General features: G+C 63.9%; 49 protein-coding genes and 1 pseudogene. 27 read left to right on the forward strand and 23 right to left on the reverse strand.

Annotated elements, in window-relative coordinates:
* Positions 1 to 89 precede the first annotated feature (89 nt).
* The gene (gene amaA / locus IRZ77_RS19505; RefSeq protein ID WP_196174200.1) at positions 90 to 1376 is read left to right on the forward strand and encodes an L-pipecolate oxidase; all 1287 of its coding nucleotides are present in this window, start codon (positions 90 to 92) and stop codon (positions 1374 to 1376) included.
* Between the two features lie 108 nt (positions 1377 to 1484).
* On the opposite strand, the gene IRZ77_RS19510 is transcribed toward amaA, so the two are convergent.
* Positions 1485 to 2912 carry a mechanosensitive ion channel family protein gene (locus IRZ77_RS19510; protein ID WP_196174202.1) on the reverse strand — a complete coding sequence of 476 codons (1428 nt, stop codon included), beginning with the start codon at positions 2910 to 2912 and terminating at the stop codon, positions 1485 to 1487.
* 320 nt (positions 2913 to 3232) lie between these two features.
* Between IRZ77_RS19510 and ycaC (IRZ77_RS19515) the strand changes: the two genes are divergently transcribed.
* The 4 genes from ycaC (IRZ77_RS19515) to IRZ77_RS19530 all read left to right on the forward strand — a co-directional run bounded on the left by ycaC (IRZ77_RS19515) (position 3233) and on the right by IRZ77_RS19530 (position 7363).
* The gene (gene ycaC / locus IRZ77_RS19515; protein WP_085691498.1) at positions 3233 to 3862 is read left to right on the forward strand and encodes an isochorismate family cysteine hydrolase YcaC; all 630 of its coding nucleotides are present in this window, start codon (positions 3233 to 3235) and stop codon (positions 3860 to 3862) included.
* 114 nt (positions 3863 to 3976) lie between these two features.
* The gene (locus IRZ77_RS19520) at positions 3977 to 4285 is read left to right on the forward strand and encodes a hypothetical protein (protein ID WP_046613671.1); all 309 of its coding nucleotides are present in this window, start codon (positions 3977 to 3979) and stop codon (positions 4283 to 4285) included.
* A 39-nt stretch (positions 4286 to 4324) separates the two neighbouring features.
* Positions 4325 to 5143 (forward strand): alpha/beta fold hydrolase, encoded by an 819-nt coding sequence (locus IRZ77_RS19525; protein ID WP_085601136.1) that lies wholly within the window; start codon positions 4325 to 4327, stop codon positions 5141 to 5143.
* Between the two features lie 378 nt (positions 5144 to 5521).
* Positions 5522 to 7363 carry an amidohydrolase gene (locus IRZ77_RS19530; RefSeq protein WP_161797614.1) on the forward strand — a complete coding sequence of 614 codons (1842 nt, stop codon included), beginning with the start codon at positions 5522 to 5524 and terminating at the stop codon, positions 7361 to 7363.
* A 154-nt stretch (positions 7364 to 7517) separates the two neighbouring features.
* On the opposite strand, the gene IRZ77_RS19535 is transcribed toward IRZ77_RS19530, so the two are convergent.
* From IRZ77_RS19535 to IRZ77_RS19545, 3 genes are all read right to left on the reverse strand, one after another.
* Positions 7518 to 9116: an MFS transporter gene (locus tag IRZ77_RS19535; RefSeq protein WP_196174204.1), complete on the reverse strand. Its 1599-nt coding sequence runs from the start codon at positions 9114 to 9116 to the stop codon at positions 7518 to 7520.
* A 1-nt stretch (position 9117) separates the two neighbouring features.
* Positions 9118 to 10380, reverse strand: a complete 1263-nt coding sequence (locus tag IRZ77_RS19540; RefSeq protein WP_196174206.1) for an OprD family porin — start codon at positions 10378 to 10380, stop codon at positions 9118 to 9120.
* Positions 10381 to 10460: 80 nt separating this feature from the next.
* Positions 10461 to 11318, reverse strand: coding sequence for a LysR family transcriptional regulator (locus IRZ77_RS19545; RefSeq protein ID WP_085601138.1), 858 nt, complete (start codon positions 11316 to 11318; stop codon positions 10461 to 10463).
* Positions 11319 to 11446: 128 nt separating this feature from the next.
* Between IRZ77_RS19545 and IRZ77_RS19550 the strand changes: the two genes are divergently transcribed.
* Positions 11447 to 12643, forward strand: coding sequence for a YbfB/YjiJ family MFS transporter (locus tag IRZ77_RS19550; RefSeq protein WP_196174208.1), 1197 nt, complete (start codon positions 11447 to 11449; stop codon positions 12641 to 12643).
* Here IRZ77_RS19550 and IRZ77_RS19555 read toward each other — a convergent pair.
* Positions 12604 to 13515, reverse strand: coding sequence for a LysR substrate-binding domain-containing protein (locus IRZ77_RS19555; RefSeq protein WP_046613664.1), 912 nt, complete (start codon positions 13513 to 13515; stop codon positions 12604 to 12606). The two genes, IRZ77_RS19550 and IRZ77_RS19555, sit on opposite strands and share 40 nt — an antisense overlap.
* A gap of 279 nt (positions 13516 to 13794) precedes the next feature.
* On the opposite strand from IRZ77_RS19555, the gene ycaC (IRZ77_RS19560) reads away from it, so the two are divergent.
* On the forward strand, positions 13795 to 14424 hold the full coding sequence (ycaC, locus tag IRZ77_RS19560) for an isochorismate family cysteine hydrolase YcaC (protein ID WP_013974760.1): 630 nt from the start codon (positions 13795 to 13797) through the stop codon (positions 14422 to 14424).
* A gap of 177 nt (positions 14425 to 14601) precedes the next feature.
* Here the strand turns inward: ycaC (IRZ77_RS19560) and IRZ77_RS19565 are convergent, their stop codons facing one another.
* From IRZ77_RS19565 to IRZ77_RS19575, 3 genes are all read right to left on the reverse strand, one after another.
* Positions 14602 to 14895 (reverse strand): hypothetical protein, encoded by a 294-nt coding sequence (locus IRZ77_RS19565; RefSeq protein WP_196174210.1) that lies wholly within the window; start codon positions 14893 to 14895, stop codon positions 14602 to 14604.
* Positions 14896 to 15408: 513 nt separating this feature from the next.
* Positions 15409 to 17196, reverse strand: a complete 1788-nt coding sequence (locus tag IRZ77_RS19570) for a monovalent cation:proton antiporter-2 (CPA2) family protein (RefSeq protein ID WP_196174212.1) — start codon at positions 17194 to 17196, stop codon at positions 15409 to 15411.
* 224 nt (positions 17197 to 17420) lie between these two features.
* On the reverse strand, positions 17421 to 18395 hold the full coding sequence (locus IRZ77_RS19575; RefSeq protein WP_108481649.1) for a GlxA family transcriptional regulator: 975 nt from the start codon (positions 18393 to 18395) through the stop codon (positions 17421 to 17423).
* A 180-nt stretch (positions 18396 to 18575) separates the two neighbouring features.
* Here IRZ77_RS19575 and IRZ77_RS19580 point away from each other — a divergent pair, with 180 nt between their 5' ends.
* Positions 18576 to 18938, forward strand: a complete 363-nt coding sequence (locus IRZ77_RS19580) for a helix-turn-helix domain-containing protein (RefSeq protein WP_087500881.1) — start codon at positions 18576 to 18578, stop codon at positions 18936 to 18938.
* Positions 18939 to 19011: 73 nt separating this feature from the next.
* Positions 19012 to 19638 carry an isochorismate family cysteine hydrolase YcaC gene (gene ycaC / locus IRZ77_RS19585; RefSeq protein ID WP_004375560.1) on the forward strand — a complete coding sequence of 209 codons (627 nt, stop codon included), beginning with the start codon at positions 19012 to 19014 and terminating at the stop codon, positions 19636 to 19638.
* A gap of 117 nt (positions 19639 to 19755) precedes the next feature.
* Here ycaC (IRZ77_RS19585) and IRZ77_RS19590 read toward each other — a convergent pair whose 3' ends face one another.
* A complete protein-coding gene (locus IRZ77_RS19590; RefSeq protein ID WP_196174214.1) occupies positions 19756 to 24804 on the reverse strand; it encodes a trifunctional serine/threonine-protein kinase/ATP-binding protein/sensor histidine kinase in 5049 nt (1682 codons plus the stop codon).
* Positions 24805 to 25043: 239 nt separating this feature from the next.
* Here IRZ77_RS19590 and IRZ77_RS19595 point away from each other — a divergent pair, with 239 nt between their 5' ends.
* Both IRZ77_RS19595 and IRZ77_RS19600 read left to right on the forward strand, forming a co-directional pair.
* Complete coding sequence (locus IRZ77_RS19595) at positions 25044 to 26036, forward strand: response regulator (protein WP_196174215.1); 993 nt, start codon at positions 25044 to 25046, stop codon at positions 26034 to 26036.
* Positions 26033 to 26401 carry a response regulator transcription factor gene (locus IRZ77_RS19600; protein WP_196174217.1) on the forward strand — a complete coding sequence of 123 codons (369 nt, stop codon included), beginning with the start codon at positions 26033 to 26035 and terminating at the stop codon, positions 26399 to 26401. The genes IRZ77_RS19595 and IRZ77_RS19600 overlap by 4 nt, the downstream gene beginning before the upstream one ends.
* A 125-nt stretch (positions 26402 to 26526) precedes the next feature.
* Here IRZ77_RS19600 and IRZ77_RS19605 read toward each other — a convergent pair whose 3' ends face one another.
* From IRZ77_RS19605 to IRZ77_RS19615, 3 genes are all read right to left on the reverse strand, one after another.
* Positions 26527 to 28017 carry a YifB family Mg chelatase-like AAA ATPase gene (locus tag IRZ77_RS19605; protein ID WP_046613733.1) on the reverse strand — a complete coding sequence of 497 codons (1491 nt, stop codon included), beginning with the start codon at positions 28015 to 28017 and terminating at the stop codon, positions 26527 to 26529.
* Positions 28018 to 28180: 163 nt separating this feature from the next.
* Positions 28181 to 28534, reverse strand: a complete 354-nt coding sequence (locus IRZ77_RS19610) for a gamma-glutamylcyclotransferase family protein (RefSeq protein WP_046613656.1) — start codon at positions 28532 to 28534, stop codon at positions 28181 to 28183.
* A complete protein-coding gene (locus tag IRZ77_RS19615; RefSeq protein ID WP_135001811.1) occupies positions 28535 to 28801 on the reverse strand; it encodes an accessory factor UbiK family protein in 267 nt (88 codons plus the stop codon).
* A 408-nt stretch (positions 28802 to 29209) separates the two neighbouring features.
* Between IRZ77_RS19615 and glnK the strand changes: the two genes are divergently transcribed.
* From glnK to sutA, 3 genes are all read left to right on the forward strand, one after another.
* Complete coding sequence (gene glnK / locus IRZ77_RS19620; protein WP_002555808.1) at positions 29210 to 29548, forward strand: P-II family nitrogen regulator; 339 nt, start codon at positions 29210 to 29212, stop codon at positions 29546 to 29548.
* Positions 29549 to 29594: 46 nt separating this feature from the next.
* Complete coding sequence (locus IRZ77_RS19625) at positions 29595 to 30926, forward strand: ammonium transporter (RefSeq protein WP_046613654.1); 1332 nt, start codon at positions 29595 to 29597, stop codon at positions 30924 to 30926.
* A gap of 429 nt (positions 30927 to 31355) precedes the next feature.
* Positions 31356 to 31685: a transcriptional regulator SutA gene (gene sutA / locus IRZ77_RS19630; RefSeq protein ID WP_135001810.1), complete on the forward strand. Its 330-nt coding sequence runs from the start codon at positions 31356 to 31358 to the stop codon at positions 31683 to 31685.
* 173 nt (positions 31686 to 31858) lie between these two features.
* Here sutA and IRZ77_RS19635 read toward each other — a convergent pair whose 3' ends face one another.
* Genes IRZ77_RS19635 through lptM form a run of 6 tightly spaced genes read right to left on the reverse strand, consistent with a single transcriptional unit; the run spans position 31859 to position 36478 of the window.
* Entirely contained in the window at positions 31859 to 32554 is a 696-nt protein-coding gene (locus IRZ77_RS19635; RefSeq protein WP_085602250.1) for an HAD family hydrolase, read from the reverse strand.
* Positions 32551 to 33450, reverse strand: a complete 900-nt coding sequence (gene xerC, locus IRZ77_RS19640; RefSeq protein ID WP_046613652.1) for a tyrosine recombinase XerC — start codon at positions 33448 to 33450, stop codon at positions 32551 to 32553. The genes IRZ77_RS19635 and xerC overlap by 4 nt, the downstream gene beginning before the upstream one ends.
* A complete protein-coding gene (locus IRZ77_RS19645) occupies positions 33450 to 34160 on the reverse strand; it encodes a DUF484 family protein (RefSeq protein WP_085602252.1) in 711 nt (236 codons plus the stop codon). Before IRZ77_RS19645 ends, xerC begins: the two co-directional genes overlap by 1 nt.
* A 13-nt stretch (positions 34161 to 34173) precedes the next feature.
* Positions 34174 to 35004 (reverse strand): diaminopimelate epimerase, encoded by an 831-nt coding sequence (gene dapF / locus IRZ77_RS19650; RefSeq protein WP_196174219.1) that lies wholly within the window; start codon positions 35002 to 35004, stop codon positions 34174 to 34176.
* A gap of 4 nt (positions 35005 to 35008) precedes the next feature.
* Complete coding sequence (gene lysA, locus IRZ77_RS19655; protein ID WP_046613649.1) at positions 35009 to 36256, reverse strand: diaminopimelate decarboxylase; 1248 nt, start codon at positions 36254 to 36256, stop codon at positions 35009 to 35011.
* A gap of 9 nt (positions 36257 to 36265) precedes the next feature.
* Positions 36266 to 36478 (reverse strand): LPS translocon maturation chaperone LptM, encoded by a 213-nt coding sequence (gene lptM / locus IRZ77_RS19660; protein ID WP_052970498.1) that lies wholly within the window; start codon positions 36476 to 36478, stop codon positions 36266 to 36268.
* 336 nt (positions 36479 to 36814) lie between these two features.
* Here lptM and cyaY point away from each other — a divergent pair, with 336 nt between their 5' ends.
* The 3 genes from cyaY to rnk all read left to right on the forward strand — a co-directional run bounded on the left by cyaY (position 36815) and on the right by rnk (position 37930).
* Positions 36815 to 37147 (forward strand): iron donor protein CyaY, encoded by a 333-nt coding sequence (gene cyaY, locus IRZ77_RS19665; RefSeq protein ID WP_004575827.1) that lies wholly within the window; start codon positions 36815 to 36817, stop codon positions 37145 to 37147.
* A gap of 1 nt (position 37148) precedes the next feature.
* Positions 37149 to 37373: a DUF1289 domain-containing protein gene (locus IRZ77_RS19670; protein WP_046613648.1), complete on the forward strand. Its 225-nt coding sequence runs from the start codon at positions 37149 to 37151 to the stop codon at positions 37371 to 37373.
* A gap of 146 nt (positions 37374 to 37519) precedes the next feature.
* Positions 37520 to 37930, forward strand: a complete 411-nt coding sequence (gene rnk, locus IRZ77_RS19675) for a nucleoside diphosphate kinase regulator (protein ID WP_108481292.1) — start codon at positions 37520 to 37522, stop codon at positions 37928 to 37930.
* A 94-nt stretch (positions 37931 to 38024) separates the two neighbouring features.
* Here the strand turns inward: rnk and IRZ77_RS19680 are convergent, their stop codons facing one another.
* On the reverse strand, positions 38025 to 40880 hold the full coding sequence (locus IRZ77_RS19680; RefSeq protein WP_135001808.1) for a class I adenylate cyclase: 2856 nt from the start codon (positions 40878 to 40880) through the stop codon (positions 38025 to 38027).
* A gap of 171 nt (positions 40881 to 41051) precedes the next feature.
* On the opposite strand from IRZ77_RS19680, the gene IRZ77_RS19685 reads away from it, so the two are divergent.
* On the forward strand, positions 41052 to 41504 hold the full coding sequence (locus IRZ77_RS19685; RefSeq protein WP_013974739.1) for a YaiI/YqxD family protein: 453 nt from the start codon (positions 41052 to 41054) through the stop codon (positions 41502 to 41504).
* A gap of 179 nt (positions 41505 to 41683) precedes the next feature.
* Here the strand turns inward: IRZ77_RS19685 and elbB are convergent, their stop codons facing one another.
* Positions 41684 to 42343, reverse strand: a complete 660-nt coding sequence (gene elbB, locus IRZ77_RS19690) for an isoprenoid biosynthesis glyoxalase ElbB (RefSeq protein ID WP_025341066.1) — start codon at positions 42341 to 42343, stop codon at positions 41684 to 41686.
* A gap of 310 nt (positions 42344 to 42653) precedes the next feature.
* Between elbB and IRZ77_RS27000 the strand changes: the two are divergent.
* Positions 42654 to 43082 (forward strand): annotated as a pseudogene (locus IRZ77_RS27000) (sterol desaturase family protein); the annotation flags it as partial.
* 501 nt (positions 43083 to 43583) lie between these two features.
* On the opposite strand, the gene IRZ77_RS19700 reads toward IRZ77_RS27000, so the two are convergent.
* Positions 43584 to 44228, reverse strand: a complete 645-nt coding sequence (locus tag IRZ77_RS19700; RefSeq protein WP_161797610.1) for a DedA family protein — start codon at positions 44226 to 44228, stop codon at positions 43584 to 43586.
* Between the two features lie 213 nt (positions 44229 to 44441).
* Between IRZ77_RS19700 and ppk1 the strand changes: the two genes are divergently transcribed.
* Positions 44442 to 46685, forward strand: a complete 2244-nt coding sequence (ppk1, locus tag IRZ77_RS19705; RefSeq protein WP_046613641.1) for a polyphosphate kinase 1 — start codon at positions 44442 to 44444, stop codon at positions 46683 to 46685.
* On the opposite strand, the gene ppx is transcribed toward ppk1, so the two are convergent.
* Positions 46672 to 48174, reverse strand: a complete 1503-nt coding sequence (gene ppx, locus IRZ77_RS19710) for an exopolyphosphatase (protein WP_046613640.1) — start codon at positions 48172 to 48174, stop codon at positions 46672 to 46674. The genes ppk1 and ppx overlap by 14 nt on opposite strands.
* Before the next feature lie 254 nt (positions 48175 to 48428).
* Here ppx and trxA point away from each other — a divergent pair, with 254 nt between their 5' ends.
* From trxA to IRZ77_RS19735, 5 genes are all read left to right on the forward strand, one after another.
* Positions 48429 to 48758 (forward strand): thioredoxin TrxA, encoded by a 330-nt coding sequence (gene trxA / locus IRZ77_RS19715; protein ID WP_003253660.1) that lies wholly within the window; start codon positions 48429 to 48431, stop codon positions 48756 to 48758.
* Between the two features lie 227 nt (positions 48759 to 48985).
* Positions 48986 to 50245, forward strand: a complete 1260-nt coding sequence (gene rho / locus IRZ77_RS19720; RefSeq protein ID WP_003253661.1) for a transcription termination factor Rho — start codon at positions 48986 to 48988, stop codon at positions 50243 to 50245.
* Positions 50246 to 50463: 218 nt separating this feature from the next.
* The gene (ubiD, locus tag IRZ77_RS19725) at positions 50464 to 51930 is read left to right on the forward strand and encodes a 4-hydroxy-3-polyprenylbenzoate decarboxylase (protein ID WP_025341062.1); all 1467 of its coding nucleotides are present in this window, start codon (positions 50464 to 50466) and stop codon (positions 51928 to 51930) included.
* Entirely contained in the window at positions 51930 to 52898 is a 969-nt protein-coding gene (locus IRZ77_RS19730) for a CDP-6-deoxy-delta-3,4-glucoseen reductase (RefSeq protein WP_013974732.1), read from the forward strand. Before ubiD ends, IRZ77_RS19730 begins: the two co-directional genes overlap by 1 nt.
* Positions 52899 to 53143: 245 nt before the next feature.
* A complete protein-coding gene (locus tag IRZ77_RS19735; protein ID WP_085602257.1) occupies positions 53144 to 53794 on the forward strand; it encodes a gamma-glutamylcyclotransferase in 651 nt (216 codons plus the stop codon).
* A gap of 52 nt (positions 53795 to 53846) precedes the next feature.
* Here IRZ77_RS19735 and IRZ77_RS19740 read toward each other — a convergent pair whose 3' ends face one another.
* Positions 53847 to 54824, reverse strand: a complete 978-nt coding sequence (locus IRZ77_RS19740; protein ID WP_046613637.1) for an NADPH:quinone oxidoreductase family protein — start codon at positions 54822 to 54824, stop codon at positions 53847 to 53849.
* A 168-nt stretch (positions 54825 to 54992) separates the two neighbouring features.
* Here IRZ77_RS19740 and IRZ77_RS19745 point away from each other — a divergent pair, with 168 nt between their 5' ends.
* Positions 54993 to 55397: a flagellar basal body-associated protein FliL gene (locus tag IRZ77_RS19745; RefSeq protein ID WP_025341058.1), complete on the forward strand. Its 405-nt coding sequence runs from the start codon at positions 54993 to 54995 to the stop codon at positions 55395 to 55397.
* Positions 55398 to 55560: 163 nt separating this feature from the next.
* Positions 55561 to 55995, forward strand: a complete 435-nt coding sequence (locus IRZ77_RS19750) for a type II toxin-antitoxin system PemK/MazF family toxin (RefSeq protein WP_046613636.1) — start codon at positions 55561 to 55563, stop codon at positions 55993 to 55995.
* Positions 55996 to 56017: the final 22 nt, after the last annotated feature.

Consider the following 56017-nt stretch of genomic DNA (forward strand, 5'->3'; position numbering starts at 1 on the left):
CCTCCCCGCGCGGCCCCGCCCCCCCCCCCCGCCCCCCGGCGATGGGCTGCAAAGCAGCCCCAACAAGAACAAATTGCTGGAGCCGGGCCATGTCCGAACTGCGTCAAGAATGCTTGTGGGAATTCGTCAGCAAACCGACCGTCGCCGCCCAGGCTCTGGCCGGTGAGCACAAGGCCGATGTCTGCGTGATCGGTGGCGGCATTACCGGCCTGTCGGCGGCCATCCATCTGCTCGAACAGGGCAAGTCGGTAATCCTGCTGGAGGCCTGGAAGATCGGTCACGGTGGCTCCGGGCGCAACGTCGGCCTGGTCAACGCCGGCACCTGGATCCGCCCCGACGATGTCGAGGCCACACTCGGCCTGCAGCAGGGCAGCCGCCTGAACAAGGTGCTCGGCGAAGCCCCGGCCGAAGTGTTCGCCATGATCGAACGCCTTGGCATCGACTGCCAGGCCCAGCACAAAGGCACGCTGCACATGGCGCACAACGCCACCGGTATCGCCGACCTCGAGGCCCGCCACGAACAATGGCGCCGCCGTGGTGCCGATGTGGAACTGCTGACCGGCGGCAAGTGCCAGGAATACTGCGGCACCGACAAGATTTCCGCCGCGCTGCTCGACCGCCGCGCAGGCACCATCAACCCCATGGGTTACACCCAGGGCCTGGCCGCAGCGGTGGCACGCCTGGGTGGCAAGCTGTTCCAGCAGTCTTCGGTCGAAGGCCTGGAGCGTGACGGCGATGCCTGGCGGGTGAAGACCGCTCGCGGTTCGGTGCGCGCCGACAAGGTGGTGATTTCCACCGGCGCCTACACCGAAGGCGACTGGAGCAACCTGCAGAAGCAGTTTTTCCGCGGCTACTACTACCAGGTGGCGTCCAAGCCGTTGCAGGGCACAGCAGCCGACAAGGTGCTGCCACATGGCCAAGGCTCGTGGGACACCCGCACCGTGCTCAGCAGCATCCGCCGCGACGACCAGGGCCGCCTGCTGCTAGGCAGCCTGGGCCGGGTCGACAACAAGCCGGCGTGGTTCGTGCGCAGCTGGGCCGACCGGATCCAGAGCCACTACTACCCCGAGTTGGGCAAGGTCGAGTGGGAAATGCACTGGACCGGCTGCATCGACTTCACTCCCGATCACCTGATGCGCCTGTTCGAACCGGCGCCGGGGCTGGTGGCGGTGACCGGGTACAACGGGCGGGGCAATACCACCGGGACCGTGATTGGTCGGGCGTTTGCAGAGTTTCTGCTGAAGGGGGAGGCGGGCAGCCTGCCGATTCCGTTTTCGCCGATGAAGGGCGTGAGTGCACCCTCGCTGCGGACGGCGTTCTATGAGTCCGGGTTCTCGCTGTACCACGCGGGGCAATGCCTCAGAGTGGTGTTGTAAGCACCGGCCTCTTCGCGGGTAAACCCGCTCCCACAGGTACGGCGCAGCCTTCTGAATTTGCGCGGTCTCTGGGGGAGCGGGTTTACCCGCGAAGGGGTCGGCACAGGCTTACTTGTGCAACCAGCTGAGAAAGCCGCCTTTCTTGATCGAAACCGGCTTCTGCAGCAACAACGACTCCCGGTTCTGCCGCCGAAACCGCTGCAACTTGCTCAACGCCGTCTGCACATCGCCGCGTTGCACCAGGCAGCTCTTCACCTGTTCCTTGTCGATCCTGTACAGCACGCAACCGGTCAGCGTGCGGAACTCGGCCAGCGAGTCCTCTTCATCGACGATCCCCTCGATCCCCAGTACCTCGCCCGGCCCCATGCGCCCGGCCTCGACCAGCTTGTCGCCATCGCGGATCGACGCCGAAACCACTCCGCTGCCAATCACCAGCAAATGATCGGAATGCTCGCCCACGCCCAGGATCACCTGGTCGGCCAGGTATTCCACCGCCGTCATGCGCTGGCTCAGCGCATCGCGCTCTTCCGCGCTCAGCGAGCGGAATACCCGCACCTCGTCCAGCACCTCGCGCTGGCGGCTGCGTGGTGGCGTGGCCAGGTCGGCGTTCCACATCACCCCGCTGGCCTCCAGGTGTCGGTGAGCCAGGTCGAACAGCTGGTTGCGCGCGTCGCCCTTGGCGCCCGCGTCGGCCACGAAGCCGCTGGCTTCGTACTCCACCGACTCCAGCGTCGAGGCTTTCACCGTCACCTTTGGTTTTGGCGTTGCAAGAATGGCACTCACGCCTTGCAAGGCCTTTTCCAGCGCATCGAACACCCGCTTGGGCCGCACCTTGGCCGGCACCACCACGCTGATCGACACCCCGTGCACATCGGCCGGGCGGCTGTGGTTGAGCAGCCGGGCCTTGGCCGCCACCGAGTTGGGGATTACCGCCAGGCTGCCGGTGCTGGTGAGCAGGCGGGTGGCACGCCAGTCGATTTCCAGCACCTTGCCTTCGGTGCCGTCGATGGAGATCGAGTCGCCAATCTGATAGGGCCGCGTGGTGTTCAGGATGATGCCACTGAACACGTCGGCCAGCGTGCTTTGTAGCGCCAGGCCGATGACGATGGCCATGACCCCCGACGTAGCCAGCAGGCCCTTCACCGGCAACTGCAACACATAGCCTGCGGCAGCGACCACGGCAGCCAGGAAGATCAGCGCCCCCAGCACATCCTGCAGCAAACGCCCGCCGTGGCTGCCACGGGCGCCCAGCAACAGGCCGAACACCACCGTCACCGTGCGCGCACCGAACAGCCACCAGCCGATCGCCAGTACCGTGGCGATCAGGTTGCGCGAGACATCATCGGGCCAGGGTGGCGGTTGCAGCGGGCTCATGCCGGCAGCCACCAGCACCGAGCTGAACAGCAGGAACAGCACCAGCCGCGCGCCGATGCGCCAGGCCCGGTGCTGGAGAGGGATCAGTTGCCAGAGCACGAGGTCGAGCAGGATCAGGGCGGTGCCGAGCAACAACGGGTATGACTGGATGAACGCCAGCATGGTGGTCTCGGGTGAGGGGAGGGCTGTGGGTAGTAATAGAGCAGGTTGGCCGGGCAGGCAATGGGGCCTGTGCCGGCCTCTTCGCGGCTAAAGCCGCTCCCACAGGTACTGCGCACGATTCAAATCCAGCGCAATCCCTGTGGGAGCGGCTTTAGCCGCGAAAGGGCCGGTACAGCCCACACAAAACCATCGTTCATAAAACAGAACGCTAGAGCCAAAAATCGCTATCTACCGCCAAAAAGGTCATGGTTTTAATCTTCTCCCATCAACGCGAAACACCCCACTTACTGAAAAGATCAAAACCCTTGGGAGCAACGACCATGACCAACTTCAAATACAACCGCCTGAACAAAGACGACGCCGCTGTCCTGCTGGTCGACCACCAGGCTGGCCTGCTGTCCCTGGTCCGCGACATCGAACCGGACGCGTTCAAGAACAACGTATTGGCCCTGGCCGACCTGGCCAAGTTCTTCAACCTGCCGACCATCCTCACCACCAGCTTCGAGCAAGGCCCCAACGGCCCGCTGGTACCGGAACTGAAAGCCCTGTTCCCGGACGCCCCGTACATCGCCCGCCCAGGCCAGATCAACGCCTGGGACAACGAAGACTTCGTCAAGGCGGTGAAGGCCACCGGCAAGAAGCAACTGATCATCGCCGGCGTGGTGACTGAAGTGTGCGTAGCCTTCCCGGCGCTGTCAGCCCTGGAGGAAGAGTTCGAAGTGTTCGTGGTCACCGATGCCTCCGGCACCTTCAATGCCATGACCCGCGACGCCGCCCACGACCGCATGAGCCAGGCCGGCGCACAACTGATGACCTGGTTCGGCGTGGCCTGTGAGCTGCACCGCGACTGGCGCAACGACATCGAAGGGCTGGCGGCGCTGTGCTCCAACCACATCCCGGACTACCGCAACCTGATCACCAGCTACAACGCTTTCAACGCCAACAAGTAAGCCAGATGCGCGGGCACCGCAAACCGGTGCCCGCCAAGGCAGCACACCTGTCCAATCCTGCGCCCGTCCGCCGTTGCACAGTGGATGCGGGCAAGCTCATCCCAAGGAACGCCGATGAACACCGCACTCCAAGACAACCGCGAAGTGGTAACCGTATGCCTGCAACACCAGGTTATTGATAGCACGCCGGGCACCACGGCAGCCCAACCGCCGCGCTGGAAGCAGGCGCTGCTGACCTACCTGGTGATCTGCCCGATGACCATGATCGTTCCACAACTGCTGGCGCCGTTGTTCGCACGCGTCCCGCAGTTGGGTGGAGTGATCACCAGCAACCTGATCGTCAACCTGTTCGTCATCCTGCCCGTGGTGTTCTACATCATGCCTTGGGTAACCCGCCGCTGCGCCAATTGGCTGCGCGGCTGAGCCAGGCCTTTACCTCGACATTTTCAAGGAGATACCGACATGAGCACGTTCGTTACCCGCGATGGCACTTCGATCTACTTCAAGGACTGGGGCAGCGGCAAGCCTGTGCTGTTCAGCCACGGCTGGCCACTGGATGCCGACATGTGGGATTCGCAGATGGAATTCCTGGCCAGCCGCGGCTACCGGGCCATTGCCTTCGACCGCCGTGGCTTCGGCCGTTCGAGCCAGCCGTGGAACGGCTACGACTACGACACCTTTGCCGATGACATCGCCCAGCTGATCGAGCACCTCGACCTGCGCGACGTGACCTTGGTGGGCTTCTCGATGGGGGGCGGTGACGTCAGCCGCTACATCGCCCGCCACGGCAACGAGCGGGTGGCCGGGCTGGTGCTGCTGGGCGCGGTGACACCGGTGTTCGGCAAGCGTGGCGACAACCCTGAAGGTGTCGACCTGTCGGTGTTCGACGGTATCCGCGCCGGCCTGCGTGCCGACCGGGCGCAGTTCATCGCCGATTTCGCCACGCCGTTCTATGGCCTCAACCATGGGCAGCAGGTGTCCCAGGGTGTGCAGACCCAGACCTTGAACATTGCGCTGATGGCATCGATCAAGGGCACATTGGATTGTGTGACCGCGTTCTCCGAAACCGACTTCCGTCCGGATATGGCCAAGATCGATGTACCAACCCTGGTGATCCACGGTGACGACGACCAGATCGTGCCGTTCGAGAGCACCGGCAAGCAGGCGGCGGAGCTGATTCGCGGGGCTGAGCTGAAGGTGTACGCGGGGGCGCCGCACGGGTTTGCGGTGACTCATGCACAGCAGCTGAATGAGGACTTGCTGGCGTTCCTCCAGGAGTAATGGTGGGAGGCATTCGCGGGTAAACCCGCTCCCACAGGGGGATACCACAGTCTTGCAGGCCTGTGGTGTCCCTGTGGGAGCGGGTTCACCCGCGAAGAGGCCAGCCCAGGCAGCACAAATGCTGAACAGGGCTAACCTTCAACCACCCACCGCACATCCATCCAAGCCTTGCCCCTACACCAACCGGCATGCTCCGCAGTTGCGCCTGCCCGCTGCCGCACCCAGACGGAGAACCCCATGTCCCAGGACCGCAACGACAAGACCCGTCGCCAGTTCCTCGCCACCAGTACCGTGCTCGGTGCCGCCGGCGCGCTCTGGTCCGCATTGCCCTTTACCGGTTCCGCCGGTTCCGCTCACGCATTCACCCAAGGAGGTTCCATGACCGCCGACCTGATTCTGTTCAACGGCAAACTGCACACCGTTGATCGTGAAAAGCCCACCGCGACCGCCGTCGCCATCAAGGATGGCCGTTTCATCGCCGTGGGCAACGACGCCGAAGCCATGGCCCACAAGGGCGCCACCACGCAAATCATCGACCTCAAGCAGCGTACGGTCATCCCTGGTTTGAACGACTCGCACCTGCACCTGATCCGTGGTGGCCTGAACTACAACCTGGAACTGCGTTGGGAAGGCGTGCCTTCGGTGGCCGATGCCCTGCGCATGCTCAAGGACCAGGCTGCGCGTACGCCGACCCCGCAGTGGGTGCGCGTGGTCGGCGGCTGGAACGAGTTCCAGTTCGCCGAAAAGCGCATGCCCACTCTGGAGGAGATCAACCAGGCCGCGCCAGATACCCCGGTATTCCTGCTGCACCTGTATGACCGCGCACTGCTCAACCGCGCCGCGCTCAAGGCAGTCGGCTACACCAAGGACACGCCCAACCCGCCGGGCGGCGAGATCCAGCGTGACAAGTTCGGCAACCCGACCGGCATGCTCATCGCCCGCCCCAACGCGATGATCCTCTACGCCACCCTGGCCAAGGGGCCGAAGCTGCCGCTGGAATACCAGGTCAACTCCACGCGCCAGTTCATGCGCGAGCTCAACCGCCTGGGCCTGACCAGCGCCATCGATGCCGGTGGTGGCTACCAGAACTACCCGGACGACTATCAGGTGATCCAGGAGCTGGCCGACAACAACCAGCTGACCGTGCGCATTGCCTACAACCTGTTCACCCAGAAGCCCAAGGAAGAGCTGGACGACTTCCGCAAGTGGACCTCCAGCGTGAAGCTGCACAGCGGTACCGACTTCCTGCGCCACAATGGCGCCGGCGAAATGCTGGTGTTCTCCGCCGCCGACTTCGAGGACTTCCTCGAACCGCGCCCGGACCTGCCGCAGACCATGGAGCAGGAGCTGGAGCCGGTGGTGCGCCACCTGGTCGAGCAGCGCTGGCCGTTCCGCCTGCATGCTACCTACAACGAATCGATCACGCGCATGCTCGACGTGTTCGAGAAGGTAAACCGCGACATCCCGTTCAATGGCCTGCCGTGGTTCTTCGACCACGCCGAAACCATCACGCCGCAAAACATCGAGCGCGTGCGCGCGTTGGGCGGCGGTATCGCCATCCAGGACCGCATGGCCTTCCAGGGTGAGTATTTCGTTGACCGCTACGGTGCCAAGGCCGCCGAGCAGACCCCGCCAATCAAGCGCATGCTCGACATGGGCGTGCCGGTGGGCGCCGGTACAGACGCCACCCGCGTGTCCAGCTACAACCCGTGGACCTCGCTGTACTGGCTGGTCAGCGGCAAGACCGTCGGTGGCATGGAGCTGTACCCGGAAGGCCTCAGCCGTGACACCGCGCTGCAGCTGTTTACCCAAGGCAGCGCCTGGTTCTCCAGCGAGCAGGGCAAGAAGGGCCAGATCAAGGTGGGCCAGCTGGCCGACCTGGCGGCGTTGTCGCTGGACTTCTTCAGTGTCGATGAAGAGGCGATCAAGGGCATCGAGTCGGTGCTGACCGTGGTCGACGGCAAGGTGGTGTATGGTGCGGCGGAATTCGACAAGCTCGGCCCGCCCCAGGTGCCGGTGCTGCCGGAGTGGTCGCCGGTGACCAAAGTGCCGGGGCACTGGCGGGTGGGCACTCCGTCGCTGGCAGCCGCCGTGCACCAGTGCAGCGGGCCATGCGGGGTGCATGCGCACAGCCATGAGAAGGCCCGGCATTCGAGTGTGCCGGTGAATGACTACCAAGGCTTCTGGGGCGCGCTCGGTTGCTCGTGCTTCGCGTTCTAAGCTGAGCTGATGTGAAAAAGGGGGGCCAGTTATTGGCCCCCTTTTTTGTTCCTTCAGTGCTGGCCCCTTCGCGGGCTCGCCCGCTCCCACAGGTACATCACAGCCCTCAGGCTCTGTGCGATCCCTGTGGGAGCGGGCGAGCCCGCGAATAGCATCAATGGTGAGCCTTGTGCTCAGCTCCAGCCAACAGATGCCGAATCTTCACTTCCACCCCATCGGTCTGCAGCATCCGCACCCGCGCCTCGATCTTCAGCTCACCCCGGGTTACCCGGTGGTGATGCCGCAAATGCTCCAGCCACGACTCCTCGAAGAAAAACTCCAGCCACAACGCCGGGTCCGCACTGTCGCGCATCAACCCCCACGACAACGCGCCATTGCGCTTGCGCATCGCCTCCAGCTCCCGTGCGGCCTGCTGGAACGCCTCGGCCTTGGCCGGGTCGATGTGGTATTCCACGGTGACCATCACCGGCCCGCTTTCCTTGTCCATGTCGTCGCTCAGCAGTGGCACCGGCCAATGCAGTGACGGCGTCAGCTCCTCGGCTACGGTTTCCGGTAGCGTCACCTTGCAGGTCAGCAGCGTGCCCAACGCCAGGCCGCCTGCGGCCAGCAGCAGGCTCAAGGTGATCGTTGCATGGCTGGCCAGCGTGCCCCACAGCAACCCGCCACTGGCCATGGCACCAAAGAAGATCAGGATATACACCGACAAAGCCCGCGCCCGTACCCAGGCAGGCACTGAGGTCTGTGCCGCCACCTGCAGGTTGGACAGCACGGCAATCCACGCCGCGCCGCTGAGCAGCATCGCCGGTAGCAGCACATAGAAGTTGCGCACCAGCGCCAGGGCCAGCAGGAACAGTGCATACAGCAGGCTGGCCAGCAGCACCAGGCGGTCGCGGCTGATGCGTTCGCGCAAGCGTGGCAGCAAGGTGGCACCGGCCACTGCGCCAATGCCGATGGCCGCCAGCAGCAGGCCGAAATCGGCGGCGGTGCCATGCATCTCGCCACGCACGATCAACGGCAGCAGCGAGGTACCGGCGCTGGCGCAGAAAAAGAATGCCAAGGCGCGCAATATCACCGCCTGCAAGGGTTTGGCACTGCGCGCGAAACGCAGCCCGGTGCGCATGGCGCCGACGAAACGCTCGGCCGGCAGCAGCGGCTCCTTCACCTCGCGCTTCCACAGGAACAGCACCAGGATCACCCCGGCGAACGAGATGGCATTCAGGGCGAAGGTCAGCCACGGGCCGACCATGCTCACCACCACGCCGGCCAAAGCCGGGCCGACGGCGCGTGACACGTTGATACCGACACTGGAAAGCGCCACCGCGTTGGCCAGGTCGTCCTTGCTCACCAGCTCCGGTGTCAGCGCGCTCCAGGCCGGCATCATCAGTGCCGTGCCGATGCCCAACGCCAGGGTAAGCACCAGCAGCAGGGTGACGTTCATCAGCCCGAGCAGGGTCAGGGCCGCCAGCACCACGGCCACCGCAGACATCCACAGTTGCACCAGCAACAGGTAGCGGCGCTTGTCGACGATATCCGCCGCCGCGCCGGCCGGCAGGGCAAGGAAGAACATCGGTAGCGAGCCGGCTACCTGGATCAGGGCCACATGCAAAGGGCTGGCCGACAGCGTGGTCATCAGCCAGCCGGCGCCCACCTCGTGCATCCAGGTGCCGATGTTGGAGGCGATGGTGGCGATCCACAGCATGCGGAAGGTGGTGTTGCGCAATGGGCTCCAGGCGCCTGAAGGGGATGTGCTCATGTCAGAAGCTGCCTTTGAGTGGGCATTCAATGATCAGGTAGATCCGGTCGATGTCATCGCCGGCCTGGGCCTGGTTGGCGCGGTGGCTGACGTGGGAAAACGACAGGCTCAGGTCCTTGGCGGCGCCGGACTGCACCACGTATTTCAGGTCGATGTCGCGTTCCCAGTGCTTGCCGCCGTCGCCGTACTGGCCCACGTAGACGCCACCGGCTGGGGCATGGCTGCCATCGATGCCACGGCCGCTGACGTAGCGGCCCATCAGGCTCAGGCCGGGGGCGCCAAGGGTGGCGAAGTCGAGGTCGTAGCGCAGTTGCCACGAGCGCTCGCCGGGGCCGTTGAAGTCGGCGTACTTGATCGAGTTGGCCAGGTAGATCGAGTCGCCGCCGACGAAGTCGAACGGGGTGTCGCCCTCGACCTTCTGGTAGGCCAGGCTCAGCGCCTGGGCGCCGAAGCTGTACCTGGCCAGCAGGCTGTAGGCGAGGGTGTCGATTGCCCCGGCACTGGCATTGCCGGTGTCGCGGGTCTTGTACAGGTTGCCGTCCAGGCGCCAGTTGCCCTCGGCCAGGTTCAGGTTGAGGTAGGCCTGGCGCCAGGTGTCATCCAGCTGGCCTGCGTACAGTGCGCCGCCGAATGGCTCGTCGGGTGCGAACGCGGCGCCGGCCAGGCTGATGGCACGTTTGTCGGTGGTAGCGCCATAGCCGCTGAAGTCATCGTGGCTGGAGCTGTTGTCCTGGTTGTTGAAGGCGGTGAAATGCCCGGCCTGCAGGCGCCAGTCGGGCAGGTCGGTGTTGTCCAGGAACCAGCCGGTGGCGTACTCCGGGTGCAGGCGTTTGTCGCTGGTGTCGAACACCGGGGTTTCCACGGTCATTTCGCCGTAGCGCAGTTGGGTATTGCCCAGGCGCAGCTTGAGTGCGGCGCCGGCGCTTGAGTAGTCGGACTCGGCGCGGCCATCGCTGTCGCGCGGCAGCAGGCCGGTGCCGGCATGGCCGCGGCCGCCGTCCAGCTTGAGGCCGAGAAAACCATGGGCATCGATGCCGACGCCGAGCGTGCCCTCGGTGAAGCCGGAGCGGATTTCGCCAATGAAACCCTGGGCCCATTCCTGGCGGTAGTTCTGGCCACTGCCGGAGGGCGAGCGGAAGTCGCTGTGCAGGAAGTAGTTGCGGCTGAGCAGCGACCAGCCGGGTTCGTCAGCCTGGCTGAGTACCGGGCATAGGGCGAGGGTGGCGAGCAGGGCGCGGCCTGGTCCGGGGTTGGCGCGGATCATGGGGCCTCCAAGGGGGATGATCCGGGACTGTGGAGCAAGGATAGGCCAGCGGTCTTGTAAGGTTGTGCTGGAACGGGCAGCTAGAGGCTGAACGCCTTGGCGATCGCATCGATCACCACCCGCACCCGCGCCGTATGGCGGACATCCTGATGGGTCACCAGCCAGATGTCGTAAGGCCTGCCTTGCGCCCACACTTGCTGTAAGCCCGCACGTGCGCCCATCGGCACCGGCAGTTCACCCAGCCCGATGCCACTGGCCAGTGCTTGGCGCACCATCAGCCCCGAGGTGCAAGTCATGGCGATGCGCCCTTTGGCGATCGGTTCGCCGGCCAGTGTCACCTCCTTGCCGCTGTCCAGATAAGGCTGGTAGATCACCAGTTCGTGCCCGGCAAACGCACCACCGGGCACCGGCTCGCCAAAGTGCTTGAGGTACGTATGCGAGGCGAACAGTGCGGTTTGCCAGCGCGCCAGGCTCCGCACCACCAGTTCAGGGTTGTCCGGCTTGTGCGTACGTACGGCGATATCTGCCTCGCGCTGGCTGAGGTTGAGCATCTGCGTGGACGCGTGCAATTGCACTTCGATCCCAGGGTGTTCCAGGCGCAACCGAGCCACGGCTGGGATGATGAAGTCCGATGCGAAGGCGTCGGTACTGGTCACTCTCACTACTCCGCTCAGGCGGTCATCCAGTCCAAGAATCTGCCGCTGCAGGCCGGCGGCGGCAGATTCCATCGCCAAGGCAGCCCGCATAGCCACTTCGCCGGCGCTGGTCAGTGAGTAACCGCTGGAGGTCCGCAGGAACAGCGTGGCATGCAGCGCGCCCTCCAGCGATGCGAGCCGGCGACCCACCGTGGCCTGGTCCACGCCCAGGCGGCGTGCGGCGCCGCGCAGGGTTTGCTCGCGGCACAATGCAAGAAACACGCGGGTGTCGTCCCAGTTCATCGAAGTCGTCCTCGGTGATGCGAAAATGCAGGGCTGGTATGTAAACTCGCTGCGTTATTTCATCGTTCGGCGAATTTATGCTTTCCCCATCACCATCATCAAGCGCCGTTCACGGGGCAGGGGAAATCATGAACAATTCGATACGTGCACCCTGGTTGCCGATTTGGGCTGGGCTATGTGCCAGCCTGGTCGGGATCGGCCTGGCACGGTTTGCCTATACACCGCTGATTCCGGCACTGATCGGTGCTCACTGGTTCGCCAGTTCAGCAGTGGTCTATCTGGGGGCGGCAAACCTGGCCGGCTACCTGATCGGCGCCCTGATTGGCAGGCCGCTGGCTGCCCGGTGGTCGAGCGCCATGGCGCTGCGCGGCATGATGGTGCTGGTGAGCCTGACATTCCTGGCGTGTGCCTGGCCGTTGTCGGTGAGCTGGTTCTTTGCCTGGCGCCTGCTGTCGGGCGTGGCAGGTGGTGTGATCATGGTGCTGGTGGCCAGCGCAATATTGCCCCATGTCACTGCCTCGCGACGCGGCCTGGCCAGCGGGGCCATCTTCCTGGGCCTGGGCCTGGGCGTCGCGGCTTCTGCGAGTCTGGTGCCATGGTTGCTGGATAAAGGCCTGCAGCAGACCTGGCTGGGGCTGGCCGCGTTGTCGCTGCTGCTGACCGTTACCAGCTGGGCAGGCTGGCCCGTTGAACTTGAACATTCGTCGGTGCCCCCCGCACGGCGGCAGGCGGCGGTTTCACCCGCAATTCTCGTGCTGTTTGGGCAATACGCGTTGATGGCCACGGCGCTGGTGGCACCCATGATGTTTCTGGTCGATTACATCAGCCGCGGCCTGGGCGCGGGCACCCACGCTGGCGCTGTAATATGGGGTCTCTATGGCCTGGGCGCGATTGCCGGACCGGTACTGTATGGGTTGTTGGCCGATCACCTCGGTGCCCGTGCCGGCATTCGTCTGGTGCTGCTGGCACAACTGGGTGCGATCGGGATCTTGCTGAGCAGTCACGACCTGCGCCTGCTGGGTGCCGCCGCGCTGCTGATCGGCTCCTTCCCCCCGGGCATCGTGCCACTGGCGCTTGCCAGAGTGCATCAGCTGGTGGACGGCCATGATCGGCAGAATGCGACCTGGAGCCGTGCGACAGTTTCGTTCGCCAGTTTTCAGGCCATTGCCGGCTACGCATACTCGGCGTTGTTCGCCGCCACGGATGGCCACTACGGTGTGCTGTTCGCGGTGGCGGCCGGGGCGGTGTTGCTGGCGCTGCTGGTCGACCTGCTGCTCAAGGAGCGTCAGGCCATGTCGCTGATGGCGAACTCTTCGGCCAGGTGATCGATCAGCGCACGCACCGAAGGCAGCAACCCGCGCCGCGACGGGAAGATCGCATGCACGATGCCGCAACGCGGGTGCCAGTCGGGCAACAACTCCACCAGCCGCCCCGCTGCCAGGTCCTCACGCACCGCCACCCGCGGCAGGTGCGCAATACCCACCCCCGCCACCACGAAATGGCGCAGGGCAAACAGGTCGTCCGTCACCATGCGCGGTGTGTGCGGGATGACGATGCTGCGGCTGCTGTCCTCGCCCTGGAACAGCTCCCACTGGTACTCACGCTGGGCGCTGCCCCAATGCACGCTGGGGAGCGTGCCGAGCAGCTGCGGGTCGAAGCCCTTGGGCAACTGCTCCAGGTACTGCGGCTGGCCGACCAGGCACTGGGTACTGTTGCTCAGCACCTTCATCACCATGTCGGTGTTCTCCAGCGGCGGAAAGCGCACCCGCAGGGCGATGTCGAAACCCTCGTGCAGCAGGTCGACGCGGCGGTTGGTGCTCTCGATGAACAGCTCCACCTGCGGGTACTTGAGCATGTAGCGGGTCAGCATCGGCCCGACCCAGGAATTGAGCAGGGTGGTCGGGCAACTGATACGCACCAGGCCGCGTGGTTCGCTGCGGTTGCGCTCGATGATCTCTGCCGCGCCCTCGGCTTCCACGCGCATGGCCAGGCAACGGTTGTAGTAGGCCTGGCCAATCTCGGTCAGCGAGCAGTGGCGGCTGGTGCGGTGCAGCAGGCGCACGCCGAGGCGGTCCTCAAGGTCGGCGATGCGCCGGCTGAGCTTCGACTTGGGCATGTCCAGCGCCCGGCCGGCAGGTGCGAAGCCACCGTGTTCCACGACTTGGGTGAAGTAGTAGAGGGAGTTGAGGTCTTCCAATGATCGGTCTCCGGTTGTTGGCAGCCTGTGCTGGCCTCTTCGCGGGCACGCCCGCTCCCACAGGTACCGCACTGGCCTTGAAACTTGTGCGATCCCAGTGGGAGCGGGCGTGCCCGCGAAGAGGCCAGTAAATCCAGTGCAAATCTATCGTTCATAAAACGGAACGCTAAAGCCAAATTCTGCTATCTACCGCCGTAAAGGTGATGATTTTAATCTGTGCCCATCAACACGAAACACCCCAGATTGCTGAAAAATTCATAACCCTTAGGAGCACAGACCATGAGCAAATTCACCTACAACCGCCTGAACAAAGACGACGCCGCTGTCCTGCTGGTCGACCACCAGGCTGGCCTGCTGTCCCTGGTCCGTGACATCGAGCCGGACAAGTTCAAGAACAACGTGCTGGCCCTGGCCGACCTGGCCAAGTTCTTCAACCTGCCGACCATCCTCACCACCAGCTTCGAACAAGGCCCCAACGGCCCGCTGGTACCAGAGCTGAAAGCCCTGTTCCCGGACGCCCCGTACATCGCCCGCCCAGGCCAGATCAACGCCTGGGACAACGAAGACTTCGTCAAGGCGGTGAAGGCCACTGGCAAGAAGCAGCTGATCATTGCTGGCGTGGTGACTGAGGTCTGTGTAGCGTTCCCGGCGCTGTCGGCCCTGGAAGAGGAGTTCGAAGTGTTCGTGGTGACCGATGCTTCCGGCACCTTCAACGAAATGACCCGCGATGCTGCCCATGACCGCATGAGCCGCGCCGGCGCGCAAATGATGACCTGGTTCGGCGTGGCCTGTGAGCTGCACCGCGACTGGCGCAACGACATCGAAGGGCTGGCGGCGCTGTGCTCCAACCACATTCCGGATTATCGCAACCTGATTACCAGCTACAACGCGCTGACTGCGGGTAAGTAACAGCCCGTTAGTTGAATGCAAAAAGGCCGGTTCCCTCTGTAGGGAGCTGGCCTTTTTCGTTTGCTGCGCTGGCCCTTTCGCGGGTAAACCCGCTCCCACATGTACTGCACAGTTTCAGCGCCTGTGGTGATCCTTGTGGGAGCGGGTTCACCCGCGAAGAGGCCAGCAAGGGCAACATCAATTCATGGGCTGCGACTCAATCCCATCCAGCAATGCCTCAACCAATCCTTCTGCCATTTCGAGCGCATTCAGGTTGCTCCAGAACAGGCTCTTGCCGGTTTCATCCAGGTGTTCCAGGGCTTTGTAGCCACAGTCGTAGGCGCCGCGCAGGTACTGGGCGACATGCACCAGGGCGTCGTGGGCGGAGACGCCCGGGTTTACTGTGAACAAAGGTGGATGGCCGGCATCGCAGCGGCTGAAAGCGCGCTCTTTGGTGTCGGGAAGAGGTGGATTGGGGACAATTTTATTCATAGCCAAACTCCGATAGAGGTTGGCCGGCACCATCCGTTTCCACGCGAAGGGTGGTGGCTGCACGCGGGGTGGAAAGCCAGGCTATCGGAACCCCGGCAGGCCATTCGGCCTCCCGCGCGCAGCTGCCATGACAACAGCTATTCCGATTTACCTGCCGGGTTTCCACACCCGATCGCTGAACCGACAGCGACCCGGCAAGCCTAGAGAGCAGGCTTTCCCCGGACAATCAGACGGGCTTCGACACGGTGCGTAGGATAATTCGTCAGATGGTATGGCTGAGTAGGAAATGGCTCGCAACGAAGTAGGATGCCGCTGATATTTTTGTGCACTGGGTCCGCTGCGCGGCCCTTCGCGGGCACGCCCGCTCCCACAGGAGTGCGCAAGCCTGGCAAGCGGCGCAGTACCTGTGGGAGCGGGCGTGCCCGCGAAGGGCCGCGCAGCGGACCCAGACAATCTCAAGCCAAAAATACAAAAGAGGGCCTGAGCCCTCTTCCTGAATCGATGCGCCAACCCTCAATCCGCATCCGAATCAAACAACCGCTCCAACTCCGCCCGGGCCTCCTTGGCCGTCTGCATCACCTTGGCCCGGTCATCACGCACCTGTCCCTGGGCCACCAGCACCTCTTCGTCATGCTGGGTAAACCGCGCAATCCGGTCCGCTGCCTGCGCCTCGCTCAACCCCAACCCCACCAATGCCCGGCGGGTCATCTCCAGGCTGGAGTAGAACGTCTCGCGAATCGGCTCGGCGCCGACATCCGCCAACTTGTGCACATGCTGGCGGTTACGCGCGCGGGCCAGCACTTTCAGGTGCGGGTACAGGCGTTTCACCCGTTCCGCGGTGTGAATGGCAGCTTCCGGGTCATCGATGGTGATGATGAAGTATTCCGCCTCGCCCACCTTGGCGGCATGCAGCACCTCGGGGCGCAGCGGGTCGCCGTAGAACACGGGTACCTGTTCGAACATACGGGTCATCTCGATGGTGTCCACCGAGGTTTCCAGAGCAATGAATGGAATCTTCTGTGCCCGCAGGATGCGCGCGACGATCTGGCCCATGCGGCCCATGCCGACGATCACTACCCGTGGCGTGTCAGCCTGGATCTGCTTGTAATGCTCCGGCACCTCACGCGCCGGTTGCGGGCGCTTGAGGGCGTGGGCGCAGCCAATCATCAGCAGCGGGGTAATGGCCATCGACAGGGTAATGGTCATCAGCAGCAGGTCGTAGGTCTGGGTGTCGAACAAGCCTTGGTCCTTGCCCAGCTTGAACACCACGAAGGCAAACTCGCCACCTGCAGCCAGCACCATGCCCAGGCGCAGGGCGCTGGCGCTGTTCAGGCCACCGGCCAGGCGCCCGACGCCGATCAGCAGTACCAGCTTCACGGCCACCAGCAGCAGGGTCAGGCCCAGCACCACCAAAGGCATTTCAAGCAGCAGGCGCAGGTTGGCGCCCATGCCGACGCTGATGAAGAACAGCCCCAGCAGCAGGCCCTTGAACGGTTCGATCTGCGATTCCAGCTCGTGGCGGTATTCCGAGTCGGCCAGCAGCAGGCCGGCGAGGAAGGCACCCAGGGCCATGGAAATGCCGGCTTCTTCCATCAGCCAGGCAGTGCCGATCACAACCAGCAGCGCGGTGGCGGTGGACACTTCCGGCAGGCCGGTGCGGGCCACGGTGCGGAACACCGGGCGCAGCAGGTAGCGGCCACCGACGATGACCACGGCGATGCTGGCGAACACCTTCAGGCCGTGCTCCAGGCTGTCGCCGTGGCTGGTATCCGGGCCACTGGCGGCCAGCAGCGGAACCAATGCGATCAGTGGGATGGCGGCGATGTCCTGGAACAGCAGGATGGCGAACGCGAGGCGGCCGTGCGGGGCGTTGAGCTGCTTGCTTTCGGCCAGGCTCTGCAGGCCAAGGGCGGTGGACGACAGCGCCAGGCCCAGACCGAGCACGATGGCCGCCGGTAGCGTCTGGCTGAAGCCGAACACGGCGATGGCGCCGATCAGCGCACCGGTCAGCAGCACCTGGGCGGTACCGACGCCGAATACGGACTTGCGCATCAGCCACAGGCGCTTGGGCGACAGCTCCAGGCCGATGATGAACAGCAGCAGAACCACGCCCAGCTCGGAAATGTGCGCCACGCTTTCGGTGTCGCGGATCAGGCCCAGCGCTTGCGGGCCGATGATCACACCGGCGAGCAGGTAACCGAGCACGGCCCCCAGGTGCAGGCGCTTGGCCAGGGGGACGGCGAGGACAGCGGCGAGCAGGAAGATCACCGCGGTTTGCAGAAGGCTGCCTTCGTGTGGCATTGGCTCGTACTCCATGAGCTGCCGGGGCAGCGTTAGATCAGTTTGGCGGACAATTCTGGGGAATGTGCGGGTGCCAGACAATCTGCTGTGAGGAAGACACATTGTCCTGAATCAGGTGACAGTCGTGCTGGCCTCTTCGCGGGTGTTGCGCAGGCTTGAACACACCGCTGTACCTGTGGGAGCGGGTTCACCCGCGAAGAGGCCAGCACAGGAAATCTGCATACTCAACTGCCACCAAACTGCGCCCGATACTGCGCCGGCGTCATGCCAATCCGCTCGCAGAACACCTTGCGCAAATGCCGGTCACTGCCAAACCCGCACTGCGCCGCCACTACCTTCAACGGCAGGTCGGTGCCTTCCAGCAGCTTTCGCGCGCGGTCGATCCTTGCATTCTGCAGGTACTGCAGCGGTGTGATCCCCACCTCGCGCAGAAATGTCCGGGCGAAGTTGCGCCCGCTCATGGCCACCAGGTCGGCCATCTTCTGCACGGTGAAGGCTTGCTCGATATGGTCGACGATATACGCCTGCACCCGGGCAATCGGCGAATCATCCCGCGGTACAGCCGCCAGCAGTGGCCCGTAGGGTGTCTGCCCGCCCTGGCGATGGCGGGCGACCAGCAGTACCTTGGCCACTTCCAGGGCCAGCGCCTTGCCGTGGTCTTCGGCCACCACCGCCAGTGCGAGGTCGATGCCAGCGGTGATGCCGCCCGAGGTAATCAGGCAGCGGTCGATCACGTAGATCTGTTCGGTCTCGACCTTGGCATTGGGGAACGCCTGTGCCAGGCGCTCCACGTAGTTCCAGTGGGTGGTGCAGCGATAGCCGTCCAGCAGCCCGGCCCGGCCCAGCAGGAATACCCCGGTGCAGATTGCGCCAAAGCGTTTGGCCCGGCGCACAGCCTGGGGCAGCCAACGCTCGATGCCTGGCAGGGCGATGTCATAGGCCCCCGGGCCGCCTGGCACCAGCAACAGGTCGACGGCCTCCGGCAAGTCCTCCAGGCGCAGGTCAGCCACCACTTTCAACCCGCAAGAGCCGCGCACCGCTGCCTGCCCTTCGGCCAGGGTCAGCAGCCGGTACTTTCGCTCGGCAGGAAGGAAGCGGTTAGCAATGGCAAACGCGTCCATGGGCCCGGTCACGTCCAGCAACAACACATCATTGAACAGCACCATGGCTACGGTACGGTGGGCGGGTTTTTCCTGCATGGCTCTTTTGCCTTGAATGCCGGCCGCCACTAGCGGCCTGAAGCTGAATACGGAACGCATCTTAAGGTATCGGCAAAACGGCCAGGGCCAGCAGTGCACAATTAACAACTATTCAGGTCTGGCTCAGGACTTTGTCATGTGCCGGGGGCGAGACTTTCTGCATTGAACAGGAGAGTCGCCATGCACCCCGGGAAGCCCCAAGCGCCGCAGCAAACCCCCGGCGCACTCACGCCTGCGCGGTTGCGCCGGGCCAAGGAACTGATGCTGCACAGCCCATTGTCGATCATCGAAATCGCCGGGGTATGCAACCTCACCCGCAGCCACTTCTCCCGTGCGTTCAAGGTCAACACTGGCCTATCGCCCCAGGCCTGGCGCCTGTTGGCGCGCATGGAAAAGGCCAAGCGCCTGCTTGCCACCGAGGCGCCAATCACCCACGTGAGCCTGGAATGCGGCTTCTGCGATCAGGCCCATTTCACCCGTGCCTTCAGCCGCCTGGTCGGCCAGCCGCCCAAGGCCTGGCGTCAGGCGCAGGTCCACCCTTAAGCCGAACCTATCCGCCGGTATAGCCCCTTGTAGACAGTGCCGGCCCGTTTTCCCAACCCAAGGAGTCACCCCGATGAGCCAACCCGATTACAAGCGCCTGAACAAAGACGATGCCGTGGTGCTTCTGGTCGACCACCAGACCGGCCTGATCTCGCTGGTGCAGGACTTCTCGCCCAACGAGTTCAAGAACAACGTGCTGGCCCTGGGCGACCTGGCCAAGTTCTTCGGCTTGCCGACCATTCTCACTACCAGCTTCGAGCAAGGCCCGAACGGCCCGCTGGTGCCCGAGCTGAAAGAGATGTTCCCGGATGCGCCGTACATTGCCCGCCCCGGCCAGATCAACGCCTGGGACAATGAAGACTTCGTCAAGGCGATCAAGGCTACTGGCCGCAAGCAGCTGATTATCGCCGGCGTGGTGACCGATGTGTGCGTAGCGTTCCCGACCCTGTCGGCGCTGGCAGAAGGTTTTGAAGTGTTCGTGGTGACCGATGCTTCTGGCACCTTCAACGAAACCGTGCAGCAGGCGGCCTGGGTGCGCATGACCCAGGCGGGTGCACAGATGATGAACTGGTTCTCGGTGGCCTGTGAGCTGCACCGCGACTGGCGCAACGACATCGAAGGGCTGGGTAACCTGCTGTCGCAGCGGATTCCCAACTACCGCAACCTGATGAACAGCTATGCGGCCCTGAGCGCCCGTTGATGTAAACCTGTACCGGCCCCTTCGCGGGTGAACCCGCTCCCACAGGAACCGTGCAGTTCTCAGGCTGTGCACTCTCCCTGTGGGAGCGGGTTCACCCGCGAAAGGGCCGGTACAGGCTTAGGAAGGATTCACAGGCAGCGTAAAGCGAATCCGGCACCCGCCCAGCTCCGACACCAGCGCCTGCAACTCCCCTCCATGGGCCTGCACCACCGAGCTGCAGATTGCCAAACCCATCCCCATGCCGCCGATCTTGGTGGTATGAAACGCATCGAACACCCGCTCACGCTCATCCGCAGCTATCCCCGGCCCGTTGTCGTCCACGCAGACCTCCACATCATCCCCGACCACCGCCAACGCAATCCGCAGCACCCCATCGCTGCGATACCCCGCCAGCGCCTCCAGGCCATTGGTAATCAGGTTGAACACCAACTGCTGCAACTGCACCGGGTCGGCCATCACGCTCACCCCTGCCTGCAACCGCGTCTGCACGTCCACCGTGCCCTTGGCGGCATCGGCCGAGGTCAGGCGCACCACTTCGCGGATCAGTTCGTCCAGCTTCACCGCCTTGAGTTGCATTGGCGACTGCTTGGCCAGTGAGCGCAGCGCACGCACGATGTTGGCGGCCCGTTCGCTGTCGTTGCGGATGTCTTCCAGGCCAGCAATCGCCTCTTCCAGGTCGGGCTTGGCTCGCTTCAGCCAGCGCAGGCTGGCAGCGGCGTTGGAAGCTATGCCCAGCAGCGGCTGGCTGATCTCATGGGCGATGGACGCGGACAGCTCGTTCATCACCTGCAGGTGCGCTGTGCGCGCCAACTCCGCGCGGGAGCGGCGCAACTCGGCTTCCATCTGGGCGCGAGTCTGGTTGTCTTCGGCCAGGCGTGTGTAGAACTTGGCGGTTTGCAGCGACACTGCCGCCTGCGAGGCGAGGATTTCCAGCATGGCCAGGCGCTGGCTGCCGAACAGGTTCGGTACCAGGCGGTTTTCCAGGTACACCAGGCCGATCAGCACGCCCTGGATCACCAGCGGCAGGCATAGCACCGAACGGGCTTTGCGCGCCTGCAACTGCTGGCGGAAGGCCTCGGGGCAATCGCTCTGGGCATCGTTGAGCACCAGGGGCTTCTTGGTGCGCATGGTGGCGTTGATGATCGACAGCGGTGCCTGGGTCATGAACTTCTGGCAGTCGTCCATGCTCACGTGCAGCCCGGCGTCGTCAATGTAGGCGAGGGCCGCCATCTGAAATTCGGCACCGCTGACGATCAGCAGCGCACCGTGATCGGCGCCGGAGTGCTGCGTCAGTTGGCCCATCAGGGTTTCGATCAGGCCTTCGAGCAGCACTTCCTCGGAGAGCGCCCGTGCTGCCTCGATGCCGGCTTCCAGGTCGAGCTTGGCCTGGTGGGTGGCGCGGTGGCTTTCCTGGATCGGCTGAGTGCGCAGGAATGGATGCAAAGCCTCCAGTTGGTGCACCTTGCCGGTCGCACCCCAGATATGGAAACAGTCGCGGGCGATGCGCAGGTGCAGGTTGGCGCCAGAGATCAGGCCGCTGGGGATACATACCTCGGCCAGCTGTTCGTGGGCCAGCGCCTGCTCGTGGATGAAACCGGCGGCGGTGGCGGCGATCTGTGCCTGGTCGAAGCAGCGGATGGCGGCCAGGCCGTCGCCTTCGAGCTTGGCGATCACGCCTTCGATCAGCAACAGCTTGTTGCGGAAGGTGGCCGGGTTGAAGCCGGCCCAGCGGCCGAAGCGCTCGCGCAGGGCCCGTAGCTCGCGCAGTTTGTCGGCAGGGCTGCCAATGGCCTCGGGGCTGCCCAGGGCCAGGCCGCGGAACAGGTGATAATCAGCCAGGTTGATGTGCGCTGGTACCGCCCAGGTGTTGTCGCCGGCCAGTGCAAGGTTGCGCATGGCCTGCGGGATATCGCCCAGGTAGAAGTCGCCCATGCCGGCCATCAGGTACTGGAAGAATCGCGTGGTAGGCGATTTCGAGGCTGTGGCCGAGGCCGGGGAGGGCGTGCCGCTCAATTTGGCGATGAACGCTTGCTGGGCCTGCAGGATCTGCTCGATGTCGCGGTAACCGTGGCGACGCACGGTGGCCAGGCCTTGCGCCAGTTCCTCCACCACGTCCGGCAGGTAGCGGCCCATGAACAGCGAATCGGAAACCAGGTGGTTGCAGGCATAGCAGCTCATCGCCAAGTCACCGCTCACGCGCCCTGAGTCAACCGCATCCAGCGCGGTGCGGCGGGCGAACTCCATGGGCGAGGTCCAGGCGCTGACCTGGTCCAGGGCCAGCAGCGCGCTGGTCAAGTCAGCGTCGAAACCGTGCCGCTCTATCAGTTTGAGCGCAGCCAGGCAGCAAGCATGGCCATCATGGTAGGCGCCGAAGCGCTCGGCAATCATCACCCCGTACCAGGCCATGCCATAGGTGCTGCCCGGCGCGACGCCGTGCAGCAGTGACAGCTCCATGAGCTTGGCCAGGTGCAGGAAGCAGATGTCGTCCTTCACGAAAAACGATGACGACAGGGTGGCCAGCAGGCTGATGGCAACTGTCACTTCCTCCGAATCGGTGCGCTGCAGCGACTCCAGGCAGTGCCGGCCTTTCTGTTCGACCAAGGCCTGTACATGGGCATGACTGGCCTCGACCTGTTGCCAGTCGACACCTCGCACCGTGCTCATACCCAGCAAGTCCAGGCCGGATATGGCGCTGTCGATGGCCGCCTGATAGTCGCCGCGCAAGGTGCACAGCAGCGCCTGCAGGCGGCATACCCGCGCCTGGTCCAACGCCGAGCGAGCGCGCTGGCGGCATTCAGTGATGCGGGCCTCGGCCGCGATCATTCGCGACAGTTGCATGTCGCATTCGGTGGCCATGCAGGCGATGGCAAAGCCATGCGTGGCGCGGCTTTCCAGCGTTGCGCAGTGGTGCAGCAACTGCTCGGCCGTGTGCAGGTAGCCAGCTGTCTGTTCGAAAGCGCCGTTGTCGCGTGCGCGTGCTGCGGCTTCGCGTAAAAGCTGCAGGAACGCTTCGCAGTCATCCGCTGCAAACCCGCATGGGCTGGCGCGTTGAAGCTGGTTGGCAAGCTCGAACAGTGCCTCGTGCAGGCGCCCCGGCCAGGCCTTGCGCATGGCCAGGGCGATATGTGCATGCAACTGGGCACGCTCGCGCGCGGGCGTGAGAGCGTACGCGGCTTCCATCACCCGCTCGTGGGCGAAGCCCAGGCCGTTCTGGCCCGATTGCAGGAAACCCGCGCCAACCAAGGCTTTCAACGGTTCGCCGGGCACTTGAGAGAGCACCTGCTGAAGCAGGCGTTCATCGCAGCGGCTGCCCGCCGCGCTAGCCACCCGCAGCAGGTTGCGCTGCGGCTCTGGCAGGCGCGCCAGGCGGTGGATCATCAGGTCGGCGACATTGTCGGAATAGCGGTGGCGGGCCACGGCCTTCAGGCACCATGACCAGCGCATGGCCTGGGTATCGAAGGTGAACAGCTGGTCCTCGACCAGGGCCCGGAGAATCTGATTGATGAAGAACGGGTTGCCCGCCGTCTTTTCGTGCACCAGTTCGGCTACCTGCAATGCGTCCTCGGCGCCGACGTGGTAGCGCTCGCCGATCAGCTCGGCCACCGCGCCCACCGGCAGGGGCCGCAGGTTCAGTGTGGTGCTGCGCACCGCTGCGGGCAGGGCAAGGGGGGGACTGCTGGCTGGGGCATCATTGCGCCGGGCAAAGATCAGCAACAGATTGCCGGGCGCGTGAGCCAGCAGTTGCGCCAGCAGTTGCTGGCTGGCGTCGTCGACCCACTGCAGGTCATCGAAGAACAGCACCAGCGGCTGGCCGGGGCGGCTGAACACCTGCAGGAGCTCGACGATCGCCCGCAGCTCCTTCTGCAGCGCCAGGCGCGTGGGCTTGGCCGGCAACTCGGGCAGGGGGCCGAGGACCAGTTGCAAGTCTGGCGCCAGCTTGCCCAGCAGCCGGCCGTGGCCTTTGATGCGGCGCAGCATCTCGCGGCGCAGGGTGTCGAGGTCCTGGCTGTTCTTGGCCAGCAACTGGGTGGTCAGCGCGCCGAGAATCTCGACCCAGGGCGCGTAGGGCACTGCCTGGGCAACGCCATTGCATTTGCCGGTGGCCCAGTAACCCTGGGCGTTGGCCTTGAGTGCTGCCTCGACCAGGCTCGACTTGCCCATGCCGGTAGCCCCATTGATGAACAGGGCTTGTGGCTTGCTGTCTCGGCGCAGGGCCTTGAGCAGCAGGGCGATGGACTTCTGCTCGGCGCAGCGGCCATACAGGCGTGCGCGGTCGGGCGTGACCGGGTCGGCACAGCCTGGCTCGAAGGCCTCCATGGATTTGCTGGCGGCCCATTGCCGTTGGCAATGGGCCAGGTCAACCGCCAGGGCGCGGGCACTCTGGTAGCGGGCATCCGGCTCTTTGGCCAAGGCCTTGGCCAGGATCCGGCTGAGAGGTTGCGGCACATTGCTGTCCACTTCGCAGGCCGCTCGTGGCTGCACGCCCGCATGCAGCTGGCGCCAGTGCTGGGTGTCGCGTCCGGCTAGCGGCAGTTCGCCCAGCAGTAGCTGGTAGAGGATCGCACCCAGCGCATAGATGTCGGTGCGTCGGTCGCTGCTGCTGCCGTGCGGGCAGACCTGTTCTGGCGCCAGGTACGCCCAGTTGCCGAGCGCGGTGCCCTGTTCGCTGATCAGCTGCGCCGGGTCGGCGCGAAAGCAGCCCAGCCGCACTCGTTGGTTGGTGTGCAGGCACACATGTTCTGGCTGCAGCGCGCCGTGTAGCACATTGCGTTCGTGGGCCTGGGCCAAGGCAGTGGCCGCGTTTACCGCAATCTCGAGAAACGGCGTCAGGGCTGCTGGGCCTTCTGCGATAAGGTCGGCGATGGAGCGGCCGGCCGGGTACACCAGTAGCGGGCCTTCGGCCGAACGCACGAACGCCGAGGGGATCACCGCCCACTGCGGGTCGAGTTGCAGGCGGTAGTCACGTTCCAGGCGCTGGCAGGCGGCGGGGGCCTCGCGCGGGGCGCGTACGGCGATCCAGGCCTGGCGGGTGGCAGGGTCGCGCAGGCGGAAGTAGCTGAGCTCACCTTCCTGGCCCAGCGCGCTGATGTCGCACCGGTTCAGCCAGCCCTCGTCGATGGACTGGTCGTAATCGATGGGCCTGTTGGCAAGGCGTTCATCGAGCATAAGGCACCCCCTGCTAGCAACATCCTGACGCGCGAGTATACGCAGCGGGCCCAGCATGGATGCGGCCTGCAGCCTGCTTGGCAGGAACGGGCACGCTGTTGTCCGTTATCGTCCCCTGGGGGCTGGCGGGCTTTTGTATAGTCCTCAGGCCAACCTATCCCTCGGGATAATTGTCTGAAGGCGTACGCTGGCCTAGGCTGCCCGGGGCTGGGAGACGCCCATGCCCGCGCGAGGAAGCCATGATCCGAATAGGTAATGCCCAGGTGTCGCTGGAGCGGCGCGAAGCCTTTGTTGATGGCAAGCCGATCCTGTTGGGCGGGCGTGCCTTCGAGGTGCTGGCGACGCTGATCAAGGCCAAGGGCCGGGTGGTCGGCAAGGACGAGCTGTTCAGTCAGGTGTGGGCCGGCACGGTGGTCGAGGACAACAACCTGCAGGTGCAGGTGTCCTTGCTGCGCAAGGCCTTCGGCGACCGTGGCCTGATCCAGACCGTGCCGCGCCGGGGCTATCGCCTGGCCGCCGAGATCAGCCTCGAGGTGCCTGGCGAGGCGTTGGGCAAATCACCGTTGTGCGCCGTGGCCGACACTGTCGAGTTGTTCGATGAGCACTTGAACGTGCCGGTGCTGGTGGTGGATGACGACCCGTCGGTGCGCACGGCCTTGGGCCGTCTGCTGCGCTCGCAGGACATTCCGCATCATTTGTTCGCCAGTGCCGAGGCATTGTTCGAGGCCCGCCTGGAAACCCCCTGTGCCTGCCTGTTGCTGGATATGCATCTGCCCGATACCAGTGGCCTGGAGGTACAAGACGCTCTGCGTCGGCTGGCGCTGCCCTGGCCGATCGTGTTCATGACCGGCTTCGGCACCATCCCGATGACCGTCCAGGCCATGCGTGCCGGGGCCGTGGAGTTCCTGACCAAACCGTTCGACGAAGACCAGTTGCTGACACTGCTGCAGGCGGTGCGCACGCGTGCCGTGGCGGAAGGACGCAGATGGCACCATGCGCGGCAGGTCGAGGAAAAGTACCAGCGCCTGACCCAACGCGAACGGCAGGTGTTCTCGCTGGTGGTTGGCGGCCTGTCGCACAAGCAGATCGCCAAGCAGATCGGCACCAGCGAAGTGACGACCAAGGTGCACAAGAAGAACATCATGAACAAGATGCAGTCCCGCTCGCTGCTGGAGCTGGTGGCCATGCACAACGTCATCGGGGCGCGGCGTGAGGGTCTGGGCGGCGCATGAGCAGAGCGGTGTGCATCGTCGACGACGATGCGTCGGTGCGCAAAAGCCTGGCCAACCTGCTGCGTTCGGCAGGCTTCGAGACCCTGTCGTTTGCTGCAGGGGACCTGTTCCTGGCCTCGGCACTGGCGCGACAGGCGGGGTGCGTGCTGCTCGACCTGAGGATGCCCGGGATGAGCGGGCTGGCGGTGCAGCGCGAACTGGCCCGGCTGGGGTGGCGTTTACCGGTGATTTGCATGTCGGCGCATTTGGATGAAGGGGCGGTGCGGGCGGCGATGGCGCTCGGGGCGCTGGTCTGCCTGGGCAAGCCATTTTCTGAAGAGGTGCTGCTGAAGGTGGTTGAGGATGCTTTGGTGGGCCGCCAGTGAGGTATTCCTGTCCCGGCCCCTTCGCGGGCTTGCCCGCTCCTACAGGGACTGCACAGGCTTTGGGCCGATGTATTCGGTGTGGGAGCTGGCTTGCCGGCGATGGGCTGCAAAGCAGCCCCGGCAATCTAACTGCTCCCCGGCCGGTACTGCAGGGACTCGGCCAGATGCGCCCGGCCAATTGCCTGGCTACCTTCCAGATCCGCCAACGTACGCGCCACCTTCAGCAACCGGTGTGCTGCGCGCAACGACAGGGTCAGCCGTTCACATGCCCCCTCCAGCCAGGCCTGGTCCGCCGCTGCCAACCCACAGTGGCGGCGCAACCCCTCAAGGTCGAGAAACGCATTCGCACACCCTTGCCGCCGCTGTTGCAGTTCACGTGCCTCGGCTACCTTGGCTGCCACATCGGCACTGGTCTCGCCGCAGGGCTGGTTGTTCAGCGTGGTGCTCTCCCGGGCAACCGTCAGGTGCAGGTCGATACGGTCCAGCAATGGCCCGGACAGCTTGTTGCGATACCGCGCGATCTGCTCGGTACTGCAGCGGCAGCGGCCAGTGGGGTCGCCCAGGTAGCCGCAAGGGCAGGGGTTCATTGCCGCCACCAGCTGGAAACGTGCGGGGAAACGCACCTTGTCGCGGGCCCGGGCAATCACGATCTCGCCCGACTCCAGAGGCTCGCGCAACACTTCCAGCACGCGCCGCTCGAACTCCGGTAGTTCATCCAGAAACAACACGCCATGGTGGGCCAGGGTAATTTCGCCCGGTTGTGGCCGGCTGCTGCCGCCGACCAGTGCCGGGCCGGAGGCGGAGTGGTGTGGATGGCGAAAAGGCCGCTGCGGCCAGCTACTCAGAGGCGTGTGGCCGCTGACCGACTGGATCGCCGCCACTTCCAGTGCCTCGTGCTCGTCCAGCGGTGGCAGCAGCCCCGGCAGGCGGCTGGCGAGCAAGGTCTTGCCGGTACCGGGAGGCCCGGTGAACAACAGGTTGTGCGCCCCGGCCGCCGCCAGCAACAGGGCGCGCTTGGCCGCCAGTTGGCCCTGCACCTCGCTCAGGTCCGGATACGGGCGTTGCTGCAGGATCAGGCCGTTGGCGGCATACGGCGGCAACGGCACCTGGCCGTTCAGGTGGGCGACCAGTTCCAGCAGGTGCCCCACCGCATACACCACCAGCCCGCCTGCCAGGCTGGCTTCTTCGGCATTCTCCCGTGGCACCACCAGCGCCCGGCCTGCTTCGCGTGCCGCCAGTGCCGCGGGCAGCACGCCCTGCACCGGGCGCAATTTGCCAGACAGCGCCAGTTCGCCCAGGCATTCGACCTCGGCAAGGGTAGCTGCGGGCACCTGGCCATCGGCGGCGAGGATGCCCAGAGCAATGGCCAAGTCATAGCGCCCGCCATCCTTGGGTAGGTCGGCGGGGGCGAGGTTCTGGGTGATGCGCCGCTGCGGGTAGTTCAAACCGGAGTTGACGATGGCGCTGCGCACTCGGTCCTTGCTCTCTTTGACCGTGGTTTCCGGCAGGCCGACCAGAGTGAGATGGGGCAAACCGTTGGCCAGGTGGGTTTCGACGCTGACCGCCGGTGCCTGCACGCCCACCTGGGCGCGGCTGTGGACGAGGGCTAGGGACATGGACGCTCCGTTGTCGCTGAACAGGGCCGCTTCCTGCGGCTTTGCAAGCATAGCGACGGCGACCCGGGTCGGCGCAAGAAGTGTGCGTCCTAGTTTTTCAGGCAGGGGTTGCCCATTGCATTCTTACCCCGTTGGGTTCGTGCCTGCTGCACGCCCGAAGAACTCAGGCGCGGACATAAACCCAGGCGGTCAGGCCCGAAGCGAGGGTGACGGCCACGCGCTTGTAGTCGGCGACTTCATAGCGGTCCGCTGCCGCCAGCTCTTCTTCGCTGATCTGGAAGACCATGCCGGCCACGCTGTCGTCGGCCTGGTTGCTGGGGGTAACGATAGGGTGATGGGACTTGCCGCTGGCTGCCAGCACGGCCGGGTCGGTGATCTCGACCCAGTCCTGGCGGTAGCCCAGCATGCGGTCGGCCTGCCCGCTCAGTTCGCGGCCGAAGTTGGCCAGTTGCACGGCCTTGTCCTGCAGGGTGCCGTAGGAAAACAACAATACCGAGTAAGCGCTGGAGGGCTGCATTCACTCATCCTGTGGGGTCGGGTCAAGCCGGGCTTCCAGCTCGGCTACTTGTTTTTCCAATGCCTCGAGGCGTGCGCGGGTGCGCGCCAGCACAACCATCTGGCTGTCGAATTCTTCGCGGCTGACCAGGTCCAGCTTGCTGAAGGCACCTTGCATCAGCAGCTTGAACTGGCTTTCCAGTTCGGCACGGGGCTGGGCTGTATCGCTGCTGAACAGGCGCGAGGCCTGGTCGCTCAGGGCATCTAGAAGGGCTTTGGGCGCGAGCATGGGGCTGTCCACTGATACTGGGAAATGGCCGGCAGTGTAGCACGGGCGAACCTGGCTCTTGATTGCTCAAGGCCGCGCCCACAATAGTCATTCGCCCTCGCAACGCAGTTGCACGTTTTTCGAGCAATGCGCCACATCGGAGCGCACCGAAATTGTGCATGTTTCCCATGCTGGCGACTGGCCAATCCCGACTGATTCACATAACTCACTGTTTTCTGGCGCTTTGACGGAACTGGCAAGGTTTCTGCAAAGACCAGTGCGAGCCATGCACTGATGCAGTTCCTTGTGACCAGGCAGTGCGCACGCGGAGCCGGATGCCGACGACGCGTTACAAAGCCAACCGCTGCGCTTAGACTTGAGACGGGTTTGTTTTCCTGGGGCAAGTCCACCAAATCGGGAGAGAGTTTCATGAAGCTAGTCACAGCCATCATCAAGCCGTTCAAGCTGGACGACGTGCGCGAGTCGCTGTCGGAAATCGGCGTGCAGGGCATCACCGTCACCGAAGTCAAAGGCTTCGGTCGGCAGAAGGGCCACACCGAGCTGTATCGCGGTGCTGAATACGTGGTCGATTTCCTGCCCAAGGTGAAGATCGATGTCGCCATCGATGACAAGGACCTTGATCGGGTAATCGAAGCCATCACCAAGGCAGCCAACACCGGCAAGATCGGTGACGGCAAGATTTTCGTGGTGAATCTGGAGCAGGCGATCCGTATCCGTACCGGCGAAACCGATACCGACGCGATCTAAGCAGCAACAAAGCCTCACCAAACCCAACGCCCCAGGAGAAAACAACATGACTCTGCGTAAGATCGCAGGGCTAGGAGCCCTATTGTCCCTCGTAATGCCCGGGCTTGCCCTGGCCGAGGAAGCTGCCCCAGCGCTGAACTCCGGCGACACCGCCTGGATGCTGACCGCAACGGCGCTGGTGCTGTTCATGACCATTCCCGGCCTGGCCCTGTTCTATGGCGGCATGGTGCGTTCCAAGAACGTACTGTCAGTGATGATGCAGTGCTTTGCGATCACTGGCCTGATGAGCATTCTCTGGGTCGTCTACGGCTACAGCATGGCCTTCGATACCACTGGTATGGAAAAGGGCGTGCTCAACTTCAATTCTTTCGTTGGCGGCTTCTCCAAGGCGTTCCTCACCGGTGTCACGCCCTCGAACCTGACCTCGGCTGCCGCGCTGTTCCCTGAAGCGGTATTCATCACCTTCCAGATGACATTTGCCATCATCACCCCGGCGTTGATCGTCGGTGCCTTCGCCGAGCGCATGAAGTTCTCCGCGATGCTGGTGTTCATGGGCATCTGGTTCACCCTGGTCTACGCACCGATCGCGCACATGGTCTGGAGCGGTGACGGTGCGCTGATGTGGGACTGGGGCGTGCTGGACTTCGCCGGCGGCACCGTGGTGCACATCAACGCCGGTATCGCTGGCCTGGTCTGCTGCCTGGTGCTGGGCAAGCGCAAGGGCTACCCGACCACCCCGATGGCCCCACACAACCTGGGCTACACCCTGATGGGCGCGGCCATGCTGTGGATCGGCTGGTTCGGCTTCAACGCGGGCTCTGCCGCTGCCGCCAACGGCACCGCCGGCATGGCCATGCTGGTTACTCAGATCGCCACCGCCGCCGCGGCCCTGGGCTGGATGTTTGCCGAGTGGATCGGCCACGGTAAACCGAGCGCCCTGGGCATCGCTTCGGGTGTGGTCGCCGGCCTGGTCGCCATCACCCCGGCTGCCGGTACCGTAGGGCCCATGGGCGCCCTGGTGATCGGCCTGGTTTCGGGTGTGGTCTGCTACTTCTGCGCCACCAGCCTCAAGCGCAAACTGGGCTATGACGACTCGCTGGATGCGTTCGGCGTACACGGCATCGGCGGTATCATCGGCGCCATCCTCACCGGCGTGTTCGCAGCCCCGGCGCTGGGCGGCTTCGGTACCGTCACCGACATCGGCATGCAGGTCTGGATCCAGGCCAAGGGCGTGATCTTCACCGTGGTCTACACCGCCATCGTCACCTACGTGATCCTCAAGGTGCTGGATCTGGTGATGGGCCTGCGGGTCAGCGAAGAAGAAGAGTCGGTCGGCCTCGACCTGGCTCAGCACAACGAGCGCGGCTACAACCTGTAACTGCGACGCGGTAAAAACTTGCCCGGCTTGCCGGGCATTTTTTTGCCAGATTTTTAGCATTTCCCGCACGGCAAACGGTTTATTCGACACGTTCGCGACGTAGGCGGAAATCTTACAAAACGCAGAGCATTCATGGTGCTTTGCTTTTTCTGCTGGCGCGCTAGAATGCGCGCCGAAGGGTGTTTGACGAGTAGTCCACACGCTTCGCCAGCCTTTGCTAGGCTTGCCAATAGCGTGTGGCCAGCAGGGGCTAAAGGATTTGTCAGGTCCTGCCAGGAGCAGGGCCTGCTGGGTGCCGCCTCCCATCAGGAGCGCCGACCCTAGGGCAGTGGCCTAACCCACGGCCAGTTGAATTTTCACTGGTGGCTGCCGGTCTACGGCTGCACTGGTCTATAACTAACCTGCTTTTCGCAAGTCATGAGGTAGAACATGAGCGACGACGATCTGGAAAATGATGACCTCGAAGTAGGCGACGAAGACGAGGGCGATGAAGGCCTCGAAGCGGCAACTGATGACGGCGCCGAAGACGCTGGCGATGACGACAGCAGCCCGGCACCCGCTGCCAAGGGCAAATCCAAGGCCGCAGTCTCGGTAGACGAAATGCCGAGCATGGAAGCCAAGCAGAAGGAGCGTGACGCCCTGGCCAAGGCCATGGAAGAGTTCCTCGCTCGCGGCGGCAAGGTTCAGGAAGTCGAGGCCAACGTGGTCGCCGACCCGCCCAAGAAGCCGGACAACAAGTACGGCAGCCGCCCTATCTGAGTGGCTGATCTAAAAAAGCCCGCCGTCGCTGCGGGCTTTTTTGTGTCTGCGGGTTATGGGTTGCCTGTGCCGGCCTCTTCGCGGGTGAACCCGCTCCCACAGGGACGGCGCAGGACCTGAGGGCAGTGGTGAACCTGTGGGAGCGGGTTTACCCGCGAATGGGCCGGCCCCTGTCAGCGCCAGCGTGCGAGGATGTCGGGCAACTGCGACAGGCGCTGTATCTCGGCATCCGGCGCCTGCTCGCCTACCCAAGGCTTGCCCTGCGGGTTGAACCACACCGCGCGCAGCCCGGCACGCTGGGCGCCGGCGATGTCATCGCCCGGGTGGTCACCGATGTGCACCGCCGCGCTGGCGACCACGCCACCGCGGCGCAGGGCTTCGAGGAACGGCGCCGGGTCCGGCTTGCCAATGCCGAGGTCCTCGGCACACAGGGCAAAGCGGAAATAGTCCGCCAGCCCCAGCCGGCTCACGTCCGCATTGCCGTTGGTGACCACGCCCAAGGTGTAGCTATGGCGAAGGATCTCCAGCACCGGCTGCACCTCCGGGAAAATCTCTACCTGGTGGCGGGCATGCAGGAATACTTCGAAACCTTCATTGGCCAGCTCCTGCGCATGCTTTTCGCTGTAGCCGACTTCTTCAAGGGCATGGAACAGCACGCGTCGGCGCAGGGCGCTGATGCGGTGCTTCAGGCCGGGTTCGGCTTGCACCAGGCGCTCGCGGATGGCGAACAGGTGCTCCACCGGCACGCCGCCAAGGATTGGGGCGTTGGCTTCGAGCCAGTCGCGCAACACGACTTCCGCGCTGGCAATCACCGGCGCGGTATCCCACAGGGTGTCGTCGAGGTCGAAGGTGATCAGCTTGATGCTCATGAGTCTGTGCCTTTGCTGCGTTTGGCCCGAGGGTGGGCGCTGTCGTACACCGCGGCCAGATGCTGGAAGTCCAGGTGGGTATAGATCTGCGTGGTGCCGATGTCGGCGTGGCCGAGCATCTCCTGCACCGCGCGCAGGTCCTGGGACGACTCCAGCACGTGGCTGGCGAAGGAGTGGCGAAGCATGTGTGGGTGCAGGTGCTGGCCCAGCTCGCGCTCACCAGCCGCCTTCACCCGTTGCTGGACGGCGCGTGGGCTGATGCGGTTGCCCTGACGGGTGATGAACACTGCACGGTCGCGTGGGTTGCCGATGCCGCGCAGGCGGTACCAGGCCTGCAAGGCTTCGCGGGCCTTGCGGCCGACCGGCAGCACGCGGGCCTTGCCGCCCTTGCCCAGCACCTGCACCAGGCCGGCGGCGAGGTCGAGGTGATCGAGGTCGAGGTTGGTCAGTTCGGACAGGCGCAGGCCCGACGAATAGAACAGTTCAAGGATGGCCTGGTCGCGACGGGCGATGAAGTCATCGTCGACACCGCCATCGAGCAGTTGCAGGGCGCGGTCGGTGTCCAGCACCTTGGGCAGCCGGCGTTCGCCCTTGGGCGCGCTCAGGCCGCTGGCCGGGTCGTGCTGGCACAGGCCTTCACGGTTGAGATAGCGGTACAGGCCACGCACCGCCGACAGCAGCCGGGCCAGGCTGCGCGAGGACTGGCCGTGATGGTGCTGGCGGGCGATCAGCTGGCGCAGCTGCTGAATTTGCAGCGCCTGCCAACCGGCAATGCCGTGCTCCTTGCAGTATGCAACCACCTTGTCCAGGTCGCGACGGTAGCCCAGCAGGGTGTGCTCGGACACCTGGCGCTCGTTGCGCAGGTGTGCGCAATAAGCCTCCAGCTGGTGTTCCATCAGCGTACCGGGCGCAGGGTCTGGGTAACGCGTGGGACAACGCGGCCAAGTACCTCGGCAATGTAGCCAAGGAACAGGGTACCGACGCTGCTCTTGTAGTGTTGCGGGTCGCGGCTGCCGATCGCCAGCACCCCGTGCAGGCCCTGGTATTCCAGGGCAGCCACGGCGCTGGAGCCTACCTCCCGGCGCTGTTCTTCACCGAACAGGAAGGCCAGCTCGTGCTCGCGCAAGTTGCCGCTGACCGTCTTGCCGCCGCCCAGCAGGGCCCCGATGGCCTGCTGCGCTTCGGCGTTGCTCACCCAGCGCCCGACCGGCGCGACATTTTCGCCGAACAGGATCAGGCTGACGAAGGGCACCTGGAATTCCTGGCGCAGGCTGTCTTCGACTGCCATCACCACTTCTTCCAGGCTGCCGGCGTCGAGCAGGTCGAGGATCAGCCGGCGGGTCTTGTCGAACAGCCGGTCGTTGTCGCGGGCCACGTCCATCAGTTGCGACAGGCGGTGGCGCATCTCGATGTTGCGGTCGCGCAGCAGCTTGAGCTGGCGCTCCACCAGCGACACGCTGTCGCCCCGCTGGTGCGGGATGCGCTGTTCGATCAGCAGCTCGTCGTGTTCGGCGAAGAAGGTGGGGTGGGCGCGCAGGTAGGCGACCACCGCTTCGGCATCGAGCTCGGCGGACTGCTTGGGTACAACCTGGGGCTGATCGGTCATGGCGGTTACTCGCTTAGAGACGAACCTGTCCTTCGTAGACGCGTACGGCCGGGCCGGTCATCAGCACGGGCTTGCCGGGGCCGGACCATTCGATGTGCAGGCGGCCTCCAGGCAGGTCGAGGGACACTGGGGAGTCCATCCAGCCCTGGCTGATCGCCGCCACGGCGGCGGCGCAGGCACCGGTGCCGCAGGCCTGGGTTTCGCCCGCACCACGCTCCCATACACGCAGGTTGGCGCGGTGGCGGTCGATGACCTGGAGGAAGCCGGCATTTACCCGCTGCGGGAAGCGTGGGTGGTTCTCGATCTTCGGGCCCAGCTGGTGCACAGGGGCGGTACGCACGTCGTCGACACGCAGTACGGCATGCGGGTTACCCATGGACAGGGCGGCAATCGAATGCACCTGGCCGTCGACTTCCAGTGGGTAGCTCAGCGCCTGCTCGTCGGCGACGAAGGGGATTTCGGGAGGGTTGAAGCGCGGCGGGCCCATGTCGACACTGACCTGGCCGTCGTTCTGCACGTCCAGTTCGATGATGCCGCTCTTGGTTTCCACGCGGATGCGCTTTTTTGCGGTCAGGCGCTTGTCCAGCACGAAGCGGGCGAAGCAGCGCGCACCGTTGCCGCACTGCTCGACCTCGGAACCGTCGGCATTGAAGATGCGGTAGCGGAAATCCACTTCCGGGTTGTTCGGCGCCTCGACGATCAGCAACTGGTCGAAGCCGATGCCGGTGTGGCGGTCACCCCATTGCTTGGCGTGCTTGGGCTGAATGTGCGCGTGCTGGCTGACCAGGTCGAGGACCATGAAGTCGTTGCCCAGCCCATGCATCTTGGTAAAACGCAGCAGCATGGGCTTACTCCGGCAGCAGGCTTTCGCCAGCGTACAATTCGGCGATGGTCTCGCGGCGGCGTACTTCGAAGGCCTGGTCGCCGTCGACCAGGATTTCAGCGCAACGGCCACGGGTGTTGTAGTTGGAGCTCATGACAAAACCATAGGCGCCCGCGGACTGTACGGCCAGCAGGTCACCTTCTGCCAGGTTCAGCACGCGGTCCTTGCCGAGGAAGTCGCCAGTCTCGCAGATCGGGCCGACCAGGTCGTAGGCACGGCCTTCGCCTGTGCGTGGCTTGACCGGGCTGACGCCCATCCAGGCCTGGTACAGGGCCGGGCGGATCAGGTCGTTCATCGCCGCATCGATGATGGCGAAGTCCTTGTGCTCGGTGTGCTTGAGGTATTCCACGCGGGTAAGCAGGACGCCGGCGTTGGCCACGATGTAGCGGCCCGGCTCGAACACCAGGGCGAGGTCGCGGTCGCCGACGCGCTCGCGGATGGCCTTGATGTACTCGGCCACCAGCGGTGGCTCCTCATCGCGGTAACGCACGCCGACACCGCCACCCAGGTCCAGGTGGCGCAGGTGGATGCCACACTCGGCCAGGCGGTCGACCAACACCAGCAGGCGGTCGAGGGCATCGAGGAAAGGCTCGACGGTGGTCAGTTGCGAACCGATGTGGCAGTCGACACCGACCACTTCCAGGTTCGGCAGCTGCGCGGCGCGCACGTAGATGGCCTCGGCATCGGCGATGGCGATGCCGAACTTGTTCTCTTTCAGGCCGGTGGAGATGTACGGGTGGGTGCCAGCGTCGACATCTGGGTTGACCCGCAGCGAGACCGGGGCAACCTTGCCCATCTCGGCGGCCACCACTTGCAGGCGCTCCAGTTCGTCGGTGGATTCGACGTTGAAGCAGTGCACACCGACTTCCAGGGCACGGCGCATGTCGTCGCGGGTCTTGCCGACGCCGGAGAACACCACGCGGTCGGCACGGCCGCCTGCGGCCAGCACGCGCTCCAGCTCACCGCCAGAGACGATGTCGAAGCCTGAGCCCAGGCGCGCCAGCACGTTCAGCACGCCGAGGTTGGAGTTGGCCTTGACCGCGAAGCACACCAGGTGCTCGGTGCCTTGCAGGGCGTCGGCGTAGCTACGGTACTGGGCCTCGATGTGGGCGCGCGAGTACACGTAGGTCGGGGTGCCGTAGCGTTCGGCGATGGCCGCCAGGCCCACGCCTTCCGCGAACAGCTCGCCGTCGCGGTAGTTGAAAGCGTTCATCTGGTTTCCTTACTGCGCTGGCGACTGCTCGGGCTCGAGCTCGGGCTCTGGCTGCTGCTCTTGTACCGGGGCCGGCTTGGCTTTTGGCTGGTGCTGGTGCGACTTGTGCGCTTTGCCGTTATCGCCGTCTTCTGGCAGATACAGCGGGCCTTTCTGGCCGCAGGCCGAAACGAGGCAGGCAACAGCGACCAGCGCCGCGAGGGAGGAAATCAGGCGCTTCATGGGTGAAATCCTTAGAAATATGCAGTATTGCGCCCGAGTATACCGAGCGACCGGCGGCTTGCCTATGCAAGGGCCGGCCCGCCTGGCGGGCTATTCTTACCGCCTGCAAGGGCCCTTTCGCAGTACCTGTGGGAGCGGGGGAGGGCCCGGCCACCCCCCCCACCCCGGGCCCCACCCCCCGCGCGCCTTGATCCGGGGCCAGCCCCGCTCCCACAGGTACTGCGCTGGCTTTGAGTTCATGCCAGTGAAGGTAGCGGCTAAACCTTTGCATTCGGCGGCAAGCGCCCGTATCTTGCCGGGCTTGCCTGTAACGCAGCCAATTTCGAGGTTCCTGCAATGAGTTTGAGTGAAGCGCGTTTCCATGATCTGGTCGACGCGACCCAACAGGCCCTGGAGGACCTGTTCGACGAGAGCGGCCTGGACCTGGACATGGAGAACTCCGCCGGCGTCCTCACCGTCAAGTTCGAAGGCGGCGCCCAGTTGATCTTCAGCCGCCAGGAGCCGCTGCGCCAGCTGTGGCTGGCCGACCGCTCCGGCGGTTTCCACTTCGACTACGACGAAGACAGCGGCAAGTGGGTGTGCGAAAAGAGCGAGGAATTGCTGGGCGAAATGCTCGAGCGCATCGTCTGGGAACGGGCCGGCGAGAAGCTGGACTTCGACGAGATCTGACATGAGCAGTACGCCGGCCCGTCCGCCCAAACCGCTCTACAGCAACGTCAGCCCCGCAGTGCCATCGCCCTGCATCAGCATTTGCCGGCTGGACGAACAGCGTGTCTGCACGGGTTGCCACCGGCATGTCGAGCACATCCGCGAATGGCGTTCGGCCGATGACGAACGGCGTCGGCAGATTTGCCGCGAGGCCCAGGTCCTGCGCGACCAGGCTAAGGCACACTGATCGCAGGGGCTTGAGTATTTACCCGGCTGTGGTAACGTCGGGTTCTGCGTCGGTGACGCCAAAGCCATCACAAACCCCGCCCTTGGGCGGGGTTTTGCTTTATCTGCATGATGAAAATCGCCTGTTCAAAGGAGTCTGACTGGATCATGAGTACCAAGCCTTCCCTCATCCTCACCCGATTGGACGTACAACGTCTGGAGCGTCTGATCGACAGCCTCGACGAGAGTACGCCGGGTGTGCTCGCCCTGCAGGACGAGCTTGACCGCGCCGAGCAGGTGGTCGGTCACGAGGAAGTTCCGGCTGGCGTGGTGACCATGAACTCGCGCGTGCACTGCCGTGAAGAAGCCAGCGGCAAGGACTACCACCTGACCCTGGTGTATCCGAAGGATGCCGGGCAGGAAGGCAACGTCTCGATCCTGGCGCCGATTGGTTGCGCCTTGCTGGGGTTGTCGGTGGGCGAGCAGATCGACTGGCCGGCCCCGGGGGGCAAGACCCTCAAGCTGAAGCTGCTGGAAGTGGAATATCAACCGGAAGCGGCGGGCGATTTCGATCTGTAAGGGCCAGGGGCCGCTTTGCGGCCCATTCGCAGCACAAGGCTGCTCCTACAAGAGAGCTCATTTCAACCTGTAGGAGCAGCCTTGTGCTGCGAATTCAGGATCCCACCGCCAAGACTTGCTCCAACCCCTCGTTCAAGGCCTGCTCCAGCTCCCGCTTGTAGCGCAGGTACAGCTGCGTCGACCCCAGCTGGTCATCCAGCAACTCGGACAAATCCAGGTCAGTGATGTAGCAGCGGTACTGCCCTGAGCCACGTCGCTGCCCGATGATCTGCCGGGCCACCACCGCATACAGCTGTTCACCATGCTCCAGTTCGGAAAACTCCTGCTGGTCGCAATACAGCGTCACGTGCGCCGCGCCCGCCACCCCGGCCTGGATGATCGCCTGCACTTCATAGTAGGGCTGGTCGCTACCCTCGACGGGAGCCTGGCGCGGCTCGATGCTGCGCGCCTTGCCTGGCCCGGAGGGCAACAGTTGCGCGTAGTGGATGTCCAGTGAGGCCGCTCGCTGGGTGTCCAGCGGCAGCCGGGCATCACGGCGCATCACCACCGAGCGCAGAAAGCGCTGCAGCGGCAACAGCAGGTGGGCTTCATCGTGCAGCGGCAGGCGTTGCTGCCACAGGGCGTTGTATTCATCCAGCACGTAAAGCTCGGCCCAGCCCCCCTGCAGGCGGTAGAACACCTGGATGCAGGCCGGCCGGCCCTGCTCCAGCACCAGGTGCAGGTCGTGGTCCTGCAGGGCGTTGGCATCCAGGTACAGCGGGCTGTAAGCGCTACGCTCTTCGCCCAGATGCTCCAGTAGTGCCTCGTGCTCGGCCAGGGTGGTGAGGTTGACATGCCCGGCCAGCAGCTCCAGCACATGGGTGTGCTGGGCCACCTGCAGCAGGTAGCGGTGGTTCAGGCCCTGGTCCAGCAGCAGCTGCACTGTGTCGAAGATTTCCTCAACGCGTTGGCCGATGGCCTGGGCGCGGCTCTGGCAGAAGCAGCGCACCCGCACCCTCGGTCTGTGGCCGCGCAGCACGGGGCTGTTGAGGAAGTCGCGCAGGCAGCGCACCAGCGCGTGCTCGCCGTCATAGCGCTGGACCAGTACCTCGTTCCAGCTGTTGAGCGTGACCTGGTCCAGAGTCAGGACAAGGTTTTCGCGCACGCCTGCATAGCTCAGCGAGTCGGTACGCTCGGTGGTCATCAGAATGTTCAGGTCGCGGTGGTGGCGCAGCGGGTCGATGGCTACGTTGACCAGCAGTAGCACCTCTTCGGCAACGCTGGGTTGCAGCAGGCGCACCTCGCTGACGGTCGGCAAGGGCAGGGGAATGCTCTGCTGCAGGCAGCCGACCAGGTTGAACAGCTCGAATTCGCTGAGGTCGCTGACGCCTGGGTGTAGCGCCAGGCGCGTGCTGCTGTCGATCACCCCGTTGCGGTGGGCCCAGGTCAGCAGTTCGAGCAGCTCGCGGCAACGCTTGAGCGGGCTGAAGTGGTCCACCTCATGGGGGCTCAGGTTGCCGGTGTATAGCTCCCAGTGGTAGCTGCCGGGCTCCCTGCGGTTAGGCGCCTGGACCAGGGTCAGGGTGTCCTCGGCCAGGTCTGGGGCGATGCCGGGGTTGATCACTTCGACCTTGCCGGCGCGGCGCTCGAAGGCCGCATAAAGGCGTCGGCCCAGCACATTCAGATCGCGCTGGTCGGCGCGGCTGCTGGCGTTCTGGGTGCGGGCGAATTCGCTGAGGAAGCGATAGCTGTGGTTCAGTTCGGCCACCAGTTCACGGCGCTCGACGGCAACCTGCTGCACTTTCCATTGGTTGCGACTGTCCAGCAGGGCCAACTGGCGCTCGTCCCAGCCCCACTCGTCGGCCAGGCGCTGCAACAGCCGGCGCTGCCAGCCATTGGCCCGGGCCGGGTCGCTGAGTTTCTTGTTCACCTTCAGGTACAGGCTGCGCCGCACCAGCTCCAGGCGCGTGTGTTCGCCACGCTGCAGCAGGTAATGCTCGATGCGCCGGTACACCATCACGTAGGGGTCCAGCTCGTCGAGGTCGAGCTGGTTGGCGAACACTGCTTGCTTGTAGTCCAGGCTCAGGCAGCGTACGGCGGGGTGTTCGCTGGCATAGGCCTCGGTCAACAGCAGCTTGAGCAGCGACTTGTAGGGCGAGTCGATGCCTTTGAACAGTTGCCACAAGCCAGCGCCGACGAACTCGCCGGGCGGAATGTGCGCCAGGTTGCCGAGGTCGAGGGCGTCCTGGCTGCGAATGAAACGTTTGGACAGCAGTGTCTGGGTATAGGCGTGGTAATCGTGCTCCTGGTAGACCGGCACCAGCCACCACAGTGGTGTGCGCCCGGCCAGCCAGATAGTAGTGCGGTAGAACTCGTCCAGCAGCAGGTAGTGCTGGGTGGTACCGCAATCGTCGGAACCGAGCTGGCCCTCGCGTTGGCCCTGGGCGAAACCTTGCGTGTCGATCAGGAAGAAGTGTGCCTCGGCACCCAGGCTTTCCGCCCATGCCTCCAGCAACTGGCATTTGCGGCGCAGTTCACCCAGCAGCTCGTCGGCCAGGCCGGGCGCATGGCACACCCACAGGTCCATGTCGCTTTGCTCGGCTTGCGCCAGCGAGCCCAGGCTGCCCATCAGGAACAGGCCGTGGATGGGCTGTGGCGGGTTGCCATGGCGGGCCTTGTAGGTGAAGGAGCGGGCAAGGCGCTGGGCCTCGACTACCAGGTCGGCGCTTGGCTCGTAGCCCGATACGCCTGCGGGGGTGCTGCCGGAGACATAGCCCGGCAGTAACGGATGGTTCACATGAAACAGCAGCGGCAGCAGCGTCAGCACCTGTTGCTGGCGCGTCGACAGGCCCTCCAGGGCCCGCTGCAGCCGGCCCTGATTGAGCCGCAGGAAGCGCGCACGCAATGTCGCCAGGACCTTGCGGTCGATGCCTTCGTCCAGGTCGGGGCGGATTTCGTGGGGGTGGTTCATTGCGCACTCGGGCAGGCCAGCGGAGCTGTGGCGAGTGTAGCCTGAGTAGCGGGGTCGGATAAGCGGCAATTGAAATATTGGCGCCATTTTTCCAGCGGGCTTGGGTGGTGCTGCAGCTTTCGTTGCGCTTGAGGCATGATGGCGGCCTCAAGCTGATTGCGAGGTTTTCCGATGCGTGTGTGGATCGATGCCGACGCCTGCCCCAAGGCGGCCAAGGATCTGATCGTCAAGTTCGCCCTCAAGCGCAAGTTCGAGGTAGTGATGGTGGCGGGCCAGGCTGTGGCCAAGCCGGCGTTCGCGATCGTGCGCCTGATCGTGGTGCCCAGCGGCATGGACGCGGCCGACGATTACCTGGTGGAGCACGCCGTGCCTGGCGAGCTGGTGATCTGCAGTGATGTGCCGTTGGCCGATCGCCTGGTGAAAAAGGGCGTGGCGGCCCTGGACCCGCGCGGGCGCGAGTTCGACGAGCGCAACATGGGGGATCGGCTGGCGGCACGCAACCTGTTCACCGAGCTGCGCGAGCAGGGCCAGGTGGGGGGAGGGCAGGCGCCTTATGGCGAGCGCGAGAAGCAGGCGTTTGCCAATGCGCTGGACCGGATCATTGCCCGGTTGTCCAAACCCTGAAGCGACCCGGCTGGCGGTATGGACACGACGTGTGGGAGCGGCCTTGTGTCGCGAAAGGGCCGCGAAGCGGCCCCAGGATTTCAGCTTCGCCGCATAAATTGCCGGGGCCGCGCTGCGGCCCTTTCGCGACACAAGGCCGCTCCCACGGAGACCGCGTCAGATTCTGAATCTTGCACCCGTTACTCGTGCGTCAGCTCCAGCACCCGATCCACCAGCTTGTAGATCCCGCCAGCCGCTTCACTGATCGACTTGGCCTCCATGTACGCCGGGGTGGTCACCAGCTTGCGCTGGGTGTCCTCGACAATATCGTGGACATCGCACTCTTCATGAGTGCCACCCATCTTCGTCACGGCCGCCGCAGTGCCAGCGTCGGTACCGATGGTGCAGACCACGCCAGGGCCATAGATCTTCGCTGCCAGCGCCGGCGAGATGCAGATCAGGCCAACCGGCTTGCAGGCATCGGCAAAGGCTTCGGCCAGGGCCAGCACATCTGGGTGGACGCTGCAGTTGGCGCCTTCCACGGCAAAGTTGGACAGGTTCTTCGCCGCCCCGAAACCGCCTGGCACGATCAATGCGTCGAAGTCTTCGGCCTTGGCTTCGCGGATGTCCTTGACCTCACCGCGGGCAATGCGCGCCGACTCCACCAGTACATTGCGCGATTCGGGCATTTCCTCGCCAGTCAGGTGGTTGATCACGTGCATCTGCGCAATGTTCGGCGCGAAGCACTGCACCTGCGCACCACGCTGGTCGAGGCGCAGCAGGGTGATCACGCTTTCGTGGATTTCGGCGCCGTCATAAACGCCGCAGCCGGAAAGAATCACCGCTACTTTTTTTGTCATGCTTTTTACTCCAGTGTCGAGGCGCTAAATGTCCTCTAGTTTGGCAGATGTAGCCATAGGGATTCCTGCAAGCGCGGCCTAATCTTGGCGAACAACGCCTGAGGTCGTACCCATGGACCTGATCCTGCTGGCCGTGCCGTTCTTCTTCGTGCTGATCGCCGTCGAACTGCTGGCCGACCGTGTGCGCGGCCAGCGCAACTTCACCCTGGCCGACTCGATCAACAGCCTCAGCACCGGTGCGCTGTCGACCAGTACCGGGTTGCTGACCAAAGGGGTGGGGCTGGTGACCTATGCCCTGGTCTTCGAGCACATGGCGTTGCTGCGCCTGCCGCCGCAGGCCTGGTGGGTGTGGCTGCTGGCTTTTGTGTTGTACGACTTCTGCTACTACTGGCTGCATCGTCTGGGCCACGAGCGCAACGTGCTGTGGGCTGCGCACTCGGTGCATCACCAGAGCGAGGAATACAACCTCACCACGGCGCTGCGGCAGACCAGCAGCGGGTTCATCTTCTCGTGGCTGTTCTACCTGCCGCTGGCGATGCTCGGTGTGCCGCCGCTGGTTTTCATCACGGTGGCGTCGCTCAACCTGCTGTACCAGTTCTGGGTGCATACCCGGCATATTCCCAAGCTGGGCTGGCTCGAGTGGGTGTTGATCACGCCATCCAACCATCGCGTCCACCATGCGCAAAATCCTGCTTACTTGGATCGCAATTACGGCGGCGTGTTCATTCTCTGGGATCGTCTGTTCGGCACCTTCAAAGAGGAAGACCCGGCCGAGCCGGTGGTGTTCGGGGTGACCACGCCGTTGGCCAGCTGGAACCCGCTGTGGGCAAACCTGCAGTTCTATGCCCAGCTCTGGCACGACGCCCGACGTGCCGACAGCCCGTGGGACAAACTGCGAATCTGGTTCATGCCCACCGGCTGGCGGCCGGCCGATGTGGCCGCACGCTACCCGCAGGCCAAGCAGGACCTGGCGTTGTTTCGCAAGTTCGCGGTTGCCCTGGGCCGTGCGCAGCAGGCCTATGTGGCGGCGCAATTCGTGGGTTACGTGGCGCTGGGCAGCTATCTGATGGAGGTGGCCGATCGCGTGCCAACTGCCGCCCTGGTGCTCGGCTGGGCGCTGATGGCGTTTGGCTTGTTCGTGCTTGGCGCGCTGCTGGAGAACCGACCATGGGCCGTGCGCCTGGAGCTGTTACGGCTGCTGGCGAATGCGCCGGCGCTGTACCTGGCAGGCGCACTGGGCCTAGCGGTGGTCGTGCCGCTGGCCTGGTTGCTGCTCGTGGTTTACAGCTTGCTCAGCCTCTGGGGGCTGGGCCTTGCCCGCCGCCTTGCGCTCCGCGCGCAATGTGCGGAAGCGCCGACGCAGCCACAGCAGGCCGCCCAACGCCAACAGGCCACCGAGCACCCATAGCTCGTAGCGCTTCACGTTGCCCAGCAGGCCTTCGAGAATGGCGCCGAAGTGATACGCGGCCGCGCCCAGTGCCACTGCCCAGATGGCCGCGCCAAGACCATTCAGCAGCAGATAGCGGCGTGGCGGGTAGCCGGACAGGCCAATGGCCACCGGCATGACCGTGCGCAGGCCATAGACGAAGCGGAAACTCAGTACCCAGATGTCGGGGTGGCGACGGATGTGGTCCAGCGCCCGGTCACCCATCGCCTGCCAGCGCGGTTTGCGTGCCAGTATCCTGCGCCCGTGGCGTCGGCCCATGAAGTACCACAGCTGGTCGCCGGCATAGCTGCCGAAAAAAGCCACCAGGCACACCAGGTTGATGTCCATGTAACCGCGGAACGCAAGGAATCCCGCAAGCACCAGGATGGTCTCGCCTTCGAAGAAGGTGCCTAGAAAAAGGGCGAAGTAGCCGAAATCCTGCAGGAATTGTTGAAGCATTTTCTGAGGTGCTGGCGAAATGAACGCGAAGCCTACCCCTTCGCGCGCGTTCGTGAAAGTGTCCAAATGTGTCTCGACATGAACAATTCCTGCTCGGAGAATGCCAGAAGCCATGCGCCATGGCTTGCCCTGACATGTAACACAGGCGTCATAATGGGCGCTTATCTTGCCGCTCAATAGATGATAGGGCGTTAACGTCCTCAGGAACGCCAGATGAATAATGAAGTGCTAACCCCTGTCGCGATCAAGGATGCTCAGGAACTCCCCGAAGAGATGGTGCAGACCCCGCCAGACCTGCCGCCGGCGCCCCTGCCTGCCGTGGAACCGGTGGCAGAGACTGCGGCTCCGGCACCCGCGCCGGCCCCGGCGATCATCATCCCGGGCCTGGACGACAGCAGCCTGTACATTCATCGCGAACTCTCCCAGTTGCAGTTCAATATCCGCGTGCTGGAGCAGGCGCTGGACGAGAGCTACCCGCTGCTAGAGCGCCTCAAGTTCCTGTTGATCTTCTCCAGCAACCTCGACGAGTTCTTCGAGATCCGAGTCGCCGGCCTGAAGAAGCAGATCAACTTTGCTCGTGAACAGGCCGGTGCCGACGGCCTGCAGCCGCACCAGGCGCTGGCGCGTATCAGCGACCTGGTGCACAGTGAAGTGGAGCGCCAGTACGCAATCCTCAACGATGTGCTGCTGCCCGAGCTGGAGAAGCACCATATCCGCTTCATCCGCCGGCGTCACTGGACCCCCAAGCTCAAGACCTGGGTGCGCCGCTACTTCCGCGACGAAATCGCCCCGATCATCACCCCGATCGGCCTCGACCCTACTCACCCGTTCCCGCTGCTGGTGAACAAGAGCCTCAACTTCATCGTCGAGCTCGAGGGTGTCGACGCCTTCGGTCGCGATTCGGGCCTGGCGATCATTCCGGCCCCGCGCCTGCTGCCGCGGGTCATCCGCGTGCCGGAAGAGGTGGGTGGCCCTGGCGCCAACTATGTGTTCCTGTCGTCAATGATCCACGCGCACGCCGACGACCTGTTCCAGGGCATGAAGGTGAAGGGCTGCTACCAGTTCCGCCTGACCCGTAACGCCGACCTGGCGCTGGACTCCGAAGAGGTCGATGACCTGGCCCGCGCCCTGCGCGGCGAGCTGTTCTCGCGCCGCTACGGTGACGCAGTGCGCCTGGAGGTCGCCGACACCTGCCCGAAACACTTGTCGGACTACCTGCTCAAGCAGTTCAGCCTCAGCGAAAGCGAGCTGTACCAGGTCAACGGCCCGGTCAACCTTACCCGCCTGTTCAGCATCACCGGCCTGGACAGCCACCCTGAGCTGCAGTACACGCCGTTCACCCCGGCGATCCCCAAGCTGCTGCAGAACGCCGACAATATCTTCAGCGTGATCGGCAAGCAGGACATCCTGCTGATGCACCCGTTCGAGTCCTTCACCCCGGTGATCGACCTGCTGCGGCAGGCCGCCAAGGACCCGCACGTGCTTGCCGTGCGCCAGACCCTGTACCGTTCCGGGGCCAACTCGGAAATCGTCGACGCGCTGGTGGACGCAGCGCGTAACGGCAAGGAGGTCACCGCGGTGATCGAGTTGCGGGCGCGCTTCGACGAAGAGTCCAACCTGCAGATGGCCAGCCGCCTGCAAGCGGCCGGTGCGGTGGTGATCTACGGCGTGGTCGGCTTCAAGACCCACGCTAAGATGATGCTGATCCTGCGCCGCGAGCAGGGCGAGATCGTGCGTTATGCGCACCTGGGCACTGGTAACTACCACGCCGGCAACGCCCGCCTGTACACCGATTACAGCCTGCTGACCTCCGACGACGCCCTCACCGAGGACGTCGGCAAGCTGTTCAGCCAGCTGATCGGCATGGGCAAGACCCTGCGCATGAAGAAGCTGCTGCACGCGCCGTTCACCCTGAAGAAGGGCATGCTCGATATGATCGCGCGGGAAACCCAGTTCGCCCTCGAAGGCAAGCCGGCGCATATCATCGCCAAGTTTAACTCGCTGACCGACGCCAAGGTCATCAAGGCGTTGTACAAGGCCAGCCAGTCGGGCGTGAAGATCGACCTGGTGGTGCGTGGCATGTGCTGCCTGCGCCCAGGAATTCCGGGGGTTTCGCACAATATCCAGGTACGCTCGATCATCGGCCGCTTCCTCGAGCACACACGGGTGTTCTACTTCCTCAATGGCGGCGAAGAGCAGATCTACCTGTCCAGTGCCGACTGGATGGAGCGCAACCTCGACAAGCGTGTCGAGACCTGCTTCCCGGTGGAGGGCAAGAAGCTGTTGCTGCGGGTGAAGAAGGAGCTGGAAGGCTACCTGACCGACAACACCCACGCCTGGACCCTGCAGCCGGACGGGCGCTACGTGCGCAGCACGCCAACCGGCAACCAGAACCCGCGCAGTGCCCAGGCGACCCTGCTGGAGCGCCTGAGCAACCCGGTCCTCAACGTACGCTGAGGACGAAGCCGACCCGGGCAAGCCACTCCGCCTCGTTGGCGAAGTCGGCCTGGGTCAGTTGGTTCTGTTCCAGCCAGCCCTCGGGGAAGGCCACGTCGAGGCTGCTGTCGGCAGCCTTGAGCTCGACCTTCGGCATCTGCTGGTTGCCACGGATGTGGTGGAACAGGATGGCGAAGCGCAGCAGCACGCACAGGCGCAGCAGCTTGACCCCTTCCTCACCTAGTTCGGCGATCTTGTCCTTGGGGATGTTGCGGCGGTGGCCGCGCACCAGCAAGGCCATCATCTGCTGGTCCTCGCGGGAGAAACCCGACAGGTCGGAGTGCTCGATCAGGTAGGCGCCGTGTTTATGGTAGTGGTAGTGAGCGATATCCAGGCCGATTTCGTGCACTTTTGCCGCCCAGCCCAGCAGATCGCGCCAGTTCCCGTCTTTGAGATCCCACGCGTCGGCCACTTGGTCGAAGGCGTGCAACGCCTTGCGTTCGACGCGCGCGGCCTGGCCCTGGTCCACGTGGTAGCGCTCCATCAGCGAGTTCAGTGTGCGTTCGCGCACGTCTTCGTGGTGGTGGCGGCCCAGCAGGTCGAACAGCACACCTTCGCGCAGGGCACCGTCGCAGTGGTCCATGCGCTGCAGTTCCAGGGCATCGAAGATCGCTTCGAGAATCGCCAGGCCCGCCGGGAAGATGGTGCGGCGGTCCGGCTTGACCCCTTCGAAGTCGATCTTGTCGACCTCGCCCAGCTTGAACAGCTTGCGCTTGACCCAGGCCAGCCCCTCGGCGTTGACCTCGCCATTGCCCAGGCCACCTGCCTTGATGGCTGCGCCGATGGCACGAATGGTACCGGACGAGCCGATGGCCTCGTCCCAGGTCAGGCGGTGCAGGGCATTCTCGATGCTCATCAGCTCCAGGCGCGCGGCGGTGTAAGCCTGGGCGTAGCGGGCCGGGGTGATCTTGCCGTCGCGGAAGTAGCGCTGGGTGAAGCTGACGCAGCCCATCTGCAGGCTTTCGCGCAGCAGCGGCTCGAAGCGCTGGCCGATGATGAACTCGGTACTGCCGCCGCCGATATCGGCTACCAGGCGTTTGCCGGGGGTATCGGCCAGGGTGTGCGACACGCCCAGGTAGATCAGGCGCGCTTCTTCACGGCCAGAGATTACCTCGACCGGGTGGCCAAGGATGGCTTCGGCGCGCTGGATGAATTCGTTGCGGTTGCGCGCTTCGCGCAAGGCGTTGGTACCGACGATACGCACCGAGCCTGCCGGCATGCCGTTGATCAGTTGGGAAAAGCGCTTGAGGCAATCCAGGCCTCGTTCCATTGCCTCTTCACTGAGCTTGCGTTCTTCGTCGATGCCGGCGGCCAGCTGAACCTTCTCGCCGAGCCGCTCGAGAATGCGGATTTCGGTATGGTGGGCCTTGGCCACGACCATGTGAAAGCTGTTGGAGCCAAGGTCGATGGCGGCGATCAGGGACAGGTTCTTCGCGATGGTATGCGGCATGATCTGGTTGTTCTCGGTCGTTAACCCGGCAATCGTGCCACGATAGCAGGCTGTCGCCAACGCGTGGTACACAGCCGTTGAGCTGGCCTTGATGCAAGGCAATGTGCCATTCGATGCTATGACGTTTGCATGACAGTTTCGATTCGTGGCGTCTTGCACAACTATAGTTACACTCAATCGTCCGTGGCTTCCTGTCGGGCGTGGGTACGGCTATCATGGGCCACGTTTTTTTGCTTACGACCCTGGAGATATCCATGAGCAGCGATCTGATCAAACATGTCACCGACGCCTCCTTCGAAGCCGATGTCCTTAAGGCCGAAGGCGCCGTACTGGTCGACTACTGGGCTGAATGGTGCGGTCCATGCAAGATGATCGCTCCGGTACTGGACGACATCGCCTCCACCTACGAGGGCAAACTGACCGTCGCCAAGCTGAACATCGACGAGAACCAGGAAACCCCGGCCAAGCACGGCGTGCGTGGTATCCCGACGCTGATGCTGTTCAAGAACGGCAACGTCGAAGCCACCAAGGTCGGCGCCCTGTCCAAATCGCAGCTGGCCGCGTTCCTCGACGCCCACCTGTGATGTGAAAAAGCCCCGCAGATGCGGGGCTTTTCTTTTTCAGAGCACTAGACGCAGAAAAAAGCAAGTGTTACATTCGGCCTCGCACTGCTTCTCCAGTGCCCTCTACACGCCGTCGCCGAAGCATCCCTAATTCGAATCAGTACGCGATCCTGTCGCCATCTAGCGGCGCGGCCTCATTAAGCCAGAAGCTTAATTCTCCCTTCTTACATGATTACGTCACTCCCCTTATGAACCTGACTGAACTCAAGCAAAAGCCGATTACCGATCTTTTGGAAATGGCCGAACAGATGGGCATCGAAAACATGGCCCGTTCGCGCAAACAGGACGTGATTTTCGCCCTGCTGAAGAAGCACGCGAAAAGCGGCGAAGAGATCTCGGGTGACGGCGTGCTGGAGATTCTCCAGGATGGTTTCGGTTTCCTGCGTTCGGCTGATGCGTCCTACCTGGCCGGCCCTGACGACATCTACGTCTCGCCCAGCCAGATCCGCCGTTTCAACCTGCGTACCGGTGACACCATCGTCGGCAAGATTCGTCCGCCGAAGGAAGGGGAGCGTTACTTCGCCCTGCTGAAGGTCGACACCATCAACTTCGACCGCCCGGAAAACGCGAAGAACAAGATCCTGTTCGAAAACCTGACGCCGCTGTTCCCGAACAAGCGCCTGAAGATGGAAGCCGGTAACGGCTCCACCGAAGACCTGACCGGCCGCGTCATCGACCTGTGCGCTCCGATCGGCAAAGGCCAGCGTGGCCTGATCGTTGCTCCGCCGAAAGCGGGCAAGACGATCATGCTGCAGAACATCGCGGCCAACATCACCCGTAACAATCCCGAGTGCCACCTGATCGTCCTGCTGATCGACGAGCGCCCGGAAGAAGTGACCGAAATGCAGCGCACCGTGCGTGGCGAAGTGGTTGCCTCCACCTTCGACGAGCCGCCAACCCGCCACGTGCAGGTTGCCGAAATGGTGATCGAGAAGGCCAAGCGCCTGGTCGAGCACAAGAAGGACGTGGTCATCCTGCTGGACTCCATCACCCGTCTGGCACGTGCCTACAACACCGTCATCCCGAGCTCCGGCAAGGTGCTGACCGGTGGTGTCGACGCCCACGCCCTGGAGAAGCCGAAGCGCTTCTTCGGTGCCGCGCGTAACATCGAGGAAGGCGGTTCGCTGACCATCATCGCCACCGCGCTGGTCGAAACCGGCTCGAAGATGGACGAAGTGATCTACGAAGAGTTCAAGGGCACTGGCAACATGGAGCTGCCGCTGGACCGCCGCATCGCCGAGAAGCGTGTGTTCCCGGCTATCAACATCAACCGCTCCGGTACCCGCCGCGAAGAGCTGCTGACCGCCGACGACGAACTGCAGCGCATGTGGATCCTGCGCAAGCTGCTGCACCCGATGGACGAAATCGCCGCCATCGAGTTCCTGGTCGACAAGCTCAAGCAGACCAAGACCAACGACGAGTTCTTCCTGTCGATGAAGCGCAAGTAAGCGTTTCAGGCCGGAATTGATTGGGGCTGCTTCGCAGCCCATCGCCGGCAAGCCAGCTCCCACAGGTACTGTACAGCTCTTGAAGCTTGTGCGGACTCTGTGGGAGCTGGCTTGCCGGCGATGGGGCGCGAAGCGGCCCCAAGTCATTTTTGGCCATTGGGTACTGAACGGCGCTACACTCTGCACCCCGACCGATACGGCCAACACGAGGCTCCTGCATGCAGTATCGCGACTTGCGCGACTTCATCCGTGGCCTGGAACAGCGCGGCGAGCTCAAGCGCATCCAGGTTCCGATCTCCCCCGTCCTGGAAATGACCGAGGTCTGCGACCGCACCCTGCGTGCCAAGGGCCCTGCATTGCTGTTCGAAAAGCCTACCGGCTTCGACATCCCGGTGCTGGGCAACCTGTTCGGTACTCCGGAGCGCGTGGCCATGGGCATGGGTGCCGAGTCGGTCGATGAGCTGCGGGAAATCGGCAAGCTGCTGGCCTTCCTCAAGGAGCCCGAACCGCCGAAGGGCCTGAAGGATGCCTGGTCCAAGCTGCCGATCTTCAAGAAAGTCGTGTCGATGGCGCCGAAAGTGGTCAAGGACGCGGTGTGTCAGGAAGTGGTGGTCGAGGGGGACGATGTCGACCTCGGCGCCCTGCCGATCCAGCACTGCTGGCCGGGCGACGTGGCGCCGCTGATCACCTGGGGCCTCACCGTCACCCGCGGCCCGAACAAGGACCGCCAGAACCTGGGCATCTACCGCCAGCAGGTGATCGGCCGCAACAAGGTCATCATGCGCTGGCTCAGCCACCGTGGCGGCGCCCTGGACTACCGCGAATGGTGCGAGAAGAACCCTGGCCAACCGTTCCCGGTCGCCGTGGCCCTGGGCGCTGACCCGGCCACCATCCTCGGCGCCGTGACCCCGGTGCCGGACACCCTCTCCGAGTACGCCTTCGCCGGCCTGCTGCGCGGCAACCGCACCGAACTGGTCAAGTGCCGGGGCAGCAACCTGCAGGTACCGGCTACCGCCGAAATCATCCTGGAAGGCGTGATCCACCCGGGCGAAATGGCCCCGGAAGGCCCGTATGGCGACCACACCGGCTACTACAACGAAGTGGACAGCTTCCCGGTGTTCACCGTCGAGCGCATCACCCATCGGCAGAAACCGATCTACCACAGCACCTACACCGGCCGCCCGCCAGATGAGCCGGCGATCCTCGGCGTGGCGCTGAACGAAGTGTTCGTGCCGATCCTGCAGAAGCAGTTCCCGGAAATCGTCGATTTCTACCTGCCGCCGGAAGGCTGCTCGTACCGCATGGCGGTGGTGACCATGAAGAAGCAGTACCCGGGCCACGCCAAGCGCGTGATGCTGGGTGTGTGGTCGTTCCTGCGACAGTTCATGTACACCAAATTCGTTATTGTCACCGATGACGATATCAATGCCCGCGACTGGAACGATGTGATCTGGGCCATCACCACACGCATGGACCCCAAGCGTGATACGGTGATGATCGACAACACCCCGATCGACTACCTGGACTTCGCGTCGCCGGTATCAGGGCTGGGGTCGAAGATGGGCCTGGACGCCACGCACAAGTGGCCGGGCGAGACTACACGCGAATGGGGACGGGTCATCGTCAAGGACGAAGCCGTCACCCGCCGTATCGATGAGCTGTGGGATCAGTTGGGAATAGATTGATGCAGGTAACGTTGCAGCCGTCCGGGGCGGTGCTGGCGCTCGAACCCGGGGAACGGATCCTGGATGGAGCGCGGCGGCTGGGCTATGACTGCCCGAACAGCTGCCGCAATGGCAATTGCCATGTCTGCGCCGCGTTGTTGGTCGAAGGCCGGGTACGCCAGGACGGTGAAGTCCGCGACCATGGCGAGCTGTTCACCTGCATTGCCGAACCGCTGGAGGACTGCGTGTTGCTCTGGGATGGTGTGCTCGCCCTGGGCGAGTTGCCGGTGCGCAAACTGGCGTGCAGTGTCAGTGAGTGCGTCGAGGTCGGTGGCGACGTCTGGCGCGTGCGGTTGCGCGCGCCGGCGGGCAGGCCGCCGCGCTACCACGCGGGGCAGTACCTGATGATCGAGCGCGAAGGCGGCAAGCAGGCGGCGTTTTCGCTGGCTTCCGCACCCCATGCCGGGCGCGAACTGGAGCTGCATGTGCTGGCGCGCGAGCCCAGTGCGCTGCAACTTATCGAGCAACTCAAGCGCGACGGCCTGGCGCGCATCGAAATGCCGTTCGGCGACACCCACCTGGCCGAGTTGCCTGACGGGCCGCTGGTGCTGATCGCTGCTGGCACCGGCATGGGCCAGATGCACAGCCTGGTCGAGCATTGCCGGGCTCAGGGTTTCAAGCACCCGGTGCACCTGTACTGGGGCGTGCGTCGGCCCGAAGACTTCTACCAGATCGAGCACTGGGACGAATGGCAGCGCCTGCCCAACCTGTTCCTTCACCAGGTGGTCAGCGACCTGTGCGGTTGGGAAGGCCGTTGCGGCATGCTGCATGAGGCGGTCTGCGAAGACATCGCCGACCTCAACAGCGTGCATGTATATGCCAGCGGCTCGCCGAACATGATCTATGCCACTCTCGACGCCTTGGTCGAAGCCGGCATGGATGCGCACCGCATGCGCGCCGATGTGTTTGCCTACGCACCACGCGGCTAATAACCGAAGTTTGAAAGTATGGGTATAAGGCGGTAATTGTTACCGCCTTGGCTAATAACTTTCACAGTTGCCGAAACAGTACTTTCCAGTCGTCGGGAGCGCGGATGAAACTCTGGCGCGAGGGCTTGAGTATTCCCGCACTTCTGTCCTATGGTTACTGCAAGCGCCCTTGGTACAGAGGCTTGGGGCGCATCGTAATCGAATCTCGCTACATCCGTAGTTTACAGGGATAATGGCGGCAGCTTATGTCGGCACTTGAAAGTATGTCCTGGGAAGTTTCATATCCACCGACACTCGACTTCGGTCAGCAACATACTCGCGAACAGTTGTTCAATTCCATGAAGACAACCATGTCTCGCCATCAGGGTGGGCCGGTTTGGCTGTTCGCCTATGGCTCGTTGATCTGGCGACCGGAGTGCAACTCGGTGGAACGCCAACGCGCGCGTGTACATGGTTACCACCGCGGCTTGTACCTGTGGTCGCACGAACACCGTGGCACCCCGGAAACCCCCGGGCTGGTGTTTGGCCTGGACCGCGGTGGCTCCTGCAGTGGTTTTGCCTATCGGTTGGATGACAGCAGCCTGGACGAGTCGCTGATGGCCCTGTGGCAGCGCGAGATGCCGTACCCGGCGTACCGGCCGCACTGGCTCAGTTGTCGGTTGGGTGATGGCAGCAAGGTGCAGGCCCTGGGCTTCGTGCTGGAGCGGCATTTGCCGTGCTATGCCGGGAACCTGCCGGACACCCTGCTCAGCCAGATACTGGCCAGTGCCAAGGGGCGCTATGGCACCACGCGTGATTATGTCGAACAGACCTTGAACGCCCTGCGCAGCCACCAGATGCCCGATCGCAACCTGGAGGCACGGTTCAGGCGCTGCCATAACCTGCGGGAGGTTTGATTACCTGTGCCGGCCTCTTCGCGGGTGAACCCGCGAAAAGGCCGGAACTGTCTTACCTGGCCAGCACCACCAACTTACCCACAGCCTGCCGCTGCCCCAACTTTTCAATGGCAGCCCCGGCTTCAGCCAGTGGATAAGTCTGCGATACCAGCGGCTTCAACTTGCCTTCGGCATGCCATGCAAACAGCTGCCGGAAGTTGGCCGCATTGTCCTCCGGCTGACGCTGGGCAAACGCTCCCCAGAATACCCCCAGTACCGCGGCACCTTTGAGGAGCACCAGGTTGGCCGCCAGCTGCGGGATGGTCCCGCTGGCAAAGCCCACCACCAGCAACCGGCCATTCCAGGCCAGCCCGCGCACTGCCTGTTCGAACAATTCGCCACCCACCGGGTCGTAGATCACGTCCACGCCCTGGCCACCGGTCAGGCGCTTGATCTCGTCACGCAGGCTGGCCTGGCTGTAGTCGATCAGTTCATCCGCCCCGGCTGCCTTGGCCACGGCCAGTTTTTCCGCACTGCTGGCGGCCGCGATCACTCGCGCGCCCATGGCCTTGCCGATCTCCACCGCCGCCAGGCCGACCCCGCCGGACGCGCCCAGCACCAGCAGTGTCTCGCCCGCCTGCAACTGGCCGCGCTGACGCAGGGCGTGCATGGAGGTGCCGTAGGTCATGCCGAATGCTGCAGCGGTGGTGAAGTCCATGCTCGCCGGGATCGGCAGCACGTTGTAGAACGGCACAGCCACCTGCTCGGCAAACGCTCCCCAGCCGGTCAGTGCCATGACCCGGTCGCCGACCTTGAACGCGCCGGCCTTTTCTCCGACGGCGGCCACCACGCCCGCCGCCTCGCCGCCGGGGGAGAACGGCAACGGTGGCTGGAACTGGTACTTGCCTTCGATGATCAGGGTGTCGGGGAAGTTGACTCCGGCGGCCTGCACATCCAGCAGGATCTCGTTTTTCTTCGGCACCGGGCTGGTCACCTCTTCCAGCACCAGATCGCGCGCCGGGCCAAGGGTTTTGCACAACACAGCTTTCATCGGGGCTATTCCTTTGCGGGTCGTGGCCGATAAGTGTAGGAGGGCCGCCTGCCCGGTCAACGAGCATGGCCTGCCCTGATGTGCAGGCATAAGTGCGGCATGAGCCCGGGCTTGGGTTTGAGCGGTGTGCTGGGTAAGCTGGCGCCAACTGTATTGAGGAGCGAATTCGTGAAAGCGTGGATCTTGATGGTGCTGGCGCTGCTGCTGCCGGCTGCGGCCATGGCCGAGGAAGCCAAGGAAGGGGCGCCAAAAGTCGCCTACATCAGCCTGAGCCCGCCCTTTGTCGGCAACTATGCCCTCGACGGCAGCCCGCGGCTGCGCGTGTACAAGGCCGACGTGGCCCTGCGCGTGACCGGCGACGAAGCCGCGAAGGCGGTGAAGCACCACGAGCCGCTGATCCGAAATCAGCTGGTGGCGCTGTTCACCCAACAGTCGGTGGACAGCATGAGCAACGTCGAGGCCAAGGAGCATCTTCGCCAGGAAGCGCTGAAACAGGTGCAGCAGGTAATGGAAGCCGAAGAGGGCAAACCGATCGTCGAAGACCTGCTGTTCAACAACCTGATCGTGCAGTGACCTGAAGCACTGTGAGGTCGATTGCTGGTGAGCTGGATTGAAGTCAGGCTTACCACGGTTGTAGGACCTTTCCGTCTTTCCTGTAAGCCCGCCAGTTTTCGGTTTCTGAAGCCAAGGCCAAGCTAAATTGTGCCTTGTCTTCAGTTGCTTGAGAGTGTTGGCAATGCCTTTGAAGTACCAGCCGAAAGAGGCGACTGTACTGATGTGCGACTTTTCAGGCTTTCAAGTGCCTGAAATGATCAAGGTGCGCCCGGTTGTCGTTCTTCGCAAGCACAGTCAAAACCGTCATTTGGTGACGATAATCCCGCTGAGCACCACCGCTCCGGATCACATGACAAGGCATCACGTTGTGCTGCCGAGTTATCTCCCCGGCCCGGCCCTGACATGCTGGGCGAAGTGCGACATGATCTACACGGTAGCTACCTCCAGACTGGACAGATGCCGGGTCAGGTCGCGGCAGGGCGGTGGTCGGGAATACATCACCTTTACAATGCGGCCAGAGCATTTCGCCGCCGTGAGGGCTGCTGTTGGCTTTACGCTGGGCTTCACACATCCAGCAACAGTGCAGTCTGTTGGCAATGTAACGCTCGATACGTGATAATGGGCCTGTTCCCGTAAGG

Source organism: Pseudomonas pudica (assembly GCF_015680405.1).
Lineage (GTDB): Bacteria > Pseudomonadota > Gammaproteobacteria > Pseudomonadales > Pseudomonadaceae > Aquipseudomonas > Aquipseudomonas pudica.

Coding starts and splice junctions, on each gene's coding strand:
- amaA (WP_196174200.1), top strand. CDS start 90: ATGTCCGAACTGCGTCAAGAATGCTTGTGGGAATTCGTCAGCAAACCG.
- IRZ77_RS19510 (WP_196174202.1), bottom strand. CDS start 2,912: ATGCTGGCGTTCATCCAGTCATACCCGTTGTTGCTCGGCACCGCCCTG.
- ycaC (WP_085691498.1), top strand. CDS start 3,233: ATGACCAACTTCAAATACAACCGCCTGAACAAAGACGACGCCGCTGTC.
- IRZ77_RS19520 (WP_046613671.1), top strand. CDS start 3,977: ATGAACACCGCACTCCAAGACAACCGCGAAGTGGTAACCGTATGCCTG.
- IRZ77_RS19525 (WP_085601136.1), top strand. CDS start 4,325: ATGAGCACGTTCGTTACCCGCGATGGCACTTCGATCTACTTCAAGGAC.
- IRZ77_RS19530 (WP_161797614.1), top strand. CDS start 5,522: ATGACCGCCGACCTGATTCTGTTCAACGGCAAACTGCACACCGTTGAT.
- IRZ77_RS19535 (WP_196174204.1), bottom strand. CDS start 9,116: ATGAGCACATCCCCTTCAGGCGCCTGGAGCCCATTGCGCAACACCACC.
- IRZ77_RS19540 (WP_196174206.1), bottom strand. CDS start 10,380: ATGATCCGCGCCAACCCCGGACCAGGCCGCGCCCTGCTCGCCACCCTC.
- IRZ77_RS19545 (WP_085601138.1), bottom strand. CDS start 11,318: ATGAACTGGGACGACACCCGCGTGTTTCTTGCATTGTGCCGCGAGCAA.
- IRZ77_RS19550 (WP_196174208.1), top strand. CDS start 11,447: ATGAACAATTCGATACGTGCACCCTGGTTGCCGATTTGGGCTGGGCTA.
- ycaC (WP_013974760.1), top strand. CDS start 13,795: ATGAGCAAATTCACCTACAACCGCCTGAACAAAGACGACGCCGCTGTC.
- IRZ77_RS19565 (WP_196174210.1), bottom strand. CDS start 14,895: ATGAATAAAATTGTCCCCAATCCACCTCTTCCCGACACCAAAGAGCGC.
- IRZ77_RS19570 (WP_196174212.1), bottom strand. CDS start 17,196: ATGCCACACGAAGGCAGCCTTCTGCAAACCGCGGTGATCTTCCTGCTC.
- IRZ77_RS19575 (WP_108481649.1), bottom strand. CDS start 18,395: ATGCAGGAAAAACCCGCCCACCGTACCGTAGCCATGGTGCTGTTCAAT.
- IRZ77_RS19580 (WP_087500881.1), top strand. CDS start 18,576: ATGCACCCCGGGAAGCCCCAAGCGCCGCAGCAAACCCCCGGCGCACTC.
- ycaC (WP_004375560.1), top strand. CDS start 19,012: ATGAGCCAACCCGATTACAAGCGCCTGAACAAAGACGATGCCGTGGTG.
- IRZ77_RS19590 (WP_196174214.1), bottom strand. CDS start 24,804: ATGCTCGATGAACGCCTTGCCAACAGGCCCATCGATTACGACCAGTCC.
- IRZ77_RS19595 (WP_196174215.1), top strand. CDS start 25,044: ATGATCCGAATAGGTAATGCCCAGGTGTCGCTGGAGCGGCGCGAAGCC.
- IRZ77_RS19600 (WP_196174217.1), top strand. CDS start 26,033: ATGAGCAGAGCGGTGTGCATCGTCGACGACGATGCGTCGGTGCGCAAA.
- IRZ77_RS19605 (WP_046613733.1), bottom strand. CDS start 28,017: ATGTCCCTAGCCCTCGTCCACAGCCGCGCCCAGGTGGGCGTGCAGGCA.
- IRZ77_RS19610 (WP_046613656.1), bottom strand. CDS start 28,534: ATGCAGCCCTCCAGCGCTTACTCGGTATTGTTGTTTTCCTACGGCACC.
- IRZ77_RS19615 (WP_135001811.1), bottom strand. CDS start 28,801: ATGCTCGCGCCCAAAGCCCTTCTAGATGCCCTGAGCGACCAGGCCTCG.
- glnK (WP_002555808.1), top strand. CDS start 29,210: ATGAAGCTAGTCACAGCCATCATCAAGCCGTTCAAGCTGGACGACGTG.
- IRZ77_RS19625 (WP_046613654.1), top strand. CDS start 29,595: ATGACTCTGCGTAAGATCGCAGGGCTAGGAGCCCTATTGTCCCTCGTA.
- sutA (WP_135001810.1), top strand. CDS start 31,356: ATGAGCGACGACGATCTGGAAAATGATGACCTCGAAGTAGGCGACGAA.
- IRZ77_RS19635 (WP_085602250.1), bottom strand. CDS start 32,554: ATGAGCATCAAGCTGATCACCTTCGACCTCGACGACACCCTGTGGGAT.
- xerC (WP_046613652.1), bottom strand. CDS start 33,450: ATGGAACACCAGCTGGAGGCTTATTGCGCACACCTGCGCAACGAGCGC.
- IRZ77_RS19645 (WP_085602252.1), bottom strand. CDS start 34,160: ATGACCGATCAGCCCCAGGTTGTACCCAAGCAGTCCGCCGAGCTCGAT.
- dapF (WP_196174219.1), bottom strand. CDS start 35,004: ATGCTGCTGCGTTTTACCAAGATGCATGGGCTGGGCAACGACTTCATG.
- lysA (WP_046613649.1), bottom strand. CDS start 36,256: ATGAACGCTTTCAACTACCGCGACGGCGAGCTGTTCGCGGAAGGCGTG.
- lptM (WP_052970498.1), bottom strand. CDS start 36,478: ATGAAGCGCCTGATTTCCTCCCTCGCGGCGCTGGTCGCTGTTGCCTGC.
- cyaY (WP_004575827.1), top strand. CDS start 36,815: ATGAGTTTGAGTGAAGCGCGTTTCCATGATCTGGTCGACGCGACCCAA.
- IRZ77_RS19670 (WP_046613648.1), top strand. CDS start 37,149: ATGAGCAGTACGCCGGCCCGTCCGCCCAAACCGCTCTACAGCAACGTC.
- rnk (WP_108481292.1), top strand. CDS start 37,520: ATGAGTACCAAGCCTTCCCTCATCCTCACCCGATTGGACGTACAACGT.
- IRZ77_RS19680 (WP_135001808.1), bottom strand. CDS start 40,880: ATGAACCACCCCCACGAAATCCGCCCCGACCTGGACGAAGGCATCGAC.
- IRZ77_RS19685 (WP_013974739.1), top strand. CDS start 41,052: ATGCGTGTGTGGATCGATGCCGACGCCTGCCCCAAGGCGGCCAAGGAT.
- elbB (WP_025341066.1), bottom strand. CDS start 42,343: ATGACAAAAAAAGTAGCGGTGATTCTTTCCGGCTGCGGCGTTTATGAC.
- IRZ77_RS19700 (WP_161797610.1), bottom strand. CDS start 44,228: ATGCTTCAACAATTCCTGCAGGATTTCGGCTACTTCGCCCTTTTTCTA.
- ppk1 (WP_046613641.1), top strand. CDS start 44,442: ATGAATAATGAAGTGCTAACCCCTGTCGCGATCAAGGATGCTCAGGAA.
- ppx (WP_046613640.1), bottom strand. CDS start 48,174: ATGCCGCATACCATCGCGAAGAACCTGTCCCTGATCGCCGCCATCGAC.
- trxA (WP_003253660.1), top strand. CDS start 48,429: ATGAGCAGCGATCTGATCAAACATGTCACCGACGCCTCCTTCGAAGCC.
- rho (WP_003253661.1), top strand. CDS start 48,986: ATGAACCTGACTGAACTCAAGCAAAAGCCGATTACCGATCTTTTGGAA.
- ubiD (WP_025341062.1), top strand. CDS start 50,464: ATGCAGTATCGCGACTTGCGCGACTTCATCCGTGGCCTGGAACAGCGC.
- IRZ77_RS19730 (WP_013974732.1), top strand. CDS start 51,930: ATGCAGGTAACGTTGCAGCCGTCCGGGGCGGTGCTGGCGCTCGAACCC.
- IRZ77_RS19735 (WP_085602257.1), top strand. CDS start 53,144: ATGTCGGCACTTGAAAGTATGTCCTGGGAAGTTTCATATCCACCGACA.
- IRZ77_RS19740 (WP_046613637.1), bottom strand. CDS start 54,824: ATGAAAGCTGTGTTGTGCAAAACCCTTGGCCCGGCGCGCGATCTGGTG.
- IRZ77_RS19750 (WP_046613636.1), top strand. CDS start 55,561: ATGCCTTTGAAGTACCAGCCGAAAGAGGCGACTGTACTGATGTGCGAC.